Annotated in this window: 49 protein-coding genes (1 of these 49 running past the window's edge); 28 read left to right on the forward strand and 21 right to left on the reverse strand. The window is 67.4% G+C overall.

Annotation, left to right across the window (positions count from 1 at the left end):
- Positions 1–203 precede the first annotated feature (203 nt).
- Positions 204–563 (reverse strand): hypothetical protein, encoded by a 360-nt coding sequence (locus tag IEY31_RS13220; RefSeq protein WP_188972760.1) that lies wholly within the window; start codon positions 561–563, stop codon positions 204–206.
- 125 nt (positions 564–688) lie between these two features.
- Here IEY31_RS13220 and IEY31_RS13225 point away from each other — a divergent pair, with 125 nt between their 5' ends.
- The 7 genes from IEY31_RS13225 (at position 689) to IEY31_RS13255 (ending at position 11,374) form a co-directional block, all read left to right on the forward strand.
- A complete protein-coding gene (locus tag IEY31_RS13225; protein ID WP_188972762.1) occupies positions 689–2,347 on the forward strand; it encodes an FAD-binding dehydrogenase in 1,659 nt (552 codons plus the stop codon).
- Positions 2,348–2,426: 79 nt separating this feature from the next.
- A complete protein-coding gene (locus tag IEY31_RS13230) occupies positions 2,427–3,095 on the forward strand; it encodes an HAD family hydrolase (protein WP_188972764.1) in 669 nt (222 codons plus the stop codon).
- 206 nt (positions 3,096–3,301) lie between these two features.
- Positions 3,302–3,895, forward strand: a complete 594-nt coding sequence (locus IEY31_RS13235; RefSeq protein WP_188972766.1) for a TetR/AcrR family transcriptional regulator — start codon at positions 3,302–3,304, stop codon at positions 3,893–3,895.
- Positions 3,896–4,045: 150 nt separating this feature from the next.
- Positions 4,046–5,623: a TolC family protein gene (locus tag IEY31_RS13240; protein WP_188972767.1), complete on the forward strand. Its 1,578-nt coding sequence runs from the start codon at positions 4,046–4,048 to the stop codon at positions 5,621–5,623.
- The gene (locus tag IEY31_RS13245; protein ID WP_188972770.1) at positions 5,620–6,681 is read left to right on the forward strand and encodes a TolC family protein; all 1,062 of its coding nucleotides are present in this window, start codon (positions 5,620–5,622) and stop codon (positions 6,679–6,681) included. The genes IEY31_RS13240 and IEY31_RS13245 overlap by 4 nt, the downstream gene beginning before the upstream one ends.
- A complete protein-coding gene (locus IEY31_RS13250; RefSeq protein WP_188972772.1) occupies positions 6,678–7,958 on the forward strand; it encodes an efflux RND transporter periplasmic adaptor subunit in 1,281 nt (426 codons plus the stop codon). The genes IEY31_RS13245 and IEY31_RS13250 overlap by 4 nt, the downstream gene beginning before the upstream one ends.
- On the forward strand, positions 7,955–11,374 hold the full coding sequence (locus tag IEY31_RS13255; protein ID WP_188972774.1) for an efflux RND transporter permease subunit: 3,420 nt from the start codon (positions 7,955–7,957) through the stop codon (positions 11,372–11,374). The genes IEY31_RS13250 and IEY31_RS13255 overlap by 4 nt, the downstream gene beginning before the upstream one ends.
- Positions 11,375–11,499: 125 nt before the next feature.
- On the opposite strand, the gene IEY31_RS13260 is transcribed toward IEY31_RS13255, so the two are convergent.
- Together IEY31_RS13260 and IEY31_RS13265 are read right to left on the reverse strand one after the other, a co-directional pair.
- A complete protein-coding gene (locus tag IEY31_RS13260) occupies positions 11,500–14,628 on the reverse strand; it encodes an alpha-mannosidase (protein ID WP_188972776.1) in 3,129 nt (1,042 codons plus the stop codon).
- A gap of 112 nt (positions 14,629–14,740) precedes the next feature.
- Positions 14,741–15,235, reverse strand: a complete 495-nt coding sequence (locus IEY31_RS13265) for a hypothetical protein (protein ID WP_188972778.1) — start codon at positions 15,233–15,235, stop codon at positions 14,741–14,743.
- A gap of 130 nt (positions 15,236–15,365) precedes the next feature.
- On the opposite strand from IEY31_RS13265, the gene IEY31_RS13270 reads away from it, so the two are divergent.
- The 5 genes from IEY31_RS13270 (at position 15,366) to IEY31_RS13290 (ending at position 20,490) form a co-directional block, all read left to right on the forward strand.
- Positions 15,366–16,169 carry an alpha/beta hydrolase gene (locus tag IEY31_RS13270; protein WP_229723600.1) on the forward strand — a complete coding sequence of 268 codons (804 nt, stop codon included), beginning with the start codon at positions 15,366–15,368 and terminating at the stop codon, positions 16,167–16,169.
- A 74-nt stretch (positions 16,170–16,243) separates the two neighbouring features.
- A complete protein-coding gene (locus IEY31_RS13275) occupies positions 16,244–16,984 on the forward strand; it encodes a nitroreductase family protein (protein ID WP_188972780.1) in 741 nt (246 codons plus the stop codon).
- Positions 16,985–17,084: 100 nt separating this feature from the next.
- The gene (locus IEY31_RS13280) at positions 17,085–18,683 is read left to right on the forward strand and encodes a dihydrolipoyl dehydrogenase family protein (protein WP_188972782.1); all 1,599 of its coding nucleotides are present in this window, start codon (positions 17,085–17,087) and stop codon (positions 18,681–18,683) included.
- Positions 18,684–19,766, forward strand: coding sequence for a flavin-containing monooxygenase (locus tag IEY31_RS13285; RefSeq protein WP_188972784.1), 1,083 nt, complete (start codon positions 18,684–18,686; stop codon positions 19,764–19,766).
- Positions 19,753–20,490: a hypothetical protein gene (locus IEY31_RS13290; RefSeq protein ID WP_188972786.1), complete on the forward strand. Its 738-nt coding sequence runs from the start codon at positions 19,753–19,755 to the stop codon at positions 20,488–20,490. Before IEY31_RS13285 ends, IEY31_RS13290 begins: the two co-directional genes overlap by 14 nt.
- A 298-nt stretch (positions 20,491–20,788) precedes the next feature.
- On the opposite strand, the gene IEY31_RS13295 is transcribed toward IEY31_RS13290, so the two are convergent.
- Both IEY31_RS13295 and IEY31_RS13300 read right to left on the reverse strand, forming a co-directional pair.
- Positions 20,789–21,928: an ABC transporter substrate-binding protein gene (locus IEY31_RS13295; protein WP_188972788.1), complete on the reverse strand. Its 1,140-nt coding sequence runs from the start codon at positions 21,926–21,928 to the stop codon at positions 20,789–20,791.
- A gap of 148 nt (positions 21,929–22,076) precedes the next feature.
- On the reverse strand, positions 22,077–23,306 hold the full coding sequence (locus tag IEY31_RS13300; RefSeq protein WP_188972790.1) for a PucR family transcriptional regulator: 1,230 nt from the start codon (positions 23,304–23,306) through the stop codon (positions 22,077–22,079).
- Between the two features lie 124 nt (positions 23,307–23,430).
- Between IEY31_RS13300 and IEY31_RS13305 the strand changes: the two genes are divergently transcribed.
- The 8 genes from IEY31_RS13305 (at position 23,431) to IEY31_RS13340 (ending at position 31,995) form a co-directional block, all read left to right on the forward strand.
- On the forward strand, positions 23,431–24,231 hold the full coding sequence (locus IEY31_RS13305) for a fumarylacetoacetate hydrolase family protein (protein WP_188972792.1): 801 nt from the start codon (positions 23,431–23,433) through the stop codon (positions 24,229–24,231).
- A gap of 31 nt (positions 24,232–24,262) precedes the next feature.
- Positions 24,263–25,828 (forward strand): 5-carboxymethyl-2-hydroxymuconate semialdehyde dehydrogenase, encoded by a 1,566-nt coding sequence (gene hpaE, locus IEY31_RS13310; RefSeq protein WP_188972794.1) that lies wholly within the window; start codon positions 24,263–24,265, stop codon positions 25,826–25,828.
- A gap of 73 nt (positions 25,829–25,901) precedes the next feature.
- Positions 25,902–27,395: a 4-hydroxyphenylacetate 3-monooxygenase, oxygenase component gene (gene hpaB / locus IEY31_RS13315; RefSeq protein ID WP_188972796.1), complete on the forward strand. Its 1,494-nt coding sequence runs from the start codon at positions 25,902–25,904 to the stop codon at positions 27,393–27,395.
- Positions 27,388–28,365, forward strand: coding sequence for a 3,4-dihydroxyphenylacetate 2,3-dioxygenase (gene hpaD / locus IEY31_RS13320; RefSeq protein WP_188972798.1), 978 nt, complete (start codon positions 27,388–27,390; stop codon positions 28,363–28,365). The genes hpaB and hpaD overlap by 8 nt, the downstream gene beginning before the upstream one ends.
- 173 nt (positions 28,366–28,538) lie before the next feature.
- On the forward strand, positions 28,539–29,630 hold the full coding sequence (locus tag IEY31_RS13325) for a sulfite oxidase (RefSeq protein WP_188972800.1): 1,092 nt from the start codon (positions 28,539–28,541) through the stop codon (positions 29,628–29,630).
- A gap of 14 nt (positions 29,631–29,644) precedes the next feature.
- Positions 29,645–30,475 carry a 2-oxo-hept-4-ene-1,7-dioate hydratase gene (gene hpaH, locus IEY31_RS13330; RefSeq protein ID WP_229723602.1) on the forward strand — a complete coding sequence of 277 codons (831 nt, stop codon included), beginning with the start codon at positions 29,645–29,647 and terminating at the stop codon, positions 30,473–30,475.
- Positions 30,468–31,232, forward strand: coding sequence for a 4-hydroxy-2-oxoheptanedioate aldolase (gene hpaI / locus IEY31_RS13335; protein WP_188972805.1), 765 nt, complete (start codon positions 30,468–30,470; stop codon positions 31,230–31,232). The genes hpaH and hpaI overlap by 8 nt, the downstream gene beginning before the upstream one ends.
- Before the next feature lie 70 nt (positions 31,233–31,302).
- Positions 31,303–31,995 carry an HAD family hydrolase gene (locus IEY31_RS13340; RefSeq protein WP_188972808.1) on the forward strand — a complete coding sequence of 231 codons (693 nt, stop codon included), beginning with the start codon at positions 31,303–31,305 and terminating at the stop codon, positions 31,993–31,995.
- A gap of 246 nt (positions 31,996–32,241) precedes the next feature.
- Here the strand turns inward: IEY31_RS13340 and IEY31_RS13345 are convergent, their stop codons facing one another.
- The 10 genes from IEY31_RS13345 to IEY31_RS13390 all read right to left on the reverse strand — a co-directional run bounded on the left by IEY31_RS13345 (position 32,242) and on the right by IEY31_RS13390 (position 43,234).
- The gene (locus IEY31_RS13345) at positions 32,242–33,114 is read right to left on the reverse strand and encodes a ParB/RepB/Spo0J family partition protein (protein WP_188972810.1); all 873 of its coding nucleotides are present in this window, start codon (positions 33,112–33,114) and stop codon (positions 32,242–32,244) included.
- The gene (locus IEY31_RS13350; protein WP_188972812.1) at positions 33,111–33,917 is read right to left on the reverse strand and encodes a ParA family protein; all 807 of its coding nucleotides are present in this window, start codon (positions 33,915–33,917) and stop codon (positions 33,111–33,113) included. The genes IEY31_RS13345 and IEY31_RS13350 overlap by 4 nt, the downstream gene beginning before the upstream one ends.
- A 230-nt stretch (positions 33,918–34,147) precedes the next feature.
- Positions 34,148–35,485, reverse strand: a complete 1,338-nt coding sequence (locus IEY31_RS13355; RefSeq protein ID WP_188972814.1) for a family 1 glycosylhydrolase — start codon at positions 35,483–35,485, stop codon at positions 34,148–34,150.
- 28 nt (positions 35,486–35,513) lie between these two features.
- Complete coding sequence (locus IEY31_RS13360; RefSeq protein ID WP_188972815.1) at positions 35,514–36,389, reverse strand: SDR family oxidoreductase; 876 nt, start codon at positions 36,387–36,389, stop codon at positions 35,514–35,516.
- A 136-nt stretch (positions 36,390–36,525) separates the two neighbouring features.
- A complete protein-coding gene (locus IEY31_RS13365; protein ID WP_188972817.1) occupies positions 36,526–37,623 on the reverse strand; it encodes an NAD(P)-dependent alcohol dehydrogenase in 1,098 nt (365 codons plus the stop codon).
- Positions 37,624–37,669: 46 nt separating this feature from the next.
- On the reverse strand, positions 37,670–39,190 hold the full coding sequence (locus IEY31_RS13370) for a mannitol dehydrogenase family protein (RefSeq protein ID WP_188972819.1): 1,521 nt from the start codon (positions 39,188–39,190) through the stop codon (positions 37,670–37,672).
- Between the two features lie 45 nt (positions 39,191–39,235).
- Positions 39,236–39,904, reverse strand: a complete 669-nt coding sequence (locus IEY31_RS13375) for a nucleoside/nucleotide kinase family protein (protein ID WP_188972821.1) — start codon at positions 39,902–39,904, stop codon at positions 39,236–39,238.
- Between the two features lie 50 nt (positions 39,905–39,954).
- The gene (locus IEY31_RS13380) at positions 39,955–40,812 is read right to left on the reverse strand and encodes a carbohydrate ABC transporter permease (RefSeq protein ID WP_188972823.1); all 858 of its coding nucleotides are present in this window, start codon (positions 40,810–40,812) and stop codon (positions 39,955–39,957) included.
- A 1-nt stretch (position 40,813) separates the two neighbouring features.
- On the reverse strand, positions 40,814–41,743 hold the full coding sequence (locus IEY31_RS13385) for a carbohydrate ABC transporter permease (RefSeq protein ID WP_188972824.1): 930 nt from the start codon (positions 41,741–41,743) through the stop codon (positions 40,814–40,816).
- Positions 41,744–41,902: 159 nt separating this feature from the next.
- Positions 41,903–43,234 carry an ABC transporter substrate-binding protein gene (locus IEY31_RS13390; protein WP_188972826.1) on the reverse strand — a complete coding sequence of 444 codons (1,332 nt, stop codon included), beginning with the start codon at positions 43,232–43,234 and terminating at the stop codon, positions 41,903–41,905.
- Between the two features lie 279 nt (positions 43,235–43,513).
- On the opposite strand from IEY31_RS13390, the gene IEY31_RS13395 reads away from it, so the two are divergent.
- The 6 genes from IEY31_RS13395 (at position 43,514) to IEY31_RS13420 (ending at position 50,509) form a co-directional block, all read left to right on the forward strand.
- Entirely contained in the window at positions 43,514–44,563 is a 1,050-nt protein-coding gene (locus IEY31_RS13395; RefSeq protein ID WP_188972828.1) for a LacI family DNA-binding transcriptional regulator, read from the forward strand.
- 75 nt (positions 44,564–44,638) lie between these two features.
- Positions 44,639–45,391 carry a MerR family transcriptional regulator gene (locus IEY31_RS13400; protein ID WP_188972830.1) on the forward strand — a complete coding sequence of 251 codons (753 nt, stop codon included), beginning with the start codon at positions 44,639–44,641 and terminating at the stop codon, positions 45,389–45,391.
- 236 nt (positions 45,392–45,627) lie between these two features.
- Positions 45,628–46,875, forward strand: a complete 1,248-nt coding sequence (locus tag IEY31_RS13405) for a vWA domain-containing protein (RefSeq protein WP_188972832.1) — start codon at positions 45,628–45,630, stop codon at positions 46,873–46,875.
- Positions 46,876–46,984: 109 nt separating this feature from the next.
- The gene (locus tag IEY31_RS13410; RefSeq protein WP_188972834.1) at positions 46,985–48,730 is read left to right on the forward strand and encodes a glycoside hydrolase family 15 protein; all 1,746 of its coding nucleotides are present in this window, start codon (positions 46,985–46,987) and stop codon (positions 48,728–48,730) included.
- Positions 48,731–48,784: 54 nt separating this feature from the next.
- A complete protein-coding gene (locus tag IEY31_RS13415; RefSeq protein ID WP_188972836.1) occupies positions 48,785–49,960 on the forward strand; it encodes an ABC transporter permease in 1,176 nt (391 codons plus the stop codon).
- A gap of 3 nt (positions 49,961–49,963) precedes the next feature.
- On the forward strand, positions 49,964–50,509 hold the full coding sequence (locus IEY31_RS13420; protein ID WP_188972838.1) for a glycosyl-4,4'-diaponeurosporenoate acyltransferase CrtO family protein: 546 nt from the start codon (positions 49,964–49,966) through the stop codon (positions 50,507–50,509).
- Here the strand turns inward: IEY31_RS13420 and IEY31_RS13425 are convergent.
- The 4 genes from IEY31_RS13425 to IEY31_RS13440 all read right to left on the reverse strand — a co-directional run bounded on the left by IEY31_RS13425 (position 50,499) and on the right by IEY31_RS13440 (position 54,872).
- On the reverse strand, positions 50,499–51,782 hold the full coding sequence (locus IEY31_RS13425) for a glycosyltransferase (RefSeq protein WP_229723604.1): 1,284 nt from the start codon (positions 51,780–51,782) through the stop codon (positions 50,499–50,501). The two genes, IEY31_RS13420 and IEY31_RS13425, sit on opposite strands and share 11 nt — an antisense overlap.
- Positions 51,783–51,845: 63 nt before the next feature.
- On the reverse strand, positions 51,846–52,994 hold the full coding sequence (locus tag IEY31_RS13430; protein ID WP_188972840.1) for an FAD-dependent oxidoreductase: 1,149 nt from the start codon (positions 52,992–52,994) through the stop codon (positions 51,846–51,848).
- On the reverse strand, positions 52,987–53,703 hold the full coding sequence (locus IEY31_RS13435) for a class I SAM-dependent methyltransferase (protein WP_188972842.1): 717 nt from the start codon (positions 53,701–53,703) through the stop codon (positions 52,987–52,989). The genes IEY31_RS13430 and IEY31_RS13435 overlap by 8 nt, the downstream gene beginning before the upstream one ends.
- Complete coding sequence (locus IEY31_RS13440; protein ID WP_188972844.1) at positions 53,700–54,872, reverse strand: type III polyketide synthase; 1,173 nt, start codon at positions 54,870–54,872, stop codon at positions 53,700–53,702. Before IEY31_RS13440 ends, IEY31_RS13435 begins: the two co-directional genes overlap by 4 nt.
- A 258-nt stretch (positions 54,873–55,130) precedes the next feature.
- Here IEY31_RS13440 and IEY31_RS19070 point away from each other — a divergent pair, with 258 nt between their 5' ends.
- Together IEY31_RS19070 and IEY31_RS13445 are read left to right on the forward strand one after the other, a co-directional pair.
- A complete protein-coding gene (locus IEY31_RS19070; RefSeq protein WP_373289167.1) occupies positions 55,131–55,484 on the forward strand; it encodes a ChbG/HpnK family deacetylase in 354 nt (117 codons plus the stop codon).
- Positions 55,485–55,591: 107 nt separating this feature from the next.
- Positions 55,592–56,854: an MFS transporter gene (locus tag IEY31_RS13445; protein WP_188972846.1), complete on the forward strand. Its 1,263-nt coding sequence runs from the start codon at positions 55,592–55,594 to the stop codon at positions 56,852–56,854.
- 6 nt (positions 56,855–56,860) lie between these two features.
- Here IEY31_RS13445 and IEY31_RS13450 read toward each other — a convergent pair whose 3' ends face one another.
- Positions 56,861–57,592 (reverse strand): ABC transporter ATP-binding protein, encoded by a 732-nt coding sequence (locus IEY31_RS13450; protein WP_188972847.1) that lies wholly within the window; start codon positions 57,590–57,592, stop codon positions 56,861–56,863.
- Positions 57,589–57,671, reverse strand: the 3' end of a protein-coding gene (locus IEY31_RS13455) for a branched-chain amino acid ABC transporter ATP-binding protein/permease (RefSeq protein WP_188972849.1). It continues 1,723 nt past the right edge of the window; 83 of the gene's 1,806 nt are visible here — the last part of the coding sequence; the start codon falls outside the window, past its right edge — the gene reads right to left on this strand; the stop codon is at positions 57,589–57,591. Before IEY31_RS13455 ends, IEY31_RS13450 begins: the two co-directional genes overlap by 4 nt.

Consider the following 57,671-nt stretch of genomic DNA (forward strand, 5'->3'; position numbering starts at 1 on the left):
TGGGATAAACTGGTCGCGTCGGCGAAGTCTCTCTTCGCCGCTTGACGGGATTCTTGGAGCACTACCAGGTGACCTGAGGCCACGGCGCATGGCTCACCTCCACCTCAAGCGTACGCCTCCCACTCCCAACATTCCTCTGAATCAGACCACTAGTGTCTCTCCGGGAAGGGTTGACTGCGCCCGGAAACAGGGAACACCAACGTTCACATCGGTTTCATAGGCTTCATCGGTTCCATCTTTGCCATCGGTTTCATTTCACTCTGCCCCGTACCGGCGGCCACGGTTTCAAGGCCAAGGTGCTGGGCGTCCTCCACATCCGGTGCTTCATGCAGGGAATGAAGCTGTCCGTCCCCGATCTGGAAGTAGACGGAGCCTGCACCCGTATGGATTTCCACCACCGCGCCGCTTGTGGCCTGGAACAGGGTGGGGGCCATGGTCCACTCACCGGTCGTCACGCTGCTGCTCTGGCGCTGACCATCGCTGCTGACGCGAATGATGGTCTGATCGCCCTGATTCTCCAGCGTAATGGTCTGCCCACCCTTCAATTTCGCCTGATATGCCATACCCGATGGTAGTGGGCGGCGCAGGCTGGCCGGTTCAAAGTTGCCTTCACAGGCATTAAGCCTGCGCCTGTGCGGCACGGCATCTATACGGCACAATACCCCCATCAACAATCGGAGGAGTTTTCATGACAACGCATGACACCGACATCATCGTGATCGGCGCGGGCCTCGCCGGACTGGTGGCCGCCGCCGAGGCTGCCGACGCCGGAAAGCGCGTGCTGCTCCTCGACCAGGAAGGCGGGCAGAACCTGGGCGGACAGGCGTTCTGGTCCTTCGGAGGACTTTTCCTGATCGACACGCCCGAGCAACGTCGATTGAAGATCCGGGACAGCCATGAGTTGGCGTGGCGCGACTGGCAGACCACCGCCGGGTTTGACCGTCCCGAGGACCACTGGCCGCGCAAGTGGGCCGAAGCCTACGTGGACTTTGCTGCCGGGGAAAAATACGGCTGGCTGGCCGCACAGGGCGTGCGCTTCTTTCCCGGTGTGGGCTGGGCAGAGCGCGGCGGGCAGGGCGCGAGCGGTCCCGGCAACAGTGTGCCGCGTTTCCACATCACCTGGGGCACCGGGCCAGGGGTGGTAGAACCCTTCGAGCGGCGGGTGCGTGAGCATGTTGCGGCGGGACGCATCGTTTTCAAATTCCGCCACCGCGTCCGTGGTCTGAACATAACTGATGGCGTGGTGCATGGCGTCCACGGCGACATTCTTGAACCCTCGGAGGTGCTGCGGGGTGAGCAGAGTTCGCGGGTTGTGGTGGACGACTTCGAGCTGAACGCCGGGGCCGTCATTCTGACCTCTGGCGGCATCGGCGGCAATCAGGCGCTGGTGCGGAAGAACTGGCCCACCGAGCGCCTTGGCCCCGCGCCCGACTTCATGATCTCCGGCGTGCCAAAGCATGTGGACGGCGCGGCGCAGGCGATGGCCGAGGCCGCCGGCGCGCACCTGATCAACCGGGACCGCATGTGGCACTACACCGAAGGCATTCGCAACTGGAATCCCATCTGGCCCACGCACGGCATCCGCATCCTGCCCGGCCCCAGCAGCCTGTGGCTCGCGCCGGACGGCACGCGCCTGCCGTACCCGCACTACCCCGGCTTCGACACCCTGGGTACGCTGCAACACATCACAACGAACGGCTACCCGTATACCTGGTTCGTGCTGAACCGGGCGATCATCAAAAAAGAATTCACCCTCAGCGGCTCCGAGCAGAATCTCGACCTGACGGACCGCGATCTTCGCAAGGTGGCCGGGCGGCTGGGCCGGAACGTGGCCCCTTCCGTCCAGGCGTTCATGGACCAGGGCGCAGATTTCGTGGTGCGCGACACTCTGCCCGAACTGGTGCGCGGGATGAACGAGCTGACGGGCCGCGACGCCGTGGATTACGAGACTGTGCAGCGGGTGGTGGCCGACCGTGACCTCCAGATCGCCAATCCTTTCGGCAAGGACCCACAACTGGCGGTGGTGCGCGGCGCGCGGGCCTTCATCAACGAGCGGCTGATCCGCATCGTCAAGCCCTCGCCGCTGCTGGACCCGGCCTCTGGCCCTCTCATTGCCGTCCGGCTGAACATCCTGACCCGCAAGACGCTGGGGGGCCTGGAAACGGACCTGCAGGCGCGGGTGCTGGGCGCGGACGGCGAGCCGATGCCGGGGCTGTACGCGGCGGGGGAGGTGGCAGGCTTCGGCGGCGGCGGCATGCACGGCTACCGTTCACTGGAGGGCACGTTCCTGGGCGGCTGCCTGTTCAGCGGGCGGGTGGCGGGGCGCTGCGCGGCGGCCGTGAATTAGGCCGGTGACTGCAGGCACGTAAAGCCCGGGTCAAGCGCCGTCCATCTGCTGCGCACCCTGCCCCCTTACCCTGACAACCATGACCCCCTACCACGCAGTCATTCTCGATCTGGACGGCACGCTGGTGGACAGCAACGACGCCCATGCCCGCGCCTGGGTCCACGCCTTTGTTGATGAAGGCTTTTCGGTGTCCTTCGCCGAGGTGCGGCCCCTGATTGGCATGGGCGGCGATCAACTGGTGCCGCGCCTGACCGGAGTCAAGCCGGACAGCGAGCCGTACAAGCGGCTCTCGAACGCCTGGAAAGATACGTTCCAGCGCAGCGAACTGCCGACCGTCCGCGCTCAACCCGGAGCGCGCAAACTGGTGGAAGAACTGCGGCAGCGCGGCCTGGACCTGATCATCGGCACCTCTGGCGACGAGACGGTGATGGAGACCCTTCTGATGCGCGCCGACGTGGCCGATCTGATCCCGCAGCGCACCACCGCCTCGGACGTGGACGAGTCCAAGCCCGCCCCAGACATCGTGCAGGCCGCGCTGAAAAAGCTGGGGCGAAAACCGGGCGAGGTGCTGATGGTGGGTGACACGCCCTATGACATCGAAAGCGCGACAAAGAGCGGCGTGGACACCGTGGCCCTGCGCTGCGGCGGTGACGAGCGGCTGGACGGGGCCGTCGGGATCTACAACGATCCGCTGGACCTGCTGGCCCATCTTGACGAGTTGCCGCTGGCCGGGGCCGCCAGAACTTAAAATACCCGGAGCCAGTCAAGGATCAGACGCGCCACTGCCGGCCAGTAACACCGTCCGCTGGCCAGCAGATACCGCTGGGCCGCTGATCCACCCGCCTCAGCAGTTGAGTCCCAGCTCCCTGGCATGGGCCTGGTCAGGACAACGGCCTGCAGACTCGGTAATTCAATCTACAGTGAATGGGTAGTTAGTGCAGTACAAACTCACTTATGGCCCGCCCCCGCACGATTACCGATGAACAGATTGTGGAGGCCGCCCGTGAAGTGTTCTTGGAACAGGGTTTTGCCGCGACCACCGCTGAAATAGCCCGCCGCGCCAGCATCTCGGAAGGCACGCTTTTTAAGCGCTACGCCAGCAAGGAAGACCTGTTCGAGGCGGCGGTCGGTCTCCACGACTACGCGCACTGGCGCGCAGCGTTGCTGGAGCGGCTGGGCCAGGGTGAGGTCCGGCGCAACCTGGAACAGGCGTTCATGGAGTTCCTGAAAGAGGCGGCCGCCATCATCCCCAACCTGATGACGGTCCTGTCCCGCGGTCACAACCCCGAGCACAACCGCCTTCTGGAGAGACTGGGCAACCCGGTACGCCAGGACGCCGAGGTCATCGCCCAGTACCTGCGTGCCGAACTGAATCTGGGCCGCGTACGCCCCTTGGACGCCGAGATCACGGCATTGATCATCATGGGCGCGCTGACCACCTATGTCCATCAGGAGCACATGCTGACCCACGCCGGGCGTGAGCCGGTGGACACCGGACGCTTCGTACGCGGCCTGCTGGACCTGCTGTGGCCTGGACTGGCCCCGTGACGGGCCGTGCCCCCCACACAGTCTGGCTGCGACAGTCCTTCTTTGGGTGGTGGTCCGCAGGCAGGGCGGGGTATAGCATCTCGTCCGAAAGTAAGTCGCTACTCTAGAAACTCCCACCGCCTTCCTGTTCTGATGTTCGAGGTTCACCCCATGACGCAACGATTCCCCGCGCTGGCGCTCACCGCGTTCCTGAGCCTGGGTCTGTTGACCACCGGCCACGCGCAAACCGCGCCGCCCACCACCCCGCCCTCCCTGCAGCAGCAGTCGCCCACGCCAGGGCAGACGCAGACCCCGGCCATCACACTCGGCAGCGTGCTCGCACTACTGCGTCTATCGCCCGGCTGGCAGTCGGCTGACCTGACCTACCGCGCCGCGCAGCTGGCCCTGGACAGCGCCCGCACCCGCGCGGGGCTGTCGTTGAGCGTGGGGGCCGACGGCAGCGTGGTCAAGGCGCCGTGGGACAGCGGCGAATGGAAAGGCAGCAGCACGCTGAACGTCAGCGCCTCACTGAACGTCCTGCCGTGGTCCCCCGCCCGTGAGTCGGTCCGCAGCGCCGAACGGGCGCTGGCGGCAGCAGCGGTGGACCTGCGCAACAGCCGCGCCACGCTGACGGTCCAGGCCGCACAGGCCTTTGCCGGGGCGCGCAGCGCCGTGACCGGTCTGGCCCAGGCCGAGGCACAGCTGAGCGTGACCACCCGGCTGCGTGCGGTGGCCGAAGAGCAGCGCGCCCAGAACCTGATCACGCAGGAGGCCGTGCTGGAACGTCAATCCGCCCTGGAATCGGCCCAGGCCGCGCGTGACCGCGCGGCGCGCGGCGTGGGTCTGGCGGCCGCGCAATTGACCCGCGTGCTGGGCCAGCCCCTGGCGCTGCCCACAGACCTGAGTCGCCTGGGCGGCCTGCCGGATCTGACGCCCTCAGGTGACCTCAGTGCCCTGCTGACCCGCGCCCTGAGCGCCCGCCCTGAAATCGCGCGGGCCGAGGTGGCGCTGGCCGACGCACAGGCCGCCCTGGCCACCGCCCAGCGCAATGCCCGGGTTCCAGACGTGACAGCCGGGGTCCGCGCCGGACAGCTCAGTGACGGCCAGGGCGGCTCCGGCCGGACCGTCGGTGGCAGCCTGAACAGCAAGACCGGCGTGCTGGGCGTGCAGGCCAGCATTCCCCTCAAGGATACGGGCGAGATGCCCAGCGGCGTCACGCTGTCACTCAGCGGCACCTACACCCTGCTGGGCGGCGCGGGCGCCGGGGAGCAGGCCCAGGCCGCGCAGGGCGTGCAGCAGGCGCTGCTGGGTCTGGCCACCGCCCGGCAGGCCGTGGATCTGGATGTCCGCACGCGGCTGTCCAGTTATCAGGACGAGGTGGGCGGACTGGGCAGCCTCCAGACGGCGCTGGTTCGCGCCTGGACGGCGCTGGCCAGCACCCGCGCCCGCGTGGACGCCGGACTGGCCACGCCGCTGGACGTTGTGCAGGCCGAACTGGGCGTCTCGCAGGCACAGAACGCCGTGGACGCCCAGCACGCGGCGGTGGCGCTGGCCGCGCTGCAACTGCTGCAGGCGACGGGTGACCTTGATCCGGTGCTGCTGGGCCAGCTCCCGGCCCTGCCCACCCCCGCAGCTCCGGCCCAGGTCTCCTCCGCCCCGCCCGCCAGTCCCCCAGCGCCCAGCCCGGCACCACGCACCCCACCCACTGAGTCCATTCCGCCCACAGCTGCCCCCGGAGGCCAACCATGAGCAAAACCCACCGTTACACCACCCGGATTCTGACCGTTCTCCTGGCCCTGGGGCTGGGGCACGCCGCCGCGCAGACCGACGCCACCAGCCTGACCCTGCAGAGTGCGGTCAGCCGTGCGCTGGCCAGCGGGGCGGACGTGACCACCGCCCGCGCCAACCTGCAAAAGGCCCAGGCCAACCTGCGGGCGGTGCGCGCCGATCCCACCAGCATCATCACCACGCTGACGCAGGCCGAGCAGGACAATGCGGCGGCGGCGGTCACCCTGGACGGCACCAAGCTCAACGTCGCCCAGACGGTGATCTCGCAGTACCTGGCGGCCTACGAGGCGGGCGGGCGCATCGCCCTGAACAGCGCGCAGGTGGCGCTGGACAGACGCAACCTGCAGATCGCCCAGGCGCGGCTGGCGGCCAGGGTGGCCACACAACTGGACGTCAACCGCGCCGCTACCAGCCTGAGCAGCAACGCCCAGGCCCTCACTGACGCCCAGGCGCAGCTTCCGGTGCTGAAGGCCGGGCTGGCCCGCAGCCTGGGCCTGCCCACCGGAACGGCGCTGACCCTGGCCGATCCGCCCGCGCCGCCCAGGCTGAGCAGCAGCCTGTCCACCCTGCAGGCCGGGCTGGAAAAACGTCTGCCGTCGCTCAGCCAGGCCAGCAACGGCCTGAGCTTCGCCGCCCTGCAGGTCAAGCTGGCCGACAACGACTACACGCCCACCCGCACCCTGGAAGACGCGCGCACCGCCCAGGCCAATGCCCAGCGCAGTCTGGACGACGCCGTGAAGGCCGCCTCCACCGGCGTGCGTGACGCCTACCGCGCCGTGCAAAGCGCCCAGGAACAGGTGGACATTGCCCGCCAGCAGCGCAGCAACGCCCAGACCACCCTGACCCAGGCCCGCGCCCGGCTGAAGGCCGGAACCGCCGCCGCCGTGGAAGTGCAGCAGGCCGAGGTGCAGGCCCAGCAAACCGATTTCGCGGTGACCCAGGCGCAGAACGGCCTGTGGAAGGCCCTGGCAGCGCTGGGAGCGGCGTCCGGCGTGGACGTGACGGGACTGGCAAAATGAAACGGCTGCTTCCCATCGTGACGCTGACCGCGCTGCTGGCCGCGTGCAATTCCCCGGAACAGGGCAGCGAGTCTGCGGGCAACGACCTGACCAGCGCGCCGGCCAAATCCACGGTGCTGAGCGTGCAGGTGGTGATGGCCAAAGAGGGCACCCTGAACGTGCAGCGCAGCGCCAGCGCCATCATCACGGCGCAGAAGGATTCGCAGGTGGCCACCCAGAGCAGCGGCACGGTGACGCAGGTGCTGGTGGAGGAGGGCGAGCAGGTGAGTGCCGGGGCGGTGGTGGTGCAGCTCGACGACACCGGGCAGCAACAGACGCTGGACAACGCCCGGTTGCAGGTGCAGCAGGCCCAGATCAACCTGCAGCAGACCCGCAACACCACTGCCAACGCCAGCACTTCCCTCAAGGCGGCCATCACGTCCGCCGAGGCGACGCTGGCGCAGGCACAGCAAAATGCCCAGAGTGCCGAGACGCTGTACGGGCTGGGCGGCATCAGTCTGGTGGACCTTAAGGCCGCGCGGGCCACGCTGGCGCAGGCGCAGTCTGGTCTGTCCTCGGCCCGCAACAATCTGGAGCAGAACGGGCGCAGCGCCCAGGGCAGCGTGCCGCTGCAGCAGGTCGCGCTGGAAACCGCGCAGGCAGGCGTCACGCAGGCTGAGGAGAACCTGGCCCGCACCGCCGTCAAGGCGCCGTTCGCCGGCATCGTGGCAAACATAGGCGCGAAGGTGGGCGAGTTCGCCGGGCAGGGCACCCCGGTGTTCCGGCTGGTGGACCCCGGCAGCATCCGCGCCAAGTTCAGCATTCCCAGCAGCGACGCCTTCGCGCTCTCGGACGGCACGCGGCTCAATCTGGGTTACGGCGGCGTCAATTACGTGGCCACCGTGCAGGGCAGCCCCGGCATCGCGGGCACGAACCGCCTGGTGCCCATCACCGCGCGCGTCCAGGGCGGCGAGCAGTTGCCGGTGGGTGCGGCGGCCCAGGTGCGCTACCGCGCCACGCTGGGCGACGGCGTGCTGATTCCCAGCAGCGCCGTGCAGGTGGACGGCGGCGAAACGGCAGTGTTCGTGGCCGCAGGTGACGTGGCCACAAGGCAAGTTGTCACGGTGATTGCCGAGTCCGGCGGCACGCTGGCCGTCCGTGGCGTGGAGCCGGGTCAGGCCGTCATCAATCCGCTGCCCGCCAGCATCCAGGACGGCGCGGCCATCACGGTAAATCCGGCGGCGACACCGGACGCAGGCGCAGCAGGCGACAGCGGCGCAAAGGGCCAAACCCCATGAGCATCCATGAACCGGACGAGCTGAACGCCCCGCGCGGCACGCTGCCCGACGGCACCCCCGAACCGGTGGTCAATCCGTTCGTGCGCTTCAGTGTCCGCAACTACGTCTTTTCCATCGGCATCTTCGTGCTGGTGGCGCTGCTGGGTCTGGTGTCGGTGTTCCGGCTGGGCGTGGAATTGCTGCCCAACTTCGAGGTGCCGGTACTGGCGGTCAGCACGGCCTACCCCGGCGCAAACCCCGATCAGGTGGACCGCGAGGTCAGCCGCAGGATCGAGGACGCGGTCAGCACCCTGGCCGGCGTGGTGGACATCAACACCACCTCCGTCAGCAACCAGTCGGCGGTGGTGATCACCTTCTCGGACGAGACCGATATCGACTCGGCCGCCAACAGCGTGTCGCAGGCGGTGGCGGCCATCCGCGGCGCCCTGCCGGGCAGCGCCGAGGCCCCGGTGGTCCAGAAGTTCGATCCCAACGCCACCCCGATCCTGTCGCTGGCCCTGCTGGGCGGCAGCGCACGCCCCGACGACGTCACCGCCTACGCCGAGGACACGCTGGTGCCGCGATTGCAGCGCGTTGAGGGCGTGGCTGACGTGAACCTGTCGGGCGGTCCCGAGCGCAAGATTCAGGTGCTGCTCGATCCCGCGCGGCTGCAAAGCTACAACCTGAGCCCCGCCCGCGTCACCGGCGCCATCGGCGGCTCGGCGCTGGACCTGCCGGCCGGAACGGTCACGCAAGGCGGCAGCACCACCGGCTTCAGCACCCGCAACACGCCGCGCAGCGCCGCCGACGTGGGCCGGATCATCGTCGATCCGGCCACCGGCCTGCGCGTCGCCGACGTGGCCAGCGTGCGCGACGGCAGCGCCTCCGCCACGTCGTTTGCGCGGGTCAACGGCCAGCCTGCGGTGCTGCTCTCGGTGCGCAAGGCTTCGGGCACCAATTCGGTGGCCGTGACCGACAACGTGCTGGCCGCCATGACGGCCCAGCGGCTGCCGGAAGGCTACACCCTCAAACTCGCCAACGACACCACCCGCGAGACGCGCGCCACTGTCTCCGACACCTTCAAGGAATTCCTGATCGCCGTGGGCGCTGTCGGCGTGATCTGCCTGCTGTTCCTGGGCCGCCTCAACACCGTCTTTGCCGTGATCCTGGCCATTCCAATCTCGATCAGTGCCGCGCCGCTGCTGTTTGGCCTGCTGGGCTTTACCTTCAACATCATCTCGCTGCTGGCGATTATCGTGGCCATCGGCATCGTGGTGGACGACTCCATCGTGGTGGCCGAGAACGTGCAGCGCTACCGCGACATGGGCTACAGCCAGGTCCGCAGCGTGCTGCTGGGCGCCAGCGAGGTCTTTTCCGCCGTGACCGCCGCGTCGTTCTCCCTGCTGGCGGTGCTGGTGCCGCTGAGCTTCTTCCCCGGCATCCTGGGCCAGTTTTTCAGCCAGTTCGGCCTGGGCATCGCGGCGGCCATCGCGCTGTCATGGCTCGAAAGCCTGCTGTTCCTCACGGTCCGCATGGCCTACACCACCGAGACCAGACCGGTGACCTGGAGCGATCTGCCCGGGGTCTTCGCCAGCCTGCCGGCGCTGCTGCGCCATTCGCTGGTGGGCGTCAAGACCCTGCCCGGCCTCCTGGGACTGGCGCTGGGCGGCGCTGTCGGTGCGCTGGCGCTGGCGCAGACGGGCCTGCCGCTGCCGGTCACCCTGGTGCTGGCCGTCCTGCTGGCCCCGGCGGTCCTCACCGCGCTGCGCTACGTTCTGGCGGTGGTGTACGCCGTGCTGGAGGCACTGACCGGCACCCTGCACGGCCTCACCATCAACGCCGTGATGGGCACGGCCCGCGCCTATGCCCGCAGCCTGGGGGCAGCGCTGAAACGGCCGTGGGCCGTCATGCTGGTGGCCCTGGCCTTCATGGGCAGCGTCGCGGTCATCGCGCCGCGGCTGGGCTTCGCCTTCGTGCCCCAGACCGACAGCGGTATTCTGAGCGTGGACCTGACCCTGCCGGTGGGCACCGATCTGGCCACCACCAATGCCCTGACCCGTCAGATCGAGAGCCGACTGCTAGCCCGCGAGGAGGTCCGGCTGGTGCAGACCAGCGTTGGCAGCGGCAGCCTGGTGGGCGGCAACAGTGCCAACGCAGCGGGCCTAACCCTGACCCTGGTGCCCAAGGAGGAACGCGCCGCGCTGGACGTGCTGAGCGCCGAGTACCGCACGCTGCTGCAGCCGCTGGTGGTCAACCGGCCCGGCGCCGAGCTGACGGTGGCCTCCCTGCAGGCCGGGCCCGGCGGCAGCGCCGACATGACCCTGGCGCTGACCGCCCCCAATCAGGCCCTGCTGCTGGAACGCAACCGGGACGTGGTGCGCCTGCTGGGCCAGGATGCCAACATCCGCACCGTCAAGAGCAGCCTGAGCGCCACCACCCAGGAACGCACCTTCACTCCCGACGCCACCCGGTTGTCGGGCACCGGGCTGAGCGCCAGCGACGTGGCCCAGGCGCTGCGAACCTACAATGACGGCGCGGTGGCCGGCAGCGTGCGCGACGGCGATCAGAGCGTGGACATCGTAGTGCGGCTGGACCCGGCCTTGATCCGCGACGAGCAGAGCCTGCTGTCCCAGACGGTCTACTCGCCGGCCCTGGACGCCAACCTGCCGCTGTCCGGACTCGGCACCTTTCAGGTGGGCCAGGCCCCAGCCACGCTGAGCCGCCTGAACAAGGCTTACACCGCCACCCTGGACATCAACCTGATTCAGGGCGGTCCCAACCCGTTCGCGTATCAGGCCGAGCTGGAAAAGCGAGTGTCAGACGCGGGTTTGCTGACAGACGGCGTGACCCTGGGCAACGCCAGCGCCTTTGGCAGCGCGGGCCTGACCAAGGATCTGGTGTTCTTCGGCCCGATCATCCTGATCACGTCGGTGCTGCTGACCTACCTGGTGCTGGGCAGCCAGTTCAACTCGTTCCGGTACCCCATCTACCTGCTGCTGCCGGTGCCGATTGCCATCGTGGGCGCACTGTGGACCCTGGGACTGTTCGGGGTCAACCTGGACGTGATCACGGTGCTGGGCATGGTGATCCTGCTGGGGCTGTCGACCAAGAATTCAATCCTGTACCTGGAATTCGTGACCGAGCGTGCCCGCACCCTGCCCCTGAGGGAAGCGCTGATCGAGGCCGCGGAGTTGCGCTTCCGTCCGATTTTGATGACCACCCTGACCGTGCTGGTCATCAGCATCCCGCTGATTCTGGGCCAGGGCGACGGCGCAGAGTTCCGCCGGGGCCTGGGCATCGTGATTCTGGGCGGCGTCGTGACCAGCACGCTGCTGACCTTTTACGTGGTGCCTACCGTGTTCTGGCAGTTCGAGCGCCGGCGCATCAGGCCCGATGCCCAGCCGCAGGTCAGCGGCACCCTGGCCCCCGGCGATTGAACACGCCGTGAACATACAGCAGCCCCCTCCGGTCAGTGGAGGGGGTTTTCGCGTGGCGTGCCCGCGGTCTCCAGGCCAGCGCCGGCTGTCCGCATGTGTTGTCAGCAGACCGGCGGGAACGCGGCTCAGCCCTCTTTCAAGCTCAGCACCCGGTACGGCGTGAAGGCCAGCGTTCCCTCCGCCGCTTCCTCCAGCAGGGTCACCGGCGTCCACCGCGTCACGCCCAGCCCGCCGGGTTGTGCCTGCCCACGCGTGCCAAGCGCCTCGTAGACCCGCAGCAGCAGCGAGGCGTCGTCCTCGGCAAGTTTAAGGACGCTCAGCCGCAGCGACGGGTGACCGCTGGTCAGCAGCCGGGCGCAGGGTTCGCCGCGTCCCGGCCTGGAGGTCACAAACCCCCGCAGCGGCGCGTTCAGGTCATGCGCCTCGCGCAGGGTGCCCGTCCGCCAGTCCCCGGCATGCGGGTACAGCGCGTAAGCAAAGGCGTGCGGTCCGGCGTCGGCCGTGGGATCAGGCACAAGCGGCGAGCGCAGCAGACTCAGGCCCAGCACGTTGCCGTGGGCACTGTACCCGTATTTGGAGGTGGTCAGCAGGCTCAGGCCGAAATCCCCCTCACTCAGATCAGCAAACCGGTGGCCCGGAACCTCGAACTGCGCGGCCTCCCAGGAGGTGTTGCGGTGGGTGGGACGCGTCACCGTGCCGAAGGCGGTCTCAAAGCTGGCCTGCGCCGCCCGCACGTTGACTGGCGTCAGTGCCCGCAGCAGCAGACGGCGCGGTTTCCAGTCGACCACGGTCTCGATCTCCAGCCGCTGCGCTCCCCGGCGCAGCCGGTACGTCTGAATAATCTCGCTGCCCTGGGCGTCGTAGCGCACGCGGACGGCCTGTTCCAGCCGGCCCTTCAGACGTTCAGGCGGGGCCACCGCATTCAGTCGCTGGCCGCCGTCCGGGTAGCTGGCGTCCAGTTCCCACGCCTCCCACTCACGCGGCACGTCGGGGTACAGCCACAGCTGGTTGCCGGGTCCGTCCAGCACCTCGCGCCCGGACGCCCGGCTATACAGGCTGTCCAGGCTGCCGTCAGGACGGACAACCACCCGCAGATGTTCGTTCTCCAGCGTCAACGCACCGGAGGCTGCCCCCGCATCTTCAGGAACCTCTGCATCTTCAGGAGCGCTGGCCTCTTCGGGAACGACACCCAGGCACAGGTACCCCAGGCCAGGCACCGTGATGTCTCCAGTGACCAGCAGGCCGTCGCCCTGCCGCTCGCAGTGAAGCGGCGTGCCGTCCGGGGCGCGCAAACCCAGTCCCGCCTGACCGGGCAGCCACAACGACAGCGGGCGTTCATCAAAGCTCAGGTTCCAGACCACCACGCGCTTGCCTGCGCCGTGGGCGTCGCTCAGGCTCTGCAGGGCGTCATCCCGCAGCGCTTCGGCCTGTGCCAGCGCTTCTGTCAATTCGCGCCGCGCGTCGTCGTAGATTGCCCGGACGCCCGAACCGGGCAGGATGTCATGAAACTGGTTGCGCAGCAGCACCGTCCACAGCGCCTGAAAGGTGCCGCGCTCAGCCGGCCGCGCCACCAGCGTGAAGGCCAGGGCGCAGGCTGTTTCGGCGTCGCTCAGGGCGTGTTCCAGCGCGCGGTTCAGCTGCTTGATGCAGGCCTGCGAGGTGTAGGTGCCCCGGTGCAGCTCGAAGTACTGCTCGCCCACCCATACCGGCAGGGCACCCACCTCCGTGTCGGCCCGGTCGTAAAATTCAGCCACCCGGGTCATGTGCAACCGGGGCAGGCCGGGAAAGTCGCGCAGACGGTCATAGCGTTCCAGCATCTCGGCGCTGGGACCGCCGCCGCCGTCGCCCCAGCCGAAACTGAACAGGGAAGCGTCGTGGCGGCGCTTGCCGGCGAAGTTCTGCCAGGTCTGCAACACGTCGGGCGCCCCCAGCGTGCCGTTGTAGCCCTGGCCGGGATTGCGGAAGCTGTGCGCCAGGACCTGCGTGCCGTCCAGCGCCTCCCAGCGGTACAGGTCGTGGGGGAAAGGATTGGTCTCGTTCCAGGTCAGCTTGGTGGTGAAGAAATACGGGATGTCCGCGCCGCGCAGCAGTTGCGGCAGGTTGGCCGCGTAGCCAAAGGTGTCGGGCAGCCAGCACACCCGCGCCCTTGTGCCGAACCGCGACTGGAAATACCGCTGGCCATACAGCAGTTGCCGCACCCAGGACTCGCCGGAAATCAGATTGCCGTCCGGCTCCACCCACATGCCGCCCACCACGTCCCAGCGGCCTTCCTGCACGCGCTGCCGGATGCGGTCAAACAACACCGGATCGTCCTGCTCCACATAGGCGTAGATCTGGGCCGAGGACTGGTTGAAGGTGAAATCGGGATACAGTTCCATCAGCGACAGCACGGTGGCAAAGGTGCGCCGGATCTTGCGCCGGGTCTCGGCCAGCGGCCACAACCACGCCAGGTCGATGTGCGCGTGGCCGGTCAGCGCCAGCCCTCCATCAGCGGGGTAGCGCGCCCGGACAGCGTTCAGCCGCGCGGCCAGGGCGTGCCGTGCCGCGTCCAGCATGGGCCGGTCCGCCTCGGGGTAGGGCGCGGGCGTGCCGCCGAAATCCCACTCGTCCCACTGCTGACGCAGACCGGCGCGCAGCCGGGGTTCCTGCCACGCGCGCGTGAGGTACGCCCCAGCGTCGCCGCGCGGGATGGGCACCTGGTTGAGCACGTCGCTGAGCGCGTCGGCGATCAGTCCGGCAATCTCGGGCCTTCCGCGGCCAGCCAGGGCGGCGGCCGCCTCGTGCGCCGCCTCCAGGTCGGCCAGCACAGCGCGCACCTGAAGGTCCGGCAACACCAGCCGGGCACGGTCCAGTCTGGGGGCGTATTCCGGCGAACCGAACAACCCGCGCGGCACCGCCTCGATCTGCAGCGGGCAGCCGGGCGGGGCGCCTGACTCCAGCCAGATCTCGCTGTGGTACGGATTCAGGCCGCCGCGGGCCTCTCCGCCCAGCAGGACAAGTGCCTCGCCGCCCACCGACAGGTCCAGCAGCACCGGCTGATCCGGCCACTGCGCCGGGATATGCACCTCGGCGCTGAAGGTCACCGGCAGCTCACGGGCAGGCCACGCGTCCCCCTCGGCCAGGGCCTGCCTGCCGCCGCTCCAGTGGAAGGTCAGCTCCAGCGGCACGGCCGCCCGGTCACGCCACGCCCGCAGTTCAGTCAGGCGCTGTTCGAGGCGCAGCAACGTCTGTGTGATGGTCAGGGCGTCCGTCATCGGCTCGTTTCAGCTCCTGTGCGGCGGGCGGGGCGGGGAAGAGAACCGGGTAGCCGGGGAAGCACGCAGCGGGAAGAGCGCTGGATCAGCACTCGCGCGGCCTGTCCCACGGTTACCGGATCGGGTCGATCTCAGACAGCGAGGTGGAGGCCGACTCGATGCGCTGGGTTCTGGCCTGCCCCACGATCTTGCCGTCCAGCGAGTGCTGGGCCATCACGATGGTCTGGCACAGCAGCAGTAGCGAGGCGCTGACGCTGGGGGCCAGGACCCGCAGGCGGCCTGCGCGCAGCAGCACCCCCTGTTCACCGTCGGTCAGGATCAGCACATGCGGCCCCACCAGCAGCCCCGCGCTGTGGGGGTACGGCCACGAGCGGGCGCGGCAGGCCATCAATTCCTGGCGCCAGGCGTCGGTGTTTTCGGGGTGTTCCTCGCTGTGCCCGGCCTGCTTGGCCCCGTGGCTGAGCTGCGTGATCAGGCTGCGAATCAGCTCACCGGAACTGTCGCCCACCTGCCGCAGGGCCGAGACCAGCTCGGTGCGGCCCACGTCACCGCCCTGCCAGTTGCTGGTCAGCGTTAAGAGCGTTTGCATGTCCTGTGATTCGTCCATAAGCTGACCTCCGGCGCCGCGATCTGTCTTTCCACCTGCAGCGACTCTAGAGTACCGGGAACGGGACAGGCCCGCGCCCCGGCGCAGGGCAGCCCGGATCCCGCCCCCTTCACCCTGGAGCCTGTGACCTGTGACCCCACCCGAAAACCTGTTCGACGCGGCCCTCAACGACGAATACATGCCCAGCCGCCGCGTGCCGGACGCGGACGCCATGGTGGAAGCGTGGCAGCGCAACAGCGCCCTGGCGCGCGTGAACTGCCCGCCCACTGAACTGGCCTACGGCGCGGGCGAACACAAGCGGCTCGACGTCTTCACGCCACAGGTCCGGGCGCGGGCCACGCTGCTGTTCATTCACGGCGGGTACTGGCAGGCCTTCTACAAAGACACCTTCTCGTACCTGGCCCCGCCGCTGGTGGCGGCGGGGATCCGCGTGGCGGTGATGAGCTACGATCTGACGCCGCACGTGTCCCTGGCCCAGATTGTCGGTCAGGCACGCCAGGCCACGGCGGCCGTGGCCGCGCAGTTCCCAGGGCCGCTGATCGTGGCTGGCCATTCGGCCGGGGCGCACCTGGCTGCGATGGTGCACGCCACCGACTGGGCGGCCGGGGGCCTCTCCCCAGTCAGGCTGACCGGCGGTCTGGGCATCAGCGGCCTGTACGATCTGGGACCGCTGCGCCGCACCGAATTGCAGCCGGCGCTTCAACTCTCGGAAGCGGAGGCCCGCGCCCTGAGTCCTGCGTTTGTGTCGCCGACGAGCGCCGCGCCGTTCATCGTTGCCGTGGGCGCCGAGGAATCGCGGGCCTTCTTGTGGCAATCGCAACAGCTGCCCAGCGCCTGGCCGGGGGTGGCCAGCAGCGTGCGGCAGCTGCCGGACCGCCATCACTTCAATGCGCCGGACGACCTGCTGCCGCTGGCGCTGGAGCTGCTGGGCTGAGCTCCTGAGGCCAGAGGCCGGCCCAAGGTGGGCGGCCAGGCGCCGCCCAGCCGGGCGCTCTCCTATCATGGGTCATGATTCCCAATTTGCCTCCACCGGCCGGGGTTGGCCCTGGCCACCCCGCACCGGAATTCGATCCGCTTGAATTCCTTCGCCTGTCGCCGCAGGACACGTTGGCGCGGGCCCAGGCCTTTTACTCGGAAATGAACGCCCGGCGCACCACCCGGCAGTTCAGCCGTGATCCGGTCCCCCAGGCGGTGATCGAATGGGCCGTGCGGACCGCAGGAACCGCTCCCAGCGGCGCGCACCGTCAGCCCTGGCGCTTCGTGGCCGTTCAGGACGGGGGCCTCAAGGCGCGGCTGCGAGAAGCGGTGGAGGCCGAGGAATACAAAACCTACACCCAGCGCATGCCCGCAGAGTGGCGCGCGGCCCTGGCTCCGCTGGGCACCGATCACATCAAAGAGCACCTGACCGACGCGCCGTGGGTGATCGTCGTGTTCCGCGAGAAATACGGCGTGGGCGCGGACGGCACGCGGATTAAGAACTACTACACGGTGGAAAGCGCGTCGATTGCCGTGGGCCTGCTGATTGCCGCCGTGCACCACGCCGGACTGGTCACCCTGACCCACACGCCCAACCCGATGGGCTTCCTGGCCGAACTGCTGGGCCGTCCCAGCAACGAGGAGGCGCTGGTGGTCATGCCGGTGGGCTACCCGGCCCCGGACGCCACCGTTCCGAGGCTGACCCGCAAGCCACTCAACGAGATTTTCCAGGTGGACCGGGGCAGTGCCGGGCGCCCCCGGATTGAACCCTGAGCGTCCCAAACACGTACCGGAAAGGAACATCCCCTTGGACCAACATCCCCTTGGACCGCTACCCGGCGACGCAGCGGACACACCAAGGGCAGGAGGCACCATGACACTTCAACCTGATCCCTCTCCACCCACCGCCCAAAACTACAGCTGGGCTGTTCCGCCCGACACGGGCCACACGCCCCTGAAAGCCGACGTGGCCGTGATCGGCGCGGGCTCCGGCGGTCTGACGGCCGCCCTGCTGGCGGCGGCTGGCGGCAAGCGCGTCGTGCTGATCGAACGTGAACGCACCGGCGGCGAGTGCACCTTTACCGGCTGCGTTCCGTCCAAGACGCTGCTGGCGCTGGCCCGAACGGTGCATACCGCCCGCCAGAGCGCCGCGCTGGGGCTGACCGTGGACGGCGGGCCCGACTGGAGCACCGTCCGCGCGCAGCTGCGTCAGGTGATCGACAGCTTCGAGGATGTCGACTCGCCCGGGTCCATTGAGGCGCGCGGCGTGCAGGTGGTGGGCGGTCAGGCGGCGTTCGTGTCGCCGCATGTGCTGGAGGTTACGCGGAACGGCCAGACCCGCACCGTCATGGCCGAGAAATTCGTGCTGGCGACGGGCGCGCAGGCAATCGTGCCGGACATTGATGGGCTCGGCACAGTGCCGTTCCTGACCCACGAGACTATTTTCGACGTGCCAGAGCGCCCCGCGCACCTGCTGGTGCTGGGCGGCGGCCCGATCGGCTGCGAACTGTCCCAGGCCTTTGCGCGGCTGGGCAGCCGCGTAACGCTGGTGCAGCGCGGCCCCCGCCTGATCGACCGGGACGAGCCCGAGGCGTCAGCGGCGCTGCTGCAAACCCTGCGGGAAGACGGCGTGACCGTCCACCTGAACGCTGACACGCTGCAGGCGGCGCGCACGGAGACCGGGGTGAGGTTGCAGCTCGAAGGTGGGCAGGCGTTGGAGGGCACACACCTGCTTGTTGCGGTGGGCAAGGCGCCGCGTGTGAAGGGCCTGGGCCTTGAGGTGATCGGTGCCGACTTTGACCGCAAGGGCTTGAAGGTCAGGGCCAACATGCAGTCCATTTCCTGCCCGTACCTGTGGGGGGCAGGCGACGTGGTAGGCGGGCCGATGTTCACGCACGGGGCCACCGAGCGCGGCACGCTGGCCGGGCTGGGCACGCTGGCGTGGTGGGGCAAGGGCCTGGCTGCCCTGCGCGCCCCCGCCGCGCGGGTGGAGGACATTCCCTGGGTCACCTACACCGAACCCGAGATCGCCCACTGGGGCTTGACCGAGGCGCAGGCCGTGAAGCAGCACGGTGGGCGGGTGGTGGTGGTGGATTACGGCTTTTCGCATCTGGACCGAGCCCGCACCGAAGGAGCGGCCTCGGCCGACCACCGGGGCTTCGTCAAGCTCGTCGCCCTCAAGGGCCTGCTGGGCTCACCCGTGGGGCTCAGGGTGGTGGGCGCGCAGGTGGTGGGCAGCCGCGCCGGAGAGCTGATCCAGATGCTCAGCCTGCCTTCCAGACTGAACGTTCATCCTGCGAAACTGGCGCTGCTCCCGGTGCCGTACCCCACCTTCGGCGAGGCGGTGCGGCAAACCTACCTGGGGCTACTGGTAGACAGCCCGGCTTTTGGCAGACGCCGCCCGGGCCGGGCTGGAGACCACACCCAAGCTCCGGGGCCTTCGGCCACTCGTCCACAGGGCAGCCGCGCCTGAATGGAAGGCTCCAGAATAAACGCCCTGCTGGACGCCGTGGTGATCGGGGCCGGGACGGCGGGGCTGGCGACGGCATACTGGCTGCAGCGGCGCGGGCTGAGCTTCACCGTACTGGAGGCGGGCGACACGGCCAGCGGCGCCTGGCCCAGCTACTACGACAGTCTGACGCTGTTCACACCCGCCCGGCATTCCGCGCTGCCGGGTCTGCCGTTTGGCGGTGACCCGGACCACTACCCCACGCGCGCTGAAACGATTGCCTACCTGCAGACCTACGCCGCCCACTTCGGCTTTCCGGTGGCCCGGGAAGCGCAGGTGGTCCAGGTCAGGCCGCACGGTGGCGGGTTCGATGTCAAGGCGGCGGACGGACGGGTCTGGCGCGCGCGGGCTGTGGTGTGCGCCTCGGGAACTTTCAGGCAGCCGAACTGGCCGGATCTGCCGGGAGCGAACGCCTTCGGGGGACAGACGCTGCACTCGTCGCAGTACCGTCGGCCCGCGCCCTTCGCCGGACAGCGCGTGATTGTCGTGGGAGCCGGCAATTCTGCGGCACAGATCGCCGCCGAGCTGGGCCAGGCCGCGCGGGTGACGCTGGCCTCGCGCCGACCGCCGCAGCTCTTCCCGCAACGTCCGCTGGGGCAGGACCTGACCGACTGGCTGGCGTGGTCCGGCGTCGAGCAGCTTCCCCTCGGCGTGTTCGGACGCGTGCCGGACGCGCAGCCCGTGATCGCCGTGCCAGGCCTGCGTGCGGCGCTGGACAGCGGGAATCCGGACCTGCGTTCCCTGTTTACGGCCTTTACGCCCACGGGCGTCCGCTGGCCGGACGGGCAGCAGGAAGCCGTCGACAGCGTGATCTACGCCACTGGGTACCGCTGGGACGGCAGCTATCTGCCGCACGCGGCCCTTGGCCGGCGCGGCCAGCCGCAGCAGCGGCTGGGGGTAAGCGCCACACACCGCGGGTTATATTTCGTCGGCCTGCCCGGTCAGCGCACTGTGGCGTCCGGGACCATCCGTGCGGCGGGACCGGACGCCCGGTACGTCGTCACGCGGCTGGCCCACCACCTGGAGACCCCCCATGCCCAGAACTAGAGCCCTTCGTCCGTTGCTGATCGCCGTGTGGCTGGGTGCGGTCAGCCTGGCCGCGCCGGCAGACGACGCGCTGGCCGCCCTGATGAAGGGACAACCCGACGTCGCGGTGCGTCTGCTGCGAGGCAGCCGGGACGCGCCGGGCCTGAGCCTGCTCTCCCGCGCCTACGTGGGGCAATCGTTGTTCATCAGCAGCGGGGACGAAAGGCACAAACTGTATGCCGCGGCCGAGTCGGCCGCGCGGGCGGCCCTCGCGGCCGACACGCGGTCCGCCGAGGCCCACGTGGAACTGGCGAACGCCCTGGGGCTGCAGCTTCAGGGGGCGGGGGCGGTACAGGCCGCCCGCACGGGGCTGGAAATCAGGACGCTGTTCCAGCAGGCCGTGGAACTCGACCCCGCGCAGGCGCGCGCCTGGATGGGTCTGGGCACCTGGCACGCCCAGGCGCTGGGCCTGGGCGCCCTGGTCAAACTGGCCACCGGCGCGAACGAGGCCACCATGCGCGCCTGTCACCAGCGCGCGATCACGCTGGTGCCGAACGAGGTCTTCTTCCGCCTGAGCTACGCTGACAGTCTGCTGCTGCTGGCAAAAAACGACGCCCCGCGGGCTGCCACGCTGCGGCGTGAGGCCCGCGGCCTGCTGGAAAGCGCGCTGGCGCTGACGCCGCAGACCTTCTGGCAGCAGTACGACCAGACGCTGGTCCGCGAACGGCTCCGGGCGTTGCCGTGAGCGTTCCCGGCTGGACGGGTGGCCGCCTCCACTGATTTCATCACGTTTCGCTGTCAGGGTGACTGTGGCCGCCGTCTGAAGTGGGTGGAAAGCTCCCAGGCCTCCGGACGGAGGAACCACAGGTTCTGAATGTGGAGGGGACGGCACCCGGCCTCGCCCCGGTGTACGACCCCAGATCACCAGAGCCGTGGAACGCTCTGGTGAAATCACACTTACTGGCCACATTGCGGCCCACAAAGGGCGGCGCACGGAGACTGAATCTCGCGTGCGCCGCTTGACCAACTGAAGCGTTACCCGGTCACTTGATCAGCTTCCACTTCCCGTCCACGACCTCGACCATCACGCGGCTGCGGGCGTCCAGACCCAGGTGATCGGTGGCCGACAGGTTGAAGATGCCGTGCGCGCCGATCACGTTGCGCGTGCCTTCCAGGGCGTCACGCAGGGCGCTGCGGAATTCGGCAGTGCCGGGTTTGGCTTTTTTGAGGGCCACTGGAATGGCCTTTTGCATCAGCAGGCCAGCGTCCCACATGTGCGCCCCAAACGTCGAAACGCTGTCCTTACCGTACTTGGCCTCGTACAGGCTGGCGTAGTTCAGGCCCACTTTCTTGTTGGGGTTGGTGTCGGGCAGCTGATCGGCCACCAGCACCGGGCCGGCCGGCAGAATCGCGCCTTCAACGTCCTTGCCGCCCACCCGCAGGAAGTCCGCATTGGCGACGCCGTGGGTCTGGTAGATCTTGCCCGCGTAGCCCCGGTCTCCCAGGGTCTTCTGCGGCAGCACCGAAGGCACCCCGGATGCGCCAACCAGCACGGCATCCGGCTTGGCGGCCAGCACCTTAAGAACCTGCCCGGTCACGCTGGTGTCGCTGCGGCCGTAGCGCTCCTCGGCCACCACCTTGATGCCACGCTGGGCGGCGTTCTTTTTCAGTTCGGCCAGCCAGCCCTCGCCGTAGGCGTCATTAAAGCCGATGTATCCCACCGTCTTGATCTTGTTCTGCTGCATGTGCTGCACAATCGCGGAGGCCATGATTGCGTCGGTCTGCGGCGTCTTGAACACCCACTGCCGCTTGGCATCCACCGGCTTGATGATGGTCTCGGAGGCGGCCAGGCTGATCATCGGCACCTTGGCCTCGGAAACCACGTCGATCATGGCCAGCGAGGCGGGCGTGGTGGTGGTCCCCACGATGATGTCCACCTTGTTGTCCTGAATCAGCTTGCGGGCGCTGGTCACGGCGGCGGTGGTGTCGCTGGCATCATCCAGGATGGTGTAGATGATCTTCTGACCGCCGATGGTCTGCGGCATCAGCGCCACGGTGTTGCGCTCCGGAATGCCCAGGCTGGCGGCGGGGCCGGTGGCCGACACAATCACGCCCACGCGGATCTCGGCAAAGGAGAGAGAGGAGCAGGCCAGCAGGGCGGTCAGCAGTAAACGGGTTTTCATGGTGGAACCTCCAGTCTTGAATGCGGCAGTTGAACTCAGCAGATCGTGAGTGCAGAACGTGAGTTGAGGACGCCGGAATGCTAGCAGATGAGGGAGGCCCCCAAAGTGACCCCTCCCGGTGGGGGGAAACGGTTCGCCGGTCTGCTCGTCACGTGACGAGCAACTGCGCGTCCTGCCCGGATTCGGAGTGAAAGGCCAGGTACAGGCGCGCCAGCAGGGCCGGGTCATCGAGACGGCCGCCCAGCAGTTCTTCGGCGCGGCGCAGGCGGTAGCGCAGGGTATTGGGATGGACGCCCAGTGCGCGGGCCAGCGTGGACAGCGGTCCCCGGTGTGCCAGGTACGCCCGCAGCGTCTGAACGGTACGCCCGTCGTCCCCCACCGCCGCGAGCTGGGCGCCCACCTGCGCGGCCAGCACCGTCAGGCTGCCGTCTGCGAGCAAGGCGTGCAGGGGGTCTATTTCGTGGAACACCGTGCAGGCCCGCTCCGGCCGGGTGGCCCCCAGAGCCTGCCGCGCCTGCGCGAAGGCGTTCTGAACGCTTACCGGCGTGTCGGCCGAGGCGCCGGAATGCCGGCTGCTCACCCCCAGCCGCACGTCCAGCGCCGTCGAGGCGCCCAGCGCCACGTACAGTTCGCGCGCCTCGCGGGCCAGGTCCAGGGTGGTCCACAGCCACACCGCCTGCCCCCCCCGGACCGTGGCGTGCCCCACCAGCCGCCGCTCGCTGAAGTAGCCCTCACCCACGGCGGCCAGCAGGTCCAGCGCCTGCGCCTGATCCGCGACGGTGGGCGGCAGCGTGGCCGCCGCCAGCGCAAAGGCCTCCCCACCCAGTCCGCCGCCCTCGCCAGGCTGACCCGACAGCAGTGCGTCGAGCATCCTCTCCCCCACCCGCCGCCGCGCCGCGCCCGCCGCCGCTGTTCGCAGACGGGCCAGCAGGGCGTATTCAGCCAGCACCTCGCCCAGCCCCCGCCACTCGGGAGCGAAAGCGACGCTCAGTGCCCCAACGTGACGCCCACCCTGCTCCAGCCGCAGCGTCTCCTTGACAAGCGCGGCCTGTCCAGACCGTTTGCCCGCTGACGCAACCGTGTCCCCCCAGCTGGTCTGGATCTCGGCAAACCCCCCGGTCCAGCGAACGGCCAGCCGCACCAGTTCCCGCTCCGGCTGCGCCGACAGGGCCGCGCCGCGCAGGGCCGTGAGCAGGGTGGTCACGCCCACTGCCCCCAGCGCCGCCTGGGCCAGAAGGGCCGCGGCCGCCTCTGTCACTTCGGAAGCGGGCTGGTCCGGCAACAGCCGCGCAGCCTCGGCCGGCTCCCGAAAAGACCGGGAATCGCCGTTGTCTCCAGGCTGGCCCAGGCGACGGCGCACTTCTCCAAGGGTGGGCATTTGTTTAAAGATACAAAAATATTGCCGCCAATGCAGCTCTCGGACAACAGCTTGCTGGGGCGCCAGCCTATGCTGTTGGGCAGCCACTTTTAACCTCTCGCGCCCTGACCTCTGTGGAGACGCCATGAAAAATGCCCGCTTTATCGCAGGAGGCCGCCGCCTGAACGGCCACCTGCAGGATGGAAAACTGATTGACGCCGCCGGCGTCGCGCACGCTCCCGACGATGTTCAGTTCCTGCTGCCCGTTGAGCCGCCCAAGGTGATCGCCCTGGCGCTGAACTACAACGACCACGCCGGAGAGCTGGGCCTGACGCAACCCAAGGAACCCGCGCTATTCTGGAAGCCTAACACCACCCTGCTGCCGCACCGGGGCAGCGTGATCTACCCTCGCGGCGCGGAGTTCATGCATTACGAAGTGGAGCTCGGCGTGATCATCGGGCGCGACGCCCGGCGCGTGAAGGCCGCCGACGCCATGGATTACGTGGGCGGCTACACCATCGGCAACGATCTGGTGGTGCGCGACTACGTCACCAATACCTTCCGCCCCCCGATGCGTGGCAAGGGCTGGGACACTTTTGGACCGCTGGGACCGTATTACGTGACCGCCGACGAGATTGCCGATCCACACGATCTGAAACTGACCGCGCATGTCAACGGCGACCTGCGCCAGGAAGGGTCGACACGCGACATGATCTTTTCCATCCCCGAGCTGATCGAACATATCTCGCGCTTCATGACGCTGCAAAAAGACGACGTGATTCTGACCGGCACGCCCAAGGGCATCTCGCACGTGCGCCCCGGCGACGTAATGACCCTGGAAGTTCAGGGGCTGGGCACGCTGATCAACGACATTGTCGAGGAGGACGAGGGCGCCGAACCCATTCAGGGCAAGGAAAGCAAGGAAGGCGAGTGGGACGGACGATGACGCCCCTGTGGACCTCTTTCAAGGAGTCAAGATGACCTGGACTGCCACCCATCCCAACCACGACCTGGCCGTGCAGCTGCGCGAGCGCAGACTCAGCGGCGGCCTTCAGCACTTCATCGGCGGGCAGTGGACCGACTCGCACAGCGGCGAGACCTTCGAGACGCATTCGCCGGCCGACAACTCGGTTCTGACGACTGTCGCCAGTGGTGACGCCACTGACATCGACCGGGCCGCCCGCGCCGCCCACGACGCCTTTCAAACGTGGCGCGAGGTGGGCGGACAGGAACGCAAAAAGATTCTGCACCGGGTGGCCGATCTGATCGAGAAACGCGCCCAGGAGATCGCAGTGCTCGAAAGCGTCGATACCGGCCAGGCCATCCGCTTTATGAAATCGGCGGCGGCGCGTGGCGCGGACAATTTCCGCTTCTTCGCGGACCGCGCACCCTCGGCAGCGGACGGCCAGAGCCTGCCCGCGCCCGGTTTCATCAACTACACGCTGCGCCAGCCCATGGGCCCGGTCGGGGTGATTACCCCGTGGAACACGCCGTTCATGCTGTCCACCTGGAAAATCGCACCTGCGCTGGCCGCCGGATGCACGGTGGTGCACAAGCCCGCCGAATGGAGTCCGGTCACGGCGACGCTGCTGGCCGAGATTATGGATGAGGCGGGACTGCCGAAGGGCGTCCACAACCTGGTCCACGGCTTCGGTGAGAGCGCCGGCCGGGCATTGACCGAGCATCCGCTGATCAAGGCGGTGGCCTTCGTGGGCGAGACCACCACCGGCAGCCACATCATGCGGCAGGGGGCCGACACCCTTAAGCGCGTCCACTTCGAGCTGGGCGGCAAGAATCCAGTCGTCGTGTTCGATGACGCTGATCTGGAAAAAGCGCTGGACGCCGTGGTCTTCATGATCTACAGCCTCAACGGCGAGCGCTGCACGTCCAGCAGCCGCGTGCTGATTCAAGAAGGCATTTACGACGAGTTCACCGCTCGCATTGCCGAACGCGCGAAGAACATCCGTGTGGGTGACCCGCTGGACCCTGAGACTGAAGTGGGTCCGCTGGTCCACCCGCGCCACTTCGAGAAAGTCATGGGTTACTTTGATCAGGCGAAGAAGGACGGCGCCACGATTGCCGCGGGGGGTGAGCGGGTTGGGCACGAGGGCAACTTCGTCTCCCCTACCCTGTTCACCGCCGCCCGCAACGACATGCGTATCGCGCAGGAAGAGATCTTCGGCCCGGTGCTGACCGCCATTTCCTTTGTGGATGAGGCCGAGGCGCTGTCTCTCGCCAACGACGTGCAGTACGGGCTGGCCGGGTACCTGTGGACCAATGACCTTACCCGTGCGCACCGCTTCGCTCAGGGGCTGGAGGCCGGCATGATCTGGGTCAACAGCGAAAACGTGCGTCACCTGCCCACGCCCTTCGGCGGCGTCAAGAACAGTGGCATCGGGCGCGACGGCGGCGACTATAGCTTCGAGTTCTACATGGAGACGAAGAACATCGCCATCTCGCTGGGCACCCATAAGACGGCGCGGCTGGGCGTGGGCAGCCCGCAACCAGAGCGGGACCGGGCCGATGGCCGGTTGGCCGAGTGAGGGGTGGGCCGATTCGCCGCAACCCAAACCCCGCGCTGGTTTCCTCCGGCCACGCCGGAAAGGAGCAATAAACATGGCCGCCATCACCGGACAGCAGTTCCTGGACCGCCTTCAGACGCACCCGCCCACCCTCTACATCGACGGCGAACGAATCGCCGATCCCACCACCCATCCCTCCACCCGCAACATGTGCCAGTCGCTGGCCGGGCTGTATGACCTGCAACACCAGCCCGACCTGCGCGACGCCCTGACCTACGAGGAGAACGGCGAGCGACACGCCATCAGCTTCATGCCGCCGCGCAGCAAAGAAGACCTGCGGCGCATCGCCGAGGCCCACCGCATCCGCGCGAACTACTCGCTGGGCTTTCTGGGCCGCGCGCCGGACTACATGAACGCCAACGTGATGGCGGCAGGGATGGGGGCGGACTACTTCGGCCAGTGCGAAGCCAGCCGTCCCGGCAGCGAGAGGCGCGACTTTGCCGCCAACATGCGCCGCTACTACGAATTCGTGCGTGACAATGATCTGTGCCTGACCCACGCCCTGACCAATCCGCAGGTCAACCGTGCCAAGCAGGCCTCCGAGATGCCCGATCCGTACATTGCCCTGGGCGTGGTGGAGGAAACCGAGGAGGGGGTCGTGGTGCGCGGCGCGCGGATGATGGCGACGCTGCCGATTGCCGATGAGATCCTGGTGTTCCCATCCACGGTGCTGAAGGAAAATGCCGACAAGAGCCGCTATGCGATGGGCTTCGGCATTCCCACCAACACGCCGGGCCTGAGCTTTCAGTGCCGCGAGCCCATCGACGTGGGCCGGGATCCCGAGGACCACCCCCTGGGCAGCCGCTTTGACGAGCAGGACGCCTTCGTGATCTTTGACGACGTCCTGGTGCCGTGGGAGCGCGTGTTCCTGCTCTACGACGTGGAACTGGCCAACAAGGCTTACGCCGGCACCGACGCCGTGCTGCACATGGCCTATCAGGTGGTCAACCTCAAGATCGCCAAGACCGAGGCCTTCCTGGGCACCGCGCAGAGCATCGTGGACGCCATCGGCAGCGGGCAGTTTCAGCACGTTCAGAGCAAGGTGGCCGAGATCATCGTGATGCTCGAGATTATGAAGGGGCTGGAGGCGGCTGCGCTGGCCGATGCGGAGCCCAACAGGTACGGTGTGATGACCCCGGCACGTGGCCCGCTGGACGCCGCCCGCAACTATTACCCCGCCAACCACGCCCGCCTGCCGGAGCTTCTGCAACTGCTGGGCGCGTCTGGCATCATCATGATGCCCAGCAAGGCTGACCGTGAAGGGCCGCTGGGTGAGCAGATCGCCAAGTACCTGCAAGCGGGCCGCGCCACCGCCGAGGAACGGCTTAAGCTGTTCCGGCTGGCCTGGGACATGTCGATGAGCAGCTTCGCCGGGCGGCAAACGCTCTACGAGCGCTACTTCTTCGGTGACCCGGTGCGGATGCATTCGGCGCTGTACGAGGTGTTTGACAAGCAGCCCTACGTGGAGCGCATCCAGGCCTTCCTGAAGCGCGAGGACAAACGTGAGGCGGTGGCGGCAGATGACTGAAGCCGGTCGGCCGAACATCATTCGCATCGCCCACGCCGTTTTCACCGTCAAGAATCTGGAGGCCAGCCGCGAGTTCTACGTTGATCTGCTGGGCATGAACGTCCTTCACGAGGAGCCGGGCGCGCTGTACCTGCGCGGCGTGGAAGACCGCGAGTGGACGCTGAAGCTGGAAGAAAAGGGCACCTCTACCGTGCGTCACCTGGCCTACCGGGTGCACGGTGAGGGCGATCTGGACGCGCTGGTGGCCCTGGCCGAGCGCGAGGGTCTCCCCCACCGCTGGGAGGAGGAGTTGGACCGCCCCCGGCTGCTGCGAATGCAGGACCCCTTCGGTGTGCCGGTGGCCTTCTACCACGTCAGCCAGAAGTACCCGTGGCTGCTGCAGGACTTCCACCTGCACCGGGGACCGGGCCTGCAGCGCGTCGACCACGTCAATGTGATGGTGCCGGACGTGGAACAGACCATGCGCTGGTACATGGATACCCTGGGCTTCCGCCTGTCCGAGTACACCGTGGACGAGCAGGAACGCTACTGGGCTGCCTGGATTCAGCGTCGCGGCGGCGTGCACGATCTGGCCCTGACCAATGGCCCCGGTCCCCGGCTGCACCACTGGGCCTACTGGATGCCCGACGCCATGTCCATCCTGCGGACCTGCGACATTCTCGCGGGCGCGCGGCAGCCCGAGCGCATAGAGCGTGGACCCGGGCGGCACGGCGTGTCCAACGCCTTCTTCCTGTATGTCCGGGACCCGGACGGCCACCGCATCGAGCTGTACACCAGCGACTACATCACCGTCGACCCGGACTTCGAGCCTATCCGCTGGCTGCGCGACGACCCGCGCCGCCAGACGCTGTGGGGGGCCAGAACGCCGCGCAGCTGGTTTGAGGAGGCGTCCGAGATGGAGGCCTTTGACGGAGGCACGGTGCCGCCGGTGGCCGGGGAACTCACCGGCATTCCCATCCACGTGATCTGAATGGAAAACGAGGGTGCGGGTGCCGGTGACCCGGCGGGGCACGGTCCCAGGTCCGTTCTGAAGCCCCGGAGAGCGTGGTTGCTCTTCGGCCTTTCATCATTCAGGTGAAACGATTCAGCTCAGGTCTCTATGATGGGGCGAAGACAACTGATATCCCATTCACAGGAGGCCTTATGTCCGGTTCCCCAGCACTCCTTCCTGCTGCACCTGTGGTGCGGCAGGCCGAGCCGCCCAATCTCGAGCCGCCCTTTCACGCACTGGACGGGCGCATCACACCAACCGAGGGTGTCTATGTCCGCAGCCATTTTCCCGCACCTGAACTGGACGAAAAGCGGTGGCGGCTCCGGATAGGCGGCCTGGTGCACTCACAGCTGGAACTCTCCTTTGAAGAGCTGAAATCCATGCCGGCCCGAACCATCGCCGCCACGATGGAATGTGCGGGTAACAACCGGATCTACCTGTCGCCCCGCATGCCCGGCGTGCAGTGGGACCTGGGGGCGGTGGGCACGCCCGAGTGGACCGGCGTGCCGCTGCGTGACGTGCTGGAGCGTGCAGGGCTGAGAACCAACGCGCTGGAGGTTGTCCTTGAGGGGGCCGACTGCGGCACCCTGACCGATCCGGGCCGCACCCCCGGCGACATCCACTACGCCCGCAGCCTGCCTCTGGACAAGGCACTGGACGACGTCGTGCTGGCCTACGCCATGAACGGACAGCCACTGACACGCGATCATGGGTTTCCGCTGCGCGCCGTGGTGCCGGGCTGGTACGGCATGGCGGCTGTCAAATGGCTGCGCACCCTGCACGTCACCGATTCCCCCTACCAGGGGTTCTTCCAGACCGTGGACTACTCGTTCTGGCAGAAAAGAGACGGGCTCTCGCCGCAGATGCGGCCGGTGACCACCATGCTGGTCAAGGCGCAGATTGCCCGGCCGGCCCCACACGCCACGGTGACGGCGGGAAGTATCTACGAGGTGACCGGCGCGGCCTGGACCGGCGAAGGTGACGTGACGCGGGTGGAGGTGAGCAGCGACGGCGGGCACACCTGGGCCGACGCCGAGCTGCTCGACGCCCCACTGGCCGGCGTGTGGCGGCGCTGGCGGTTCAGTTGGCACGCGCCCGAGGAGCCCGGCACGGTCATCCTGAAAGCCCGTGCCACCGATTCGGCGGGCCGCACGCAGGAGGAAGGCCACGACGCTGGACGCGGAGGTTACATGATCAATTTTCCATTGCCGGTTACGGTGTATGTCAAGGGTGGCCGGCCGTGACGGCGGAGGAGCGCGTGATTCCCACAGCAGCTCTCGCCGGGCTGGCCGGCGAACTGCAGGCGGCTGAAGCCAGCGGCATTCAGATCGCTCCCCTTTCCGAACGCTATCCGGGCATGACCTTTGCAGACGCCTACGCGGTGCAGCGGGCCTGGGTGGAGCTCAAACTGGAGGCCGGTGGGCGGGTGCGTGGCCACAAGATCGGGCTGACGTCGCGGGCCATGCAGCTGGCCTCGCAGATCACCGAACCCGATTACGGCACCCTGCTGGCCAGCATGTTCTACGAGCCCAACGGCGACATTCCGCTGTCGGACTTCGTGGCGCCGAAGGTGGAGGTGGAACTGGCCTTCCTGCTCAGGACGGACCTGAAAGGACCGGAGGTGACCGTGTTCGACGTGCTGCGCGCCACCGAGTACGTGACCCCGGCCGCCGAGATTATCGACGCACGCATCCAGCGGACCAGTGCCCAGACCGGTAAGCCGCGCCGGGTGTTCGACACCATCAGCGACAACGCCGCCAATGCCGGGGTGATTGTGGGAGGCAGCGCCGTGAAACCTGACGCCATTGACCTGCGCTGGGCGGCGGCGCTGTGCATCCGCAACGGTGTAATCGAGGAAACCGGGGTGGCGGCGGGCGTGCTGGGTCATCCGGCACAGGGCATTGCGTGGCTGGCCAACCGGCTGGCCCCGCACGGCGAACATCTGAAGGCCGGAGAGCTGGTGCTGGCCGGCTCGTTTACCCGCCCGGTGGACATCGCTTCCGGCGACGTGTTTACTTTCGACTACGGGCCGCTGGGCACATTCTCGTGCCGGTTCGCCGGACAGGCGCGGGGGGCGGCCCATGGCTGAGAATACCTTTAAGGCGGCCCTGGCCCGCGGTGAAACGCTGTGCGGCCTGTGGCTGGCGCTGGCCGATCCCTACAGCGCCGAGGTCTGCGCCGGGGCGGGCTTCGACTGGCTGCTGATCGACGGCGAACATGCGCCCAACGATCTGCGCAGCACCCTGGCCAGCTTGCAGGCGCTGGCCGCGTACCCGGTGGTTCCCCTGGTGCGCCCGCCAGTGGGTGACACGGTGGGGATCAAGCGGCTCTTGGACATCGGTGCGCGCAACATCCTGATTCCGATGGTCGAAACGCCCGAGCAGGCGCGCGAACTGGTGGCCGCCACCCGTTACCCGCCGCGCGGCGTCAGGGGCGTGGGGGCAGCCCTGGCGCGGGCCAGCGGCTTTGGGCGCGACGCGGCGTACCTCAGTCACGCCGATGACGGCGTCTGCCTGCTGCTGCAGATCGAGTCGGTGGCCGGACTGGCGGCGCTCGACGAGATCGCAGCGGTGGACGGGGTGGACGGCGTGTTCATCGGCCCGGCAGATCTGGCGGCGTCGTTCGGGCAGCTGGGCCAGCCGGGCCACGCCGATGTTCAGCAGGCCATTCAGGACGCTGCGCGACGCATCCGGGCGGCAGGCAAGGCTGCGGGCATTCTGTCCACCGACGAGGCCCAGGCCCGGGTGTATCTGGACTGGGGCTACACCTTCGTTGCAGTGGGCACCGACGTGACCCTGCTTGCACGCGCCACATCAGGGCTGGCGGCGCGCTTCAGGACTGATTGAAGCCTGCTCGTCACGTGACGAGCAGGCTTCCCCCACGGTTGACGGAGCCCGTCTCCTCTACCCTGCGTCCATGATCGTCGCCTTTGTCAATCCCCAGTCCACCCTGCTCGGCGTGGACCCCACCGCCGAGCAGGAGCGCACGGCCGCCGGCCTCTCTGCACTGCTGCAGCAGGCCGAACTGATTCCCGTAACCGGCATGGACGAGGCCGAGCTGCTGTCGGTTCCGGCTGCCTTCACGTCCTGGCAGATTTTGCGGCACGGCGCGGTGGTGATCGGTCCTGACGGCATGGAAGACGTCCCGTGGCGACGCCTGACCCTGGAAACACAGCAACTGCGGGCAGACGGGCTGCAGCTGGCTTTTCAGGCCGCCACACATATCAGCCAGCTGGCGCAGCTGGAACTGGACGTCACGCTGACCCAGCATTCCGGGCTGCCCCTGATGGTGGAACTCAAACACCCCTACGGGCTGGAGCTGGCGCTGGTTCAGGCCGAACGCGAGCTGCGCGAATGGCTGGATGGCGGCCCGTTTCAGGCCGATCTGCGTGTGCTGAAGCAGGCAGACACCCTGACCCTGCTGCCGCGTGAACTTACCCCCGAGAGCGCGGTGAATTACGTGCTGGGTCAGCTGCCACCCGAGGTGACCCTGGTTCTGGGAGTCAGCGCGCACGAGGGAGACGGCGCGTACCTGGCCCTGTGCGACTACGCCGTGTTGCCGGGGGACAGCGCGTGGCTGAGACGGCCCACGCCGGAAGAGGACGAGTAACCGCAGCCCGCCGGAACACGCTTCCTTTCAGGAGTACGTTCTGGGAAGGTCCTGACATCCTGGGCGGCACGCTGGTTGTGAATGGCCAGCGTCTGGAACGCAGGTGTCGCCGGTACCGGCCCGCTGCTCGTCACGTGACGAGCAAACAACCCAGACGGCGGATCTTCCCGTTCAACGCCCTGGGGAGCCCCGTGGAGGGTAGGGTCAGGGCGCCGTTTAACAGTCGGCTGCCTCCTGAAGGCGTGCCTATTCCGACAACAGACGCTCCACCTGCCGCAACAGCTTTTCCAGCTGGGTCCGTTTGCGGGCGTCCAGACGCTCCAGGGTCTTCTGGTCGCCCAATTGCCGGGCCAGCGCCTTCCAGTTGTCGTCGGCGGGCGGCGTCGGTCTGATTGCCTCGCGCAACCCCTGAACCGTGGCACCCTCGCGGGCCTGCGTGATCAACTTTGCACGCTGCTCTGCGTTTGCCACCCGCCCGATCACCAGCGCCTTGCGGTAGTCCAGGCCCTCACGCACAGCGGACTGCACGTCGCCGGGCAGGTTGAGTACGGCGGCGCGGTTGCGGATAAAGCTGCGCCAGGTTTCTCCGCCCAGCGCGCCGAAGGCCCTGTCCAGGCCCGCTACCCGCTCTGGATCCTGGTCAGGGTGACGGTCCAGAGCGAACATGCGGGCCACCGCTTCGCTTTCCGGTGAGTCCAGCACGGCGGCAGCCACCTGCAACCGCGCCCGCACCTCCTCAATCACGTTCAGGTTCTCTCGCTGCAGGTTCTCCACCGCCGCGGCCATGCGGGCGTCGGTGTCGCTCAGGGTGCGGATCAGAACCGGCACCTCGCTCAGGCCCGCCTGCTGGGCCGCACGCCAGCGCCGCTCGCCTGCCACGATCTCGAAACGTTCCGGCCCCAGAGGACGAACCAGAAGAGGCTGCAAGACGCCCTGCTCCCTGACGCTGCGCGTCAGTTCGTCCAGGGCCCCCGGCGCGAAGTGGCTGCGCGGCTGGAACTGACCCGGCTGCAGCTGGCTCAGGGGCAGGGTGGTTCCGGCAGGCTGGGTCAGCGAGTCCACCCCCTGCACCAGCCCGCTCAGGCGCGAGCCAATCACCGGACGGGCTTTGCGGGTCACGCCTCACCCCGAACGGGTGTGGCATCGCCCAGAGTCAGGCCAGCAATCTCCACCTGCAGGCCCACAGCCCGCGCGATCTCGCCCGTGACCCTCAGGACGTCACGGTGCACTGGTGATCCAGGGGCATACACCCCGACCGGTTGCCCCGCGCTGGAACTGTCGTTCCACACAGCGCCCCGGTCTGCGATGGGGCTGGCGATGGGGGAGAGCAGGCCCTGCAGCGCCGCGTACGCCTCGCGGTCATGGGAGCGGCGCGAGTCGTAAAGGGTGGGCACGTACAGCGCCACGGTCAGGTCTGGACGCAGCTTGCGGTAGGTGGCCATTGCCTCGGACAGCCCCGCCAGCGCGTTCATGCCTTTCTGGCGGGTCGGCACCGGCACAATCAGGTGGTCAGCGGCCAGCGCCCCCAGAATCGACAGCTGACCCAGGCTGGGCGGACTGTCGATCAACACCACGTCGTAGCGATCCGCCTGGGCCGCGAGCGCCTGACGCAGGTGCAGGTGCGCGCCCACCACCCCCATCATCTGCCCCTCGGCCAGGGCCAGCGACACGTCGCTGGGAATCAGATGCAGGCCGTGGACCTCGGCCGGCGCAGGCAGTGGGTCGCCGCGCGTAGCCGTGCTGTAGATGGTCTGGGCCTGGGTCACGCCGCTGACGCCCAGCCAGTCGGTCAGGTTGGCCTGCGGATCGAGGTCCACGAGCAGCACACGCAACCCCGAGTGTGCCAGCGTATAGCCCACATCGCGGGTCAAGCTGGACTTCATGACCCCTCCGGCGTGGTTAAAGAGTGTCAATGTCCGCATGAACCCCAATCTACCGCGCCACCGAGGACAATCGGCGCTGGAAAACGGTTGCTCGTCACGTGACGAGCAACCGGGCCAGGCTCAGTGTCTGGCAGAAAAACCCCGTTGGCAAGGAGGCGAGAGCAGATGTGGGGGCGCACACAGCACCAGGGCATCCGCACGCATGCACATGTCAGGAGAGGAAAGAGGACAGGATCATTCCACAGGCCCTGGTGTTGTTCACGCTGCAGCTACACTTCAACCTTCAGCCTCGCCGGCTGATCCGTGATTTCAAACAGCTCGGTGTTCGGGGACACCGTAATCTGGCCGAAGTTCTCCAGCAGCTCGCGGTAGGCGTGGGCCACTGGATTGGGCTTGCGGTCCAGGGTGTACAGACCATTGGTGTTGACCGTGCCCCTCTTCTCGGCCAGCTCAATGTCCCAGTCGATCTGATCGGTCAGGCTGTACCACGTGAAGCCAACGACAGGCGTTCCCTCCTGACGCAGCCGCATCACATTCATCCACTGCTTCCACAACCAAGTGGGGGCCAGCTCAAGATCAGCGACGTTGGTCTCGCTGTGAAACACCGGCTTCATGTAGCGCTGGTGGTAGCCCTTGACGATCTGGTACCAGCCAAACACGTCCTCGCCGAAGATCATCTCACCGTCGGGTTTGATGATCTTTTCGTTGTGACCGTAATAGTCGCTGCCCATGATCTGATGACCCGGCGGCTCCCCGGCCATGAACCACTCGTACTCCTCGCGGGATAGACCGTTGTCCATCAGGTACAGCAAGACTTCCGCATCGGGTGCCACGGCGTAGTTCAGGTCCAGTGACAGAAACCGCAGGTGGTTCTGCATCGAGATCTCGCGGCGGGGCTCCGGGCTGGCGTCATGCATGTACTCTGCGCTCTCGGCCTGCACGATAATCGCGTCGGAGCGCACGCGCGCAATCGACTGGCAGGCCAGAATGTTGGCGGCCACGCCGTGCTTGAGGGCGGTTACAAAACCCCGGTCGGACTTGAGCTGCTCGTTCCACAGGCCGTCCTGGGCGCTGGCCTTGGCAGTGACGTACATCTCGTTGACGGGCGTGTAGTAGCGCACCCAGGGATAGCGCATCGCCACCGCCTCGGCGTACTCGGCAAAATGGACCGGCAATTCCGGGTTCTGGTAGTTGCCCAGCCAGTCCGGTACCCCGAAATGCATCAGGTCGAGAATCGGCGTGATGTCCAGACGGCGCATCTCGGCCATCACCTGGTCGGCAAACTCCCAGTCGTACTTGCCGGGTCCCTGGTGAACACGGTAATAGGGGAGACCGTAGCGCAGGTATTTAAGCCCCAGGTCCTTGACCAGATGCAGGTCCTCCTGCCAGCGCCCGTAGTGATGGCCTTCTTCCAGCTGATCGCGGCGAACCCTGCCGTGTTCGATGGTGGGATACGAACACTCGATGCCGGTGGCGAACATGAAGTTGCCGGCCTGTCCGGTAGGCAGGCCCCTGCCGCTGCTGCCCGCTGCGCCGCCGAACTCGTCGCCGCTGTAGTTGCCGTCGCCCAGCTGGTCCTTGACGATCTCCAGAAAACCCCTGCTCATTGGTCTGCCCCCCGCACCCTGGCAGGCCTCACGAGTCGCTCGACAGCTTGCCACCAGTGACGTGCAGCAGCGAGCCGGTCACAAAGGAACTGTCCTGGCAGGCCAGGTAAACGTAGGCCGGGGCCAGCTCTTCCGGCTGTCCAGGGCGGCCCAGCGCCACCTCATGGCCGAACTTCTGGACCTCTTCAAGCGGCATGGTGCCGGGAATGTTGGGGGTCCAGACTGGTCCGGGCACCACCGCGTTGACGCGCACGCCGTTGCCCAGTTTGCCAAACTGCAGGGCCAGCGACTTGGTCAGTGCGTGGATCCCGCCCTTGGACGCCGTGTAGTCCACCAGGATCGGATTGCCCGTCTCACCGACAATCGATCCGGTGTTGATGATCGCGTCGCCCTCTTTCAGATGCGGCAACGCAGCCTGAATCATGAACACATACCCGAAAAGGTTGGTCTCCAGCGTGCGTCGCAGTTGCTCCTCGCTGATGTCCAGAATGCTGTCCTGCGTCGCCTGGAAGGCGGCGTTGTTCACCAAGACATTCAGGCTGCCGTACTGGTCCACCGTCTGATTTACGGCGTCCAGGCAGGCGGCCTTCTGGCGCACATCGGCTTTAATGACCAGACACTGGCCCCCGCGATCTTCCACCATCTGTCCGGTGGTCTGCGCGTCGCCATCGTTCTCGTTGTACAGGATGGCCACCTGCGCACCTTCCAGCGCAAAGGCCAGCGCCACCGCCCGCCCAATGCCGGAATCAGCCCCAGTCACCAGCGCAACCTTGCCTCTGAGTTTGTCCGCGGCCCGGTACTGCTTCAGGTCACTCTGCGGCTGGATCCCCATCTCGGACTGCTTGGCCGGGTAGGGCAGGGTTTCGGCGTTCTTGAAATCTTCGGACGTGGGTCGGTTGGGCATGGGCGCCTCCTTGAATGAAGCCCATGCTGTGACAGCCTGACCCCTGCTTGTGTCTGCTGCGCTACGCGGCGGCGCAGTTTCAAGAAACGCTGAAGGGAGGGCAGAGGCCTCCGGCCGCCCTGCGGCGGCACGGCCCTTAGCCCACGTCAATCATCACTTTCATGCTGCTCCGCTTTTCCCGATCCACAAACTCGAACGCTTCAGGCGTCTGATCAAATGGGAAGCGGTGGGTGACCAGCGCGTCCAGATCAACTGCGCCGCTGGCCACCAGTCCGATGGCCGCCGGGTAGCAGTTGGCATAACGGAACACGCCGCGCAGGGTGACCTCGCGGCTGGCGGCCGACACGATGTCCAGGCTGACCTCCGGGTCCGGTGGCAGGCCCACCAGCACCGCCCGGCCGCCAGGCCTCGGCGCGGCCAGGGTCATGCGCGTGGTCGGCAGGCTGCCTGCCGTCTCAAAGGCCACGTCCACCCCCGCGTGGGTCAGCGGCAGGTCACTCCGCGTCAGTTCGTGGATCACGGCCAGCACGTCCTGGTTGCGGGCATTGATGGTGTGCGTGGCCCCCACCCTGCGCGCCACTTCCAGCCGGAAGTCTTCCAGATCGACGGCGACGATGGTGGTGGCCCCTGCCGCCTTCGCCGCCTGAATGGTGGTGCAGCCAATCGGCCCCGCGCCGAACACAGCCACACTTTCCCCAGGCCCTACATTGCCCTTACGGGCTGCCCAGATGCCCACCGCCAGCGGTTCCAGCAACGCCCCCGCATCGTCACTGATGCTGGCGGGCAGCTTGAAGGCGAAGTCATCCGGCCACACCACGTACTCGCCCAGCGCGCCGTTGACCGGTGGCGTGGCCATGAAGGTCATGTGCGGGCACAGGTTGTATTCACCGCCCTTGCAGTACACGCAGCGGCGGCAGGGGTAGCCCGGCTCCAGCGCCACCCGGTCTCCCACCGCCAGACTGGTCACGCCCTCGCCCAACGCGTCCACGACGCCCATGACCTCGTGGCCCAGCACCAGCGGAGCCTCTACCACGAAAGGACCGATGCGCCCGTGGGTGTAGTAATGCACGTCGCTGCCGCACACGCCGATGCGCCGCACGCGTACGCGTACCTCACGGGGGCCGGGGGCGGGCACCTCGCGAGTTTCCCATTTTAAATTACGGATGCCATGCAACACGCTGGTCCGGGAAAGCTGCGTTTCCGGGCTGGTGGGGGGATGGTCAATGAAAGTCATAGCTACGCCTCGGTTTTGACTGGGTGGGGCAGGGAAGGGGCGGCTGTCAAGAACGGTGTCCAGCAGGAGACGGCGCCGTGTCATCTGAGCGAGACGTTTCTATCAACGCCTCCACTGCGCCGACAGGGCCGAGGCGGCGCAGGCCTTCGCGGGCCGCCAGATACGCGGCCTTGAAACGTGGGTTGTCACCCAGCTCACCGAACACTTCCTTGAGTTGCAGGAACGCACCGGGCTGGGCAGTCTCGCGGCGCACAGCCTCTAGAAGTGTCGGACCGCGCTGATCCTGGAGCGGCGGGACCGGGCCGCCCGCATTCACCGCCTCCAGATATGCCGCCCACGAGGCCACCACCAGCGCGGCGTGACTGATCTCGCCGTCCCGCGCCAGTTGATCGCGGACCACCGGCAGCAGGAACTTGGGAATGCGCTCGGAGCCGTCAAAGATCAGGCGGGCCAGGGTGTCCTGAATGGCCGGGCTGGCGAAACGCTCGATCAATTCGTGCTGGTAGACGTTCAGGTCTATACCGGGCACGGGCTTCAACGTCGGCACGCCTTCACGGCCCATGTAACCCAGCAAAAAATCCACGAAAACGGGCCGGCGGCAGACCTCGTGAACGTAGGTATGCCCGGCCAGCAGGCCCAGGTAGCCCATCGCCTGATGCGCAGCGTTCAGAAGCCGCAACTTCATCAGCTCGTAGGGTTCCACATCGGCCACCAGTTGCACGCCCACCGTCTCCAGCGGGGGCCGTCCCAGCGTGAACCGGTCTTCCAGAACCCACTGCGTGAAACTCTCGCCGATCACCGGCCAACCGTCGACGATGCCGGACTGCGCGGCCAGTTCCTGCCGGTCCCGGTCGGTGGTCATGGGTGTGATGCGGTCCACCATCGAGTTGGGAAAGGCGACTTCATGGGCAATCCAGTCGCCCAGATTGGCGTCCTTGAGGCGTGCGAAGGCCGACAGTACACCCTGCGTCACGTGGCCGTTGCCCTGGATATTGTCGCAGGACACAACGGTAAACGGCGGAATTCCGCGTTCACGGCGGCGGCGCAGACCCTCGGTCATCAGGCCGAACACTGTTCGGGGCACGGCGCCCACTTGCAGATCGTGGGCGATGTCAGCGCCCGTCGCATCGAACTCGCCCGTCGCGTTGTTCAGGCTATAGCCGCCCTCAGTCACGGTCAGCGACACGATGCGCGTGGCAGGATCGGCCAGCTTCTCGATCACCCGGTTGGGATCGTCCGGGGCAAACAGAAACTCGTGAATTGCGCCGATCACGCAAGTCTCCGTCTCGCCCGCCGGGGATTTGGTGACCAGGGTGTAGAGATGGTCCTGCGCAGCAAGGATGTCCCGCATCCGGGCGTCGCCGGGCAGTACGCCCACGCCGCAGATCGCCCACTCGGCCTGGCCCCCGGAATTCAGCACCCGGTTCAGATACATCGCCTCGTGCGAGCGGTGAAAGCCGCCGACGCCGAAATGCACGATGCCGGTGCGGAGCGTACGCGGATCGTACTCGGGTACGGCCACGCCAGGGCCGAGTTGATCGAGGTTGTTCAAGTTGAGCTGGGTCATGGATGACGCTCCAAAGAGGTTCGAGACAGGGACTTAGAGTGGACTTTATTCGACCAATTGAACGATCAGATCGGCACGGGCGCGGGTGGCGTGAATGAGGGCGGCGTTGGGCCCATCCACCGTCTCCACCCAGGAGGCTGCCTCGTCGGGAGCTTTGCCGAAAGCCACGTGACGAGCATGCAGACGTGAGAGGCGCACACTGTCGGGCAAGTCCAGAAACCAGACCGCATCCAGCACGGGTCTGACCCGGCCCCACGCCCCATCGTTCAGCAACAGGTAATTGCCCTCGGTAAGAATCAGGGGCGTCCCAGCGGGAACAGCAATGGCGCTGCCAATGGACGCTTCAAGGTGGCGGTCAAAGGTGGGAGCGTACACCGTCTGGTCCTTTTCCGCGCGTAGCCGTTCAAGCAGCGCCGCATAGCCGCCCGCGTCGAAGGTATCCGGTGCGCCCTTGCGGTCACGGCGGCCCAATCGGTCCAATTCCGCGTTCGCCAGATGAAAGCCGTCCATGCCCACCAGCGCCGCCCCAGCTCCCAATTCTTCAGCCAGCGCCGCGCAGAGGGTGGACTTGCCCGCCCCCGGTGCGCCCACGATGCCCAGAATGCGCCGCTCACCGTGGACGGTGGTGGCCCGCGCCCGCGCCAGCAACTCGGCCAGAGTCGCCCGAACGGTTTCGGGAGAGGCCAGGTGTGGATGGGGAGGTGGGGCAGTCATCTCAATTCTCCATTGGGGATACGGGCGTGCAGCAGACGCATTTGCCTGCTTTATTTGACTGCCCCGAAACTCAGGCCGCGCACCAGCTGGCGCTGGGCCACCCAGCCGAAGATCAGCACCGGCAGCACAGTCAGGACGGCGGCGGCGCTCATTTGTGCCCAGAACAGGCCCATGCTGGTCTTGAATGAGCTGATGAACACGCTCAGCGGCGCGGCGTCCGAACTGGTGAGGTTCACCGCAAAGAAGACCTCATTCCACGCGAAGATCACTGCCAGCAGCGCGGTGGCCGCCATACCCGGCGCGGACAGCGGCAGCGCGATCCTAAAGAATTCCTGCGCCACCGACGCGCCGTCCACCTTGGCGGCCTCGTAGATGGCAAAGGGGATCTCGGTCATGTAACTGTGCATCATCCAGACCACCAGCGGCAGGTTCATGGTGGTGTACATCAGGATCAGTCCCGGCAGGGTGTCGAGCAGGCTCAGGTTACGGAACAGTAAGAACAGCGGCACGATCACGCCCACGGCCGGCATCATCTTGGTGGACAGCATCCAAGTCAGCGTGTTCTGCGCGCGGGTGGTGGGGTAGACGGCCAGCGCAAACGCGGCGGGCAGCCCCAGCACGAACGCCAGCACGGTGCTGCCGACGGCGGCGATCACGCTATTTTTCAACGCCGGAAAGTAACTGGGCAGCGCGTTCTTGAAGTTCTCCAGGATCGGCGTGAAGGCAAAGACGGGTGGGCTGGCAAAGGCCTCGGCCTCGGTCTTGAAGGCGGCCAGAAACATCCACACCAGCGGGAACAGGAAGGCGAGAGCCACGGCGTAGGTGATCACGGTCAGCACGGTGTTGCGCACCTTGATGCGGCTCTTGTCCCGTCTGACCGGCGCTGAAGTGCTGGGTACGGTGGTCATGTCAGCCCCCCTTATTGGTCCGGTTGTTGCGGTTGATCATCCGCAGCAGGTAGACCGCCAGGATGTTGGTCAGGATCACGGTGATCACGCCCGCCGCGCTGGCCAGACCGATGTTGTACTCGGCGAATGCCTTCTGGTAGATAAAATACGGCAGGTTGGTGGTGGCCAGTCCCGGCCCCCCGGAAGTCGAGCCGTAGATCTCGCCGTAGACCTGAAGCAGGGCAATGGTCTCCATCAGCACCACCACCTGAATGGCCTGAGTCCAGTGCGGCATCACGATGTGCTGGAACTCCTGTAAGGGGCTGGCTCCGTCCAGGCGGGCGGCTTCCAGTTGATCGTCGGGGAGGCTCTGCAGTCCCGTCAGCAGGATCAGCATGGCGAACGGCGTCCACTCCCAGGTGATCATGGCGATCACGCTGGCCATCGGGTACTGCGCCAGCCAATCCACCGGCTGCCCGCCCAGCGAGGCCACCACCCACGAGAAGAAGCCGAACACTGGGTTCAGGAGCATGTTCTTCCAGACCACCGCCGTGACGATAGGCATCACCAGAAACGAGCTGATCATCAGGGTGCGCAGCAGTCCCCGCCCCGGAAAATTGCGGTTGAGCAGCATCGCCATCGCGCCGCCGATCAGCAGGGTCAGGATCAAGGTGCCGCCCGCCAGCACAACGGTGTTCCACACGACTTGCAGGTTCTGAGGGTTGGTCAGCAGCGTGGCGTAATTGCCGAAGCCGATGAATGGGCGGTTGTCGGGAATAACCAGGTTGTAATTGAAGAACGAGTAGTAGATGGTCATGAAGAACGGCACCTGCGTGGTCAAGATCAGGTAGAGCATGGCCGGCCAGATCAGCGCGGCGGGCGTCAGCTTGAGGCCGCGCTTGGGGGCGGGTGGACTGGCCGTGGTGGTGGTTGGACGGACGGCGGTGGTCATGGGGTCCCCTTGTGACCGCACACAGAAGGTGGCAGTGGTCAGAACGTGACAGCAGCTGGGCAGACAGAACGCGTGGGAAAGGCCGATTCCGCAAAAAATGAGGAGGAGACAGGCAATGTGCCTCAGCCTCCTCCTACACCTAACTGGAAGCGCCGGGATTTACTTCTGGTAACCGCCTTCCTTGGCAGCCTTCTGGGCGGCGTCCTGCGCCTGCTTCAGCGCCTGGTCCACGGTGGTCTGACCGCTGATGGCCCCGGCCAGGAACTGACCGACCTGCGTGCCCAGCGCCTGAAACTGCGGGATGGCGACGTACTGGATGCCCGTGTAAGGAACGGGTTCCTTGGTGGCATTGGTCACGTCGGCGCTGTTGATGGCGCCCAGAACCAGACCGCTGAACGCGCCGGCGGCCTTCTTGTAGTTGGGGTTGTTGTAGGTGCTGGTGCGGGTGCCGGGAGGCACCGACGCCCAGCTGCCCTTTTCCTTGGCGACCAGCGCGATGTACTCCTGACTGGTGGCCCAGGTGATGAACTTGAAGGCCGCGTCCTCCTTCTTGGTGCTCTTGGGAATCGCCAGGTTCCAGCTCCAGTACCAGTGGTTGCCCTTGGGCGTCCCGGGGCCGACCGGCGCGTTGGCAAAGCCTACCGACTTGGTGATCTTGGAGCTGCTGGGATCGCTCAGGAACCCGGCGGCCACGGTGGCGTCCACCCACATGCCGCACTTGCCCTGGCTCATCAGGGTCAGGTTCTCGGTAAAGCCGTTGCCGGTGGCGCCGGGAGGACCGTACTTCTTGATGGTGTCCACGTAGAAGGTCATGGCGTTCTTCCAAGCCGCGGAGTCGAGCTGCGCATTCCAGTCCTTGTCGTACCAGCGCCCGCCGAAGGTGTTCATCACGGTGCTGAACACCGCCATGTTCTCGCCCCAGCCGGGCAGGCCGCGCAAACAGATGCCGTATACACCCTTGCTGGGGTTATGGATCTTGGCGGCGAAGCCCTGGATCTGGCTCCAGGTGGGGCTTTGCGGCATGGAGATGCCTGCGGCCTTGAACAGATCCTTGTTGTGGTACGTCATGCTGCTCTCGGCATAGAACGGCACGGCGTACAGGTTGCTGTTCACCGTCAGTGCCTTGCGGACCCCGGGAATGATGTCGTCGAGGTTGTAACTCTTGGCAATCTCGGGGTTCTTGGCAAACATCGGCGTCAGCGGATCGAGCCAGCCGTTCTTGGCCCAGATTGGCACCTCGTAGGCCCCCACCGTGGCGACGTCGAAGCCGCCCGCGTTGCTCGCGACGTCCAGCGTGACCTTCTGGCGCAGTTCGTTCTCGGGCAACACCACCCATTTCACATTGATGTCCGGGGACTTCTTGGTGAACTCCGGCGTCAGCTTCTGCATCGTGACCATGTCCGGGTTGTTCACGGTGGCGATGGTAATGGTGGTGGCAGCCTGGGCGGCAGTGAAGGTCAGGGCGAGGCTGAGCGTGATCAGTCGTTTCATGGGTATACCTCTGGCAACGCCGCGCACTCCAGAGCGGCGAGGGCATGGAGCGGCAAACCTGACATACGGGCCTGACGCGCTCGGTTCGACCAGGGCGATCCCCGGCCAGGTGATGAATGGTCTCGTGGCCATGATTGAATCATAGTTTTTTTCATTCGTCAAATCTTATTTCTTGAACTCGGAACAGAGTTTGTATCCAATGGCCACGGGGCCATGGCGATCCATGTCGCCAGCGTAAACACTGTCTGCTGGACACCCTGCCGGGGCGCACCCATTACAATGGCCCGCGTGTCAACGATTCAGGATGTCGCGCGGCTGGCCGGAGTCTCGGCCACCACGGCCAAACGGGCCCTGCGTGATCCGGACAAACTCACGCCCGAAACGCTGATGCGGGTGCAGGAGGCCATCGCGCAGCTGCACTACGAACCCGATGTGCGGGCCGGAAGCCTGCGCGGCGGCCAGAGCCGCACGGTGGGCCTGGTGGTGGCCAGCATTGTCGAGCCGTTCTTCGCGCAGTTCGCCCGCGCCGCCGCGCGGCAGCTCAAGGCCGCCGACTACACCCTGATCATCAGCGAGAACGAGTACAGCGCCCGGCTGGAGCTGCCTGAATTGCGCCGCCTGTACGGCCAGCGCGTGGCGGCGATCATGTTGCGGCCCGGCTACGGCCCGGACAGCCGGGAGTACCTGGAACGCCTGCGCGGGCGCGGCCTGTTTATTCTGGAGTACGACTACGTGCCGGACGATTCGGCGTTTCCCAGCGTGATGCTCGACAACGCCCAGGCGATGCGTGAAGCCGTAGCGTACCTGCACGGGCTGGGGCACACCCGGATCGCCGCGCTGGGCACCTACGATCCGGTGGTGCACCCGGAGGGCCGCTCACGGACGTTTCCGCAGGCCATGCGTGAGCGCGGCCTGGACGTGCCGCCTGAGTACCAGCGCGTGACGCTGCTCACCGAGGAGAGCGCTTACGCCCTGACGCACGAGTTGCTGGCCCTGCCCGCACCTCCCAGCGCCCTGATCGCCCTAACCGGCACCCAGGCCATCGGCGCGTTCCGGGCCGTACATGAGCGAGGGCTGGACCTGCCCGGCGACCTGTCGCTGCTGACCTTTGACAATTACCCCTGGACCGCGCTTGTCAATCCGCCCATCACAGTCATTGAGCAGCCGGTGGAACAGATGGCTTGGATGGCGGCCGGTGCGGTGTTGCAGGCGCTGGACGGCGACCTCCCCCCGGGGGAAGTGGAGCGGCACGTGGTCCTGCCGGGGCGCCTGATCGTACGCGGCAGCTGCGCCCCGCCCCGCCATCCGCAGCTTGTCTCCAGCCTTTAGGGAGGCCAGGCACCAGAACCACAACGCTGTCAACGTCTGCTGTCAACAATCTGGCTGCCCTGCTACTCTGCGCCCATGCTGGACATCCCGCCCGACTGGACAGGGGGCATCGACGACTTCGTGGAGACCGCCAACACCTGGCTGGCCCGCCTGCTGCCCCTGGACCGCGCCGCCCGCCCCAAAGATGAGGTCAACGCCCGGCTGGTGCGCCACTACACTACGGTTGGCCTCCTCTCGCTGCCCACCCGCGAGGGGCGCGAGGCCCGCTATGAGCGCCGGCACCTGCTGCAACTGCTGGCGCTGCGCCGCGTGATGGCCGATGGCCTGAGCGGCAAGGCCCTGTACAGCGTGCTGTCGGGGCAGGATGAGGACGGTCTGGCGCGGCTGGCCGGAGAAGGGGTGACGCTGGAGCTGGAAGCGGTGGCCGCCAGCCCTGCGCCCAGCGACGCGCTGTCGTACCTTCAAGACCTTAAGGCCAGACCACGTCCCCGCCCCAGGACCAAGGAACGAGGAGAACTGGCGAATGGGACGGCTGTATCTGGGATCTCCAAAATGGTTGCAGGGCTCTCTACCTCCCTCGCGATTCAGCCTCTTGCATTTGCACGCACGGCATTTTTGGATAGAGAACTGCAGAGCCTTAATGCTGTGGCTGCGGAACCTGAACCGGTCCCACCCCCGCCTACAGCAGTTTCACTGTGGCGCGTCACACCCCGTCCCGGCCTGGAACTAACGCTGGACGCGGCGTTCAAGACGCCGCAATCCGAAGCCGAATGGGAACAGCTGCTGACCGATCTGCGCGTGGCATTGGCGACGGTTGACCGGCTATGAAGCCCATGATGGGCGCCTGAATCAGAGGCTCAGACGCCAGCGGACACAGCACGGAAATCGGATGTAGAACGAGAACATATTGTCTTGTTGACATATCAGGTTGTTGATGTAGACTTCACCCAGCTCCACCACAGATTGTCATTGTCCGCCCCCGCTCAGCCGCGTGATCTGGATGCCCAGATCAGGCCGGCTGCCCTCGCCCACGCCGCAAAGGCGTGCGTTTCTAGGAGCCCGCCATGCCGCACGACCACGCCCCCCGCATCGAACTGCTGCCCCTCAAAGCCGGCCTTCCCGCCGGCCAGGACAGTGAAATTACTGTTCTGGCCCGGATCTCTGCGGCCAGCGCCCCACCCCCCGGGAGCCAGCGGGCGCCCCTGAATCTTTCCCTGGTTATTGACCGCAGCGGCTCGATGCAGGGGCAGCCCATCGAGATGGCCCGCCGCGCCGTACAGCTGGCCCTGCGGATGATGCAGCCCCAGGATCGCGTGAGCGTCGTCTCGTTTGACGGACACGTGGAGACGGTGGCGGCCCCGCAACTTGTGGAAGACCCACAGGCGCTGTGCCGACTGGTGGAAGGCGTGACCAGCCGGGGCAACACAGCCCTGCACGCCGGCTGGCTGGAAGGCGCGATGCTCACGGCACAATTTCATGATCCGGGCGCGTTGAACCGGGTGCTGCTGCTCAGCGACGGTCAGGCCAACAATGGTGAGACGCGGACCAACGTGATTGCCCAGCATGTACGCGGCCTGACCTCGCGCGGCGTGGGCACCAGCACGGTGGGCCTGGGCCGCAGCTACGACGAGACGCTGCTTCAGGCGATGGCCGATGCGGGCGACGGCAACTACGAACACATTGAGGACGCCTCTGCACTGCCCGCCTTCTTCAGCGCTGAGATGCAGGGCCTGACCCGCACCACCGGCCAGACGGTCAGCTTGGGCGTCGAGGCCAATCCGGCCCTGGGCAGCCTGCGCCAGGAGATGCTCAATGACCTGCCACAAAATCCCCAGGGCCGCTGGATGTTGCCCAATCTGGTGGACGGCCGTCCGCTGGAGGTGGTGTTCACGGTGCAGGTGCCCGCGCAGGCGGCGGGCTCCTCGCTGGGCGTGACGCGGGTGCGCCTGGCCTGGACGGACCGTAGCGGCGCCAGGCATCGTCTGCGCACCCAGCTGAATCTGCCTGTCCTGGACGCACCTGCATACCAGGGGCTGGGCGAGGATGAGCGGGTGCGCGTGGCGGCCGAGCGCCTGCGGGCCGCACGGGTGCGCGAGGAAGCGGCGGCGTACGCGGAGGCCGGACAGGTTCACCTGTCGCGCGAGGCGCTGATCCGCGAACGCGGGCGCCTGATGGCCCTGAACGCTCCAGGGCTGGCCTGCGAGGCCGAAGCGCTTGGGCAGCTGGACGCCGACTTTGGCCTGGACGAGCAACTGGCCCGCAAACGGGCGGTCAGCCAGAGCTACAACACCCGGCGCAGCAAGCCCCAGTAAGACAGGGCGGCCGTGGGCGCAAGAACACGCTGGCGCGAACACAATGGCCTGCTTCAGACGGTTGCCGCGTCCGTTCAGGGCTAGAGTGACGCGTGCCGCAGAGGAACAGATGACCGCCCCCACTTCCCCCTCTCCCCAGATCCGCGACCTGGGCCTGCTGAGCAACCGCCGCAGCGCCGCACTGGTCACGTCCCTGGGCGAGGTGGTGTGGTACTGCCCGGGACGTTTCGACGCGCCCTCGCTGCTGGCCCGGCTGCTGGACGACGAACGCGGCGGCTCGTGGGCCGTCGATCTGCCGGGCGCAGTCGGGGGGGGGCGCCGCTATCTGGGCGACGGGGGCCATCTGGAATCGGTGTTGCGTACCGGGACACGGCACGCAGAGCTGACCATCACCGATTTCATGCCTTATGGAGACGGCCTGCCGTGTGGCGTGTGCCGCGTCCTCTCGCAGGCACCCCAGCCTTACCGGTTGGTCCTGAACGCCGCGCCCGATTACGCCCGCCGCGCCGTCACCTTGAGTCAGGACGGCGCGGCGGTGCAGATAGACGGTCGGCACTGGCTGTACGCGTCGCACCCAGCCCAGATTCAGGGCGAGTCGGTGGTGGTGGAGGTGCCCGCAGGCGAGGCCGCCTGGGCCTTTCTGAGCGACGAACGCCTGGAAGCCGTGCCCGACTGGGAAACCGTGACGCGCTGGCGCGAGGCGTCGCTGCTGAACTGGCAGAACCTGACCACCCACGCCACCTACCAAGGGCCGTATCAGGACGCCGTGCGCGCCTCACTGCGGGCGCTGCGGCTGCTGACGGACCACACCGGCAACGCAACCATCGCGGCCCCCACCACCAGCCTGCCCGAGGTCCTGGGCGGCGAGAAGAACTGGGACTACCGCTACGTCTGGCTGCGCGACGCGGGCATGGTGGTCAGCGCCCTGACCCGCGCCGGGGGCGACGGCAGCGAGGGCCGGGCCTTCCTGTCCTTTATCTGCGCCCAGGCCACACCGCAACACGGTCTGCCGGCATCCCCCTTTCTTACCGTGGACGGCGGTGAGCCGCCCGAGGAAACCGAACTCGACCTTGCGGGGTACGGGGACAGCCGCCCGGTCCAGATCGGTAACGGGGCGCGCGGACAGCTGCAGCTCGACGCCTACGGCAACGTGTTGCTGGCCGCCAAACTGATCTACGAGCGCTTCGGCACCCGCGAACACTGGGGGGTGATCGAGCGGTTGGCCGAGTTCCTGTGCGGGCACTGGCAGGACGACGATTACGGCATCTGGGAGGAGCGCCGGAAGCGTCCCTACGTGGCCGGTAAGGTGCTGGCCGCCGTTGCGCTGGAATACATCGCCGGGCACAGCCGGGACCCGGCGCAGGCCGCACGCTGGATGGCGGCGGCAGAGGCAGCCCGCGTCTGGGTGGCAGGCAACGCACTCACTGCCGCGGGCGCCTACGCCTACGTGGCCGGTGAGGAAGGGGTGGACGTGACAGCGGTCCTGTACCCGGTGTGGGGCTTCTGCGCTCCCGATTCGCCTGAGATGCTGGCCACGCTGGCGGCGCTGGAGGGTGAGTACTGTCAGGACCACCTGTACTGGCGACACCTGGCCGACGATGACCGCCGCGAAGGCGCGTTTCTGGCCGGAACATTGTGGGTGGCCCAGTACTGGGTGATGCGCGACCCGCCGCGGGCGCGCGTGATTCTGGACGCGGTGTTGGCCTACGCCAACGACCTGGGCCTGCTGCCCGAGATGGCCGATCCCCGCACCCGGGAGCCGCTGGGCAACGGACCACAGACCTTCGTTCACGCCGCCCTGATCGGCCTGGTGGTGGACCTGGCCGCGGCCGAGCGGGCGCAGGAGACACCGTGATCGCCGGGACTCGCGGGACCGGAAGGCCGCCGGGAACGCGCTACCCTTGAGCCTGTGCGACTTCCCGATCTTCTGCGGCTCTCGGCCCTGGGGCTGCGGCGCCGTCCGGTGCGGACCGCGCTGACCGCGCTGGGACTGGCGGTGGCGCTGGGCAGTATGCTGCTCTTTCTGTCGCTGGGCGAGGGTCTGCGCGGGGTGTTCGCCGCCGAGCTGGGCACGGTGGGCCCGGACCTTCAGGTGGCCAGCACGCGGGCAGGGGAGACCCTCCTGCCGAACATGGACATGAATCCGGCCGTGGTGGAAGAACTTCAGCGGCTGTCGGCCCCCCTGGGCATCGAGGCCGTCACCCCGGTGGCGGCCACCATCCGGCAGTCGCTGGACCCTTCACAGAGCGCGGTGTTCTACGGCCTGCCCGCCGCAAGCGGCATCGGCGCGATGTTCACGGGGCTGGTGGTGGCCCAGGGCCGCCTGCTGGAGCCGGGTGACGCCGGGAAGGACGTGGTGGTGCTGGGCGCCAGGGCCGCACAGAACCTGGGGCTGGGACTGGGTGACACGCTGGAACTGACCCGCCGGGGCCGCGCGCGTGTTGTCGGCATTCTCGAGCCCGGCAGTGCACTCAACGACACCTTCAGCTACCTGCCCATCGGGGCCGTGCAGCGGGCGTTTGGAGTGGGGGACCGTCTCTCGCTGGTGGCGCTGCAGCTCAAGAACCCCGCTGACGCCGCCCGGGTGGCCACCGCGCTGGCCGGGGAGGCGCAGATCGGCGGGCTGGGGCTGAAAATCAGCACCCGCGCCGATGTGGCGAGCAACGTCGGAAAACTGCTGAACAGCGCGGACCTGCTGAGCGTATGCCTGTCTGTGATCGCGCTGATCGTGGGCGGGCTGGCGGTGGTCAACACGGTGATGATGGGTGTCTACGAGCGCACCCGCGAGTTCGGCACGCTGCGGGCCATCGGCGCGCGTCCAGCCTTCGTGCGGCAGCTGGTCCTGAGCGAGACCCTGCTGCTGTCCGGGCTGGGCGGCGTGGTGGGCCTGGGGCTGGCGGGTGTAGGCGTGAGCGGCGTCAACGTCTACACCCAGCAACTGGCTGGTTTCGACGGTGCGGCCCTGACCCCCCGGCTGATCATGGTGGGCCTGGGGGTGGCGCTGGGACTGGGGCTGCTGGCCGGACTGTGGCCGGCCCGCAGCGCCGGGCGCACCGCAGTGGTAGACGCGCTGGGACGGCTCTAGGGCGTGCCCTCCGTCGGCTCTGCGCCGCGGCACGTCTGGGGAAAACTCGGCCTTGCAGCGCTGCTGGTGGCGCTGGCCGCCGGGGGGCTGGGGCGCGCCGCCGGATTCCACGGCCTGCTGTTTGCGCTGGGGATGCAGGTGCTGCTGATGTGGTGGGCGCTGTACCTGCTGGCCGTGACCAGCCCGGCGCTGCGCGGCCCACGGTTTACGGTGCAGGCCTGGGAAGCCCCCCTGTACCGGCGGCTGGGCGCGCTGGCGTTCGGAAGCGTGCTGCGCGTGGTCGGCTGGGAACGCCTGCGCCGGGATTCACGCGGCTTCAGCGGCACGCGCACCTCCCTGACACGGCTGGACCGGGCCACGCGCGAGGCGGAATACAGCCACCTGCTGCTGGCGCTGATCTGTCTCGGTATCGCGGCGGGCGCGCTGCTGGTGCACGCTCCCGACACTGCAGGCTGGGTTCTCCTGACCGCCATCCCCGCCCACCTCTACCCGGTGATGCTGCAGCGCACCCTGCGCTGGCGCCTGCAGAAGCTGGGGCTCAGGAACTGACGGTCCGCGTCACGGCCCGTCCCGAGCGTGCCAGTTGCTCCAGCAGCGTCGCAGCCTCGCTGGGCGCGTCGTGCTGCTGCATCTCGGCCGCCAGCGCCTGCGCCCGCCGCCGCTGCACGCTGTCACCCAGGAGTTCCAGCACCGAGCGGCGCAGACGCTCCCCTGTCGGACGGGCCGTTCGCAGATTCAGACCCACCCCCGCGTGGGCCACGCGTCCGGCCACCTCCGTCTTGTCCTCGCTGCCGCCGGCCACCACGACCGGGACGCCGTGCGCCAGCGCCGCCTGCACCCCGCCGTACCCACCATTCGTCACGTAGACCGAAACGTGCGGCAGCAGCGCCGCGAAGGGCACAAAAGCCGCTGCACGGGCGTTGGCAGGCAGGTCAGACAGCCCGTTCACACCCGCCGCCACCACCAGCACATTCTCGTTTTTGAGCGCCTGGACCGTGGGCAGGATCAGCTGATGTGGTTGGGTGGCGAGGGTCCCCTGCGTGACCAGCACCACCGGACGCGGTGAATTCAGCATCTCCGGCCACCACCGGGGGAGACCGCCCCCTGCGGGAAGCGGAGGCGTGATCGGCCCGATGAAATGCAGCGTGCTGGGCAGGTCGCTCTGGGGGTACTCGAACGCGGGGACGGTCGGCTGAAGCATCAGATGCGGCGAGGGCGGCAGGGCAAAAGGTCGGGGCCGCACGCCCATGCGCCCACAGGCCGCCGCCAGATCTCGTGACGCCGCCCCAAACACCACCTGCTGCGTCAGCCAATGCAGCGCGCGGTTTCTGGCCCGTCCTGCGGCGGTGGCGGACGGTGGCAGGCCCAGACCGAACGGCGCGGTGTCCCGGCTCTGAATGCCCAGGGGCAGCACGCCCAGCAGCGCGCACGGCGGCCCGCCCGCTTCCGCGTGCAGCAGGGCGGCCACCAGCGTCTGATCGGCCAGCACGGCGTCGGCCAGCCACTCCCGCCCGATCTCCTGCAGGTCGTGCATGTTGCCCTCGATGCCGCCCACAAAAATCTGCTGCACGTCGTACTGCAATTGCCGCAGGCCGCGCCGCCGGGCCCGCCCCGGGAAGGTCGCCCCAAAATCAGCGTCGTCGAAATCGCGGGCGTGCACGAACGGCAGAAATTCGGCTCCCGCCGCCTGCACCCGCGCCGCATACTTGCGCCCGGTGTACCATCGCACGCTGTGGCCGCGCCGCACCAGTTCCCGCACGATGGGCAGCAGCGGCAGAACATGCCCGGCGATGGGCTGCGAGGCGATCAGGAGGCGGAACAAACCAGGCCCCACTGCACGTGCGGGAATCCTGACTCTGTACGGCATCGAAACATTTTCGACAGCTTACAGCCAGCGCATCGTAAACGCTCTGGCCAGCAGAGGCTCGGCCCTGGGGGAGCGCAGGAGACGTTCGATCAGACGTTCACGCGCTTTCTGCGCCCGTGGGCCTGCCGGGCGGCCCGCCGCCATATTCAGTTCGGCCTGACGGCCAGCCACGCGGGCCGAGCGAAGACGGGTTCGTTCAAAATGCAGCCAGTCCACGCGGCGGCCGGCAAGCGACGCCTCCAGCAGGGGCGCCAGCGCGGCAGCGTCCAGCCACCCCAGGTTCATCCCCTGCCCACCGATGGGGCTGACCACGTGCGCCGCGTCGCCGATCAGCACGGCCCGCCCAGCCACCATCCGCGGCGCACAGTGGCGGCGGACCTCGAAGGCGCTGAGCATCCGGCATTCGGCAGCCGGAACATGCAGACCCGTGCGCTGCCGGATCATGGCGGTCAATCTGTGGGCAGCGGCGTCCTCCAGCAACTGCCCTCCGGTGTGCACCACCCAGCGCCGGCCCTGCCCTGGCAGCGGGAACGATTCCACCACGCCCCCCTCGGTCAGCGACACCAGCGCCGTCTGCCCCAGCGGCGTGGTATCGGGAAAGTCGCCCATCAGGTACCTGTCAGGGTACCGCCGGCCGGGAAAGGGCAACCCCAGGGCTTCCCGCACGCCGCTGCGCCAGCCGTCGGCGCCGATCACATGACGGCCACGCAGCGCCAGCGGCCTGCCGTTCACGCGGGCGGTGACGTGCAGACCCTCCGGGTCCTCCCGGAGCCCCAGGACCTCGACCCCGGAACACAGAGCTCCGGGGGTGAGTTCGGCCAGACGGCGGCGCAGCACTGCTTCTGTGTCACGCTGCGGCAGCGAAAGGATGAAGGGAAAGTCCGCCGAGGCCGCCCCAAAGCCCAGTTCACCCAGCGGCCCGGCGTCGCCCATGACCAGACCGCGGGTGATGGGCAGGCCTGCTGCCAGCATCGGTCCGGTCAACCCGACTTCATTGAACGCCTCCAGCGCCGGCGGGTGAATGCCGATGGCACGTGAATGCTGTCCCGGACAGCTTCGCCGTTCCAGCACGCGGAAGCTCAGGCCGCGCCGCGCCAGCAGACACCCCAGAAACAGCCCCACCGGGCCGCCCCCGACGATCAGCACATCCCAGACCCGCTCAGCCACGCGCCGTGGCCCCGTACACCAGCAGATTTCGGAAGGGATGCAGGGTCCGGACCTGCCAGCCTGGCGGGGCCAGTTCACGCAATTCGGCGGCGGTGAAACTGCGGCGAATCGAGAGCAGTCCATCCTCGCCGATAAAAGAACCCCTGAACAGCGGCGCCACCCCGGCCCGGAAGCCCAGGTACGCCAGCGGGCTGCGCCTGATGTCGCTGTGGACAACCAGGCCCGCGTCCGCACACAGCCCCTCGCAGTCCCGCAGGAGCGCGCCCAGTTCCGGGGCCGTCAGGTGATGCAGCAGGTGATTGGAAGTCACCAGGTCAAACCGCCGCCCCTCCCGCACCAGATCCCCACTCATGGCCTGACGAAACTCCAGTCCTGAAACCGCCGACTGCGTCCCGGCAAAGGCAATTGCACGCGCGTCGGCATCGATGGCCGTGATGCGCAGCGTGAAGCCGTCGCGCGCCGCCCAGCGGGCCAGGGCGCGCGGTACGTCGCCGCCCCCGCAGCCGATGTCCAGCAGCGTGTTCGGGCGCGAGCGCGAGAGGCGGGGCAGCAGAACGCGCCTGTAGACCCGTCCCCACCCCGCCACCAGGCCGTTCACCGCACCGAACTGGGCGTAGGTACGGTTGAGTTCGCTCAGGTCACACAGGGGATCGTCCATCCGCTCGGCCAGGTGAAGCTCACGCGCAGAGAAGGGGGCTGGAAGAATCACCGCACCCCGGCCAGTTCACTCTGCCGCTCAGCCTCCTGCGTGGCCGCCGCGCCTACCGCGCCGCTCAACAGCCCCATCTCCACCGTCAGCCCCGGCCCGAAGGCCATCGCACACACCCGCTCCCCTTCCGGCGTCCCGAGCAGGTCCCGCAGGATAAACAGGATCGTGGCGCTGCTCATGTTGCCGTACTGGCGCAGCACCTCACGCGACGGCGCCATCTGCGCGTCACTGAGCTTCAGGCTACCCTGCACCTTGTCCAGAATGCTGCGCCCACCGGGATGGATGGCCCAGTGCTCGACTCCGGCGTGGCGGGCGTCGGCCAGCGCGGGTTCGTGGTCCAGCAGCGGCGACAGCGCGCCCTCGATGTGCGACTCGATGATGGACGGCACGTAACTGCTCAGAACCATCTCGTAGCCCTGATCGCCAATGGTCCACGCCATTTCCGCCTCACCCACGCCGGGAGGGGTCAGGGTGGTCTCGAAGTGGTCCATCCTTAAGGCGTGCCGGCCCTGTGCTGGTGGCCGGGCGCTGACCAGCGCGGCGGCGCATCCGTCGGCGAACACCGAGGCGGCGATGATGGTGTCCGGGTCCGGCGCAGCTCGCATATGCAGGGTGCACAGCTCGGCACTCACCACCAGCACGGCGGCCTCGGGATCGGCCTGACAGAACGCCTTGGCCATCTTCAGCGCGGGAAAGGCTGCGTAGCAGCCCATGAAGCCCACGTGGTAACGGCCAACGTCACCGCCCAGTCCCAGCGCCCGCACGATGGCATAATCTGGCCCCGGCGCGAAGAAACCCGTGCAGGACACCGTGATGACATGGGTGATATCGGCGGCCTCGAAGGGGCCGTCCTCCAGCGCCTTGCGGGCGGCCTCCACGTACAGTCTGGTGGCCTCCTCGGCATAGACGATGTTGCGCTGCCCCGTGCTGGGCGTCAACATCCGTTCGTTGGCTGGATCGTAAAATAGCCCCGCCTCACCATCCTTGTCCGCAAATTCCCTGACCACGCTGTAGCGCTGATCGATTCCAGAGCCATTGAAGGCGGCGCCAGCCAGCCGTTTGGCCAAGCGGTCCAGCTCAGGCTGCGCCTTGATCACTTCCCGGATCACCGACTGCGGATAGGCGGTCTCAGGCAGCGCCAGAGCAATGTCGTGAATGTAGACGGGCATGGTTCAATCTAGGCTGTCAAGCTGACCCAGAGTGCGTGAATTGCACAAGGATTGAGCAATGGTGAGGGCGAATTCGGGACATCCCTCCCTCCTTGACTCCGGGGTTGCAGTGGCGGCTTTGCGTGTGTCCGCAATGGTGGCCAAGCCCGCTGCGCAGGCGTGGAATACTGGAGGCGACCACACCAATCCGAGCCTGAAGGCCCACAGCTACGACCGGCAGGAGCGCGTGGCGATCTTTCATGCCGACGGCCCGGGCTTGTGCAGGCCACCGTCGGCGCTACTGGTGCCGGTCTGCTGTCCTTCGCCGCCGTGATGAGGCCGTGTGGCTGGGCACCAGCAGCGGCGCAACTGATGGTCAGTCTGCCCACGGCGGACGTGGGCGTGCACTGGACGCTGACCAGCCGGTGGGCAGCCTGCGTCTGGGGTCCGCCGCTGTGCTCCCACACTGACCGACGCGCCGGGCCCCTTCCACGCGGCGGTGGACGAGGCCCGGCGGGCACTGGCGGCCCGGCACCAGGACTGAACCTTCGGGGTTCAAGGGGAAGTCCTCCCGGCCGGTTCCGCGCAGGGAGAGGAAGGCTGAGGTCGCCCCGTCTCCAGACGCGGGGGTGACCCAGCCCCTGCACGCCCGAGCGAGACACGCCTCCCGGAAGCAGCGGCCCCGGCCAGCGCTACAGTTGGCCTCATGATGTTCTCCAGCCTGCCCCCGCTGTGTCCGGGTGCCCCCCGCCTTGGCTAGAGGCTTGCAGTTCCGGGCGCTGGCCGGGCTGCCGCGCAATGCCCGCAACGCCATCCTGATGGAGCCGCTGTGGGGCGTGTTCGGCGTGGTGGTGCTGTATTACGCGCCGCTGTACATGAGCAGCGTGGGCCTGTCCAACACGCAGATTGGGCTGCTCGGTTCCATGTCGCTGGCCCTGTCCTTTCTCTTTCAGGCAATGGCGGCCCCCATCACCAACCGGGTAGGACGCAAACGCACCACCCTGATCGGCGACCTCGTGTCGTGGACCTTGCCGATGTTCGTGTGGGCCTTCGCGCATTCCTTTACCGCCTTTGCGCTGGCGGCTGTTCTGGCCGCGAGTGGACGGATCGTGTCGGTGTCCTGGAGTCTGCTGCTGATCGAGGACGTCGAGGAATGGCAACGCGCGCGGGTGTTTGGCATCATCAACCTGATCGTGACGGTGTGCGGCCTGCTGACGCCGCTGGTGGGGCTGGTGATCGCGCAGCACGGCATCACCGCCACCATGCGGGGCTTTTACCTGCTGGGCGGCGTGGGCATGACTGTCATGTTCCTGTGGCGGAACGCAATCACCGAGGAAACCCGCAGCGGCGTGGCCGCCATGGCCCAGCACCGTGAGCTGGGCCTGGGCCAGAGCGTCCGCCACGCGCTGGGCATGGTGGCAGGCATGCGCGGCCACCCGGGTCTGATGGGCGTCACCGCCTTCTATCTGCTGACGGTCTTTCTCGAGCAACTCAGCCTGTTTCAGATCCTGTTTCTTGGGCAGACGCTGGGGTTCAGCGCCCAGACACTTTCATTTGTGCCGTTCGTGGCCGCCTCCGTGACCCTGCTGCTGTACGGGGTGGCCCTGCCCCGGCTGTCACGGCTGCCGCTGGGCCGCACGCTGGTGGTGGTCCGTGCGCTGGGACTGATCGGCGCTGTGGCGCTGCTGCTGGTCCCGGCAGGACACACGGCGGCCATGCTGGCGGTGGTGGGCCTGCTGGGTGGCGTCACCTTCTTGACCCTGACCTACCGCGACGCCGCCCTGTTCGCCCGCCTGCCGCAGGACGGGACCGCCGATCTGTACTCGGCGGTCCAGACCCTGACCCTGCTGTGTGCGATTCCAGCTGCGGGACTCGCCGGGGCGATCTTCACCGCCTCCCCGCGCGGCCTGTTCATGCTGATCGCTGCGCTGTGTGCCGCACTTTTCCTGCTGGCCGTGTGGCTGGCCGAGCGGGAGCGGCGCACGCAGGCGCAGGCTGGCTGAGCGCTGCTAGCCGCCCAGGTAACTGGCCGTCAGTTCTGGGTTCTGTGCCAGCTCACGCGCCGGGCCGCTCAGCTTGACCTCGCCCGTTTCCAACACGTAGCCGCTATCGCTGATCGCCAGGCTGGCCCGCGCGTTCTGCTCCACGAGCAGCACGGTCACGCCCTCAGCCTGAAGCTGCTTGACGATCCGCAGAATGTCGCGCACGATCAACGGCGCGAGCCCCAGCGAGGGTTCGTCCAGCAGCAGCAGTCGGGGCTTGCCCATCAACGCGCGGCCAATCGCCAGCATCTGCTGCTCACCGCCGGACAACGTGCCGGCCAGTTGCCTGCGGCGCTCCAGCAGACGCGGAAAGCGCTCGTAGACATGGTCGAGATCGCCGCGCCACTTCTGCTGACGTCGGCTGTACGCGCCCAGCGTCAGGTTGTCGGCCACCGACATGGAGGCGAACAGGTCCCGCCGCTCCGGCACCAGGCTGATGCCGCGGGCCACACGGGTTTCCAGCGGCACGCCGCGCAGCGACTGTCCCTCGTAGAGCAGCTCGCCGGTGCTGGGCAGGATGCCCATCACCGAATTCATCAGCGTGGTCTTGCCCGCTCCGTTGGCCCCGATCACGCTCACAATCTGTCCGGCCGGCACGTCCAGCGATACGCCGCTTAGCGCCTCCACCCGGCCGTAGCGGGTGTGCAGGTCACGCACTTCGAGCAGCAGGGGAGAGGAGGGGCTGGTTGCCTGCGTCACGCCGCGCCCTCCTCTTCCATGTCCACGCCCAGATACGCCTCACGCACGTCGGCATTGTCGCGCACCTGCTGTGGTGAGC

It is taken from the genome of Deinococcus aerolatus (genome assembly GCF_014647055.1).
GTDB lineage: Bacteria > Deinococcota > Deinococci > Deinococcales > Deinococcaceae > Deinococcus > Deinococcus aerolatus.

Excerpts from the sequence above, each read along its gene's own strand:
- IEY31_RS13275 (WP_188972780.1), top strand. The coding sequence starts at position 16,244 with ATGATTCCCAATTTGCCTCCACCGGCCGGGGTTGGCCCTGGCCACCCC.
- IEY31_RS13365 (WP_188972817.1), bottom strand. The coding sequence starts at position 37,623 with ATGACTTTCATTGACCATCCCCCCACCAGCCCGGAAACGCAGCTTTCC.
- IEY31_RS13295 (WP_188972788.1), bottom strand. The coding sequence starts at position 21,928 with ATGAAAACCCGTTTACTGCTGACCGCCCTGCTGGCCTGCTCCTCTCTC.
- hpaD (WP_188972798.1), top strand. The coding sequence starts at position 27,388 with ATGACTGAAGCCGGTCGGCCGAACATCATTCGCATCGCCCACGCCGTT.
- IEY31_RS13230 (WP_188972764.1), top strand. The coding sequence starts at position 2,427 with ATGACCCCCTACCACGCAGTCATTCTCGATCTGGACGGCACGCTGGTG.
- hpaB (WP_188972796.1), top strand. The coding sequence starts at position 25,902 with ATGGCCGCCATCACCGGACAGCAGTTCCTGGACCGCCTTCAGACGCAC.
- IEY31_RS13240 (WP_188972767.1), top strand. The coding sequence starts at position 4,046 with ATGACGCAACGATTCCCCGCGCTGGCGCTCACCGCGTTCCTGAGCCTG.
- IEY31_RS13370 (WP_188972819.1), bottom strand. The coding sequence starts at position 39,190 with ATGACCCAGCTCAACTTGAACAACCTCGATCAACTCGGCCCTGGCGTG.
- hpaI (WP_188972805.1), top strand. The coding sequence starts at position 30,468 with ATGGCTGAGAATACCTTTAAGGCGGCCCTGGCCCGCGGTGAAACGCTG.
- IEY31_RS13380 (WP_188972823.1), bottom strand. The coding sequence starts at position 40,812 with ATGACCACCGTACCCAGCACTTCAGCGCCGGTCAGACGGGACAAGAGC.
- IEY31_RS13220 (WP_188972760.1), bottom strand. The coding sequence starts at position 563 with ATGGCATATCAGGCGAAATTGAAGGGTGGGCAGACCATTACGCTGGAG.
- IEY31_RS13360 (WP_188972815.1), bottom strand. The coding sequence starts at position 36,389 with ATGCCCAACCGACCCACGTCCGAAGATTTCAAGAACGCCGAAACCCTG.
- IEY31_RS13225 (WP_188972762.1), top strand. The coding sequence starts at position 689 with ATGACAACGCATGACACCGACATCATCGTGATCGGCGCGGGCCTCGCC.
- IEY31_RS13255 (WP_188972774.1), top strand. The coding sequence starts at position 7,955 with ATGAGCATCCATGAACCGGACGAGCTGAACGCCCCGCGCGGCACGCTG.
- IEY31_RS13260 (WP_188972776.1), bottom strand. The coding sequence starts at position 14,628 with ATGACGGACGCCCTGACCATCACACAGACGTTGCTGCGCCTCGAACAG.
- IEY31_RS13410 (WP_188972834.1), top strand. The coding sequence starts at position 46,985 with ATGACCGCCCCCACTTCCCCCTCTCCCCAGATCCGCGACCTGGGCCTG.
- IEY31_RS13400 (WP_188972830.1), top strand. The coding sequence starts at position 44,639 with ATGCTGGACATCCCGCCCGACTGGACAGGGGGCATCGACGACTTCGTG.
- IEY31_RS13385 (WP_188972824.1), bottom strand. The coding sequence starts at position 41,743 with ATGACCACCGCCGTCCGTCCAACCACCACCACGGCCAGTCCACCCGCC.
- IEY31_RS13250 (WP_188972772.1), top strand. The coding sequence starts at position 6,678 with ATGAAACGGCTGCTTCCCATCGTGACGCTGACCGCGCTGCTGGCCGCG.
- IEY31_RS13440 (WP_188972844.1), bottom strand. The coding sequence starts at position 54,872 with ATGCCCGTCTACATTCACGACATTGCTCTGGCGCTGCCTGAGACCGCC.
- IEY31_RS13395 (WP_188972828.1), top strand. The coding sequence starts at position 43,514 with ATGGCCCGCGTGTCAACGATTCAGGATGTCGCGCGGCTGGCCGGAGTC.
- IEY31_RS13235 (WP_188972766.1), top strand. The coding sequence starts at position 3,302 with ATGGCCCGCCCCCGCACGATTACCGATGAACAGATTGTGGAGGCCGCC.
- IEY31_RS13265 (WP_188972778.1), bottom strand. The coding sequence starts at position 15,235 with ATGGACGAATCACAGGACATGCAAACGCTCTTAACGCTGACCAGCAAC.
- IEY31_RS13355 (WP_188972814.1), bottom strand. The coding sequence starts at position 35,485 with ATGAGCAGGGGTTTTCTGGAGATCGTCAAGGACCAGCTGGGCGACGGC.
- IEY31_RS13405 (WP_188972832.1), top strand. The coding sequence starts at position 45,628 with ATGCCGCACGACCACGCCCCCCGCATCGAACTGCTGCCCCTCAAAGCC.
- IEY31_RS13375 (WP_188972821.1), bottom strand. The coding sequence starts at position 39,904 with ATGACTGCCCCACCTCCCCATCCACACCTGGCCTCTCCCGAAACCGTT.
- IEY31_RS13245 (WP_188972770.1), top strand. The coding sequence starts at position 5,620 with ATGAGCAAAACCCACCGTTACACCACCCGGATTCTGACCGTTCTCCTG.
- IEY31_RS13390 (WP_188972826.1), bottom strand. The coding sequence starts at position 43,234 with ATGAAACGACTGATCACGCTCAGCCTCGCCCTGACCTTCACTGCCGCC.
- IEY31_RS13340 (WP_188972808.1), top strand. The coding sequence starts at position 31,303 with ATGATCGTCGCCTTTGTCAATCCCCAGTCCACCCTGCTCGGCGTGGAC.
- hpaE (WP_188972794.1), top strand. The coding sequence starts at position 24,263 with ATGACCTGGACTGCCACCCATCCCAACCACGACCTGGCCGTGCAGCTG.
- IEY31_RS13300 (WP_188972790.1), bottom strand. The coding sequence starts at position 23,306 with ATGCCCACCCTTGGAGAAGTGCGCCGTCGCCTGGGCCAGCCTGGAGAC.
- IEY31_RS13325 (WP_188972800.1), top strand. The coding sequence starts at position 28,539 with ATGTCCGGTTCCCCAGCACTCCTTCCTGCTGCACCTGTGGTGCGGCAG.
- IEY31_RS13285 (WP_188972784.1), top strand. The coding sequence starts at position 18,684 with ATGGAAGGCTCCAGAATAAACGCCCTGCTGGACGCCGTGGTGATCGGG.
- IEY31_RS13290 (WP_188972786.1), top strand. The coding sequence starts at position 19,753 with ATGCCCAGAACTAGAGCCCTTCGTCCGTTGCTGATCGCCGTGTGGCTG.
- IEY31_RS13350 (WP_188972812.1), bottom strand. The coding sequence starts at position 33,917 with ATGCGGACATTGACACTCTTTAACCACGCCGGAGGGGTCATGAAGTCC.
- IEY31_RS13280 (WP_188972782.1), top strand. The coding sequence starts at position 17,085 with ATGACACTTCAACCTGATCCCTCTCCACCCACCGCCCAAAACTACAGC.
- IEY31_RS13305 (WP_188972792.1), top strand. The coding sequence starts at position 23,431 with ATGAAAAATGCCCGCTTTATCGCAGGAGGCCGCCGCCTGAACGGCCAC.